The organism is Parafrankia irregularis (assembly GCF_001536285.1).
Lineage (GTDB): Bacteria > Actinomycetota > Actinomycetes > Frankiales > Frankiaceae > Parafrankia > Parafrankia irregularis.
The window spans coordinates 71,031-128,701 of the sequence record NZ_FAOZ01000007.1 but is presented as its reverse complement, the minus strand read 5'-3'; the positions used below and the strand labels follow the sequence as shown (position 1 = coordinate 128,701).

At 70.8% G+C, this 57,671-nt stretch carries 45 protein-coding genes (2 of these 45 cut by a window edge); 23 read left to right on the top strand and 22 right to left on the bottom strand.

Annotated features, from left to right (window positions below; translation table 11 throughout):
* The 6 genes from AWX74_RS13515 to AWX74_RS13490 all read right to left on the bottom strand — a co-directional run.
* Window positions 1–426, bottom strand: partial view of an aldehyde dehydrogenase family protein gene (locus tag AWX74_RS13515; protein ID WP_091276080.1) — the beginning only. The gene continues 1,065 nt to the left of window position 1, outside the view; the window shows 426 of its 1,491 coding nt (coding positions 1–426); its start codon is at window positions 424–426; its stop codon lies beyond the left edge, outside the window.
* 74 nt (window positions 427–500) lie between these two features.
* A complete protein-coding gene (locus AWX74_RS13510) occupies window positions 501–1,616 on the bottom strand; it encodes an NDMA-dependent alcohol dehydrogenase (RefSeq protein WP_091276077.1) in 1,116 nt (371 codons plus the stop codon).
* Window positions 1,617–1,840: 224 nt separating this feature from the next.
* Window positions 1,841–2,629, bottom strand: coding sequence for an ABC transporter ATP-binding protein (locus AWX74_RS13505; protein ID WP_091276075.1), 789 nt, complete (start codon window positions 2,627–2,629; stop codon window positions 1,841–1,843).
* Entirely contained in the window at window positions 2,626–5,409 is a 2,784-nt protein-coding gene (locus tag AWX74_RS13500) for a branched-chain amino acid ABC transporter permease/ATP-binding protein (RefSeq protein ID WP_091276072.1), read from the bottom strand. The genes AWX74_RS13505 and AWX74_RS13500 overlap by 4 nt, the downstream gene beginning before the upstream one ends.
* A 75-nt stretch (window positions 5,410–5,484) precedes the next feature.
* Window positions 5,485–6,753, bottom strand: coding sequence for an ABC transporter substrate-binding protein (locus AWX74_RS13495; RefSeq protein WP_165615606.1), 1,269 nt, complete (start codon window positions 6,751–6,753; stop codon window positions 5,485–5,487).
* A gap of 299 nt (window positions 6,754–7,052) precedes the next feature.
* Window positions 7,053–7,763: an RraA family protein gene (locus AWX74_RS13490; RefSeq protein WP_091276066.1), complete on the bottom strand. Its 711-nt coding sequence runs from the start codon at window positions 7,761–7,763 to the stop codon at window positions 7,053–7,055.
* Window positions 7,764–8,198: 435 nt separating this feature from the next.
* Between AWX74_RS13490 and AWX74_RS39990 the strand changes: the two genes are divergently transcribed.
* From AWX74_RS39990 to AWX74_RS13475, 3 genes are all read left to right on the top strand, one after another.
* Window positions 8,199–8,741: a TetR/AcrR family transcriptional regulator gene (locus AWX74_RS39990; RefSeq protein WP_165615605.1), complete on the top strand. Its 543-nt coding sequence runs from the start codon at window positions 8,199–8,201 to the stop codon at window positions 8,739–8,741.
* Between the two features lie 250 nt (window positions 8,742–8,991).
* Window positions 8,992–10,011: an acyl-CoA dehydrogenase family protein gene (locus AWX74_RS13480; protein ID WP_165615604.1), complete on the top strand. Its 1,020-nt coding sequence runs from the start codon at window positions 8,992–8,994 to the stop codon at window positions 10,009–10,011.
* A complete protein-coding gene (locus AWX74_RS13475; protein WP_165615603.1) occupies window positions 10,011–11,138 on the top strand; it encodes an acyl-CoA dehydrogenase family protein in 1,128 nt (375 codons plus the stop codon). The genes AWX74_RS13480 and AWX74_RS13475 overlap by 1 nt, the downstream gene beginning before the upstream one ends.
* Before the next feature lie 307 nt (window positions 11,139–11,445).
* Here the strand turns inward: AWX74_RS13475 and AWX74_RS13470 are convergent, their stop codons facing one another.
* A complete protein-coding gene (locus AWX74_RS13470; RefSeq protein ID WP_165615602.1) occupies window positions 11,446–12,315 on the bottom strand; it encodes an IclR family transcriptional regulator in 870 nt (289 codons plus the stop codon).
* A gap of 423 nt (window positions 12,316–12,738) precedes the next feature.
* Between AWX74_RS13470 and AWX74_RS13465 the strand changes: the two genes are divergently transcribed.
* The 5 genes from AWX74_RS13465 to AWX74_RS13450 all read left to right on the top strand — a co-directional run bounded on the left by AWX74_RS13465 (window position 12,739) and on the right by AWX74_RS13450 (window position 16,446).
* Window positions 12,739–13,857, top strand: a complete 1,119-nt coding sequence (locus tag AWX74_RS13465; protein WP_226930909.1) for an amidohydrolase family protein — start codon at window positions 12,739–12,741, stop codon at window positions 13,855–13,857.
* Complete coding sequence (locus tag AWX74_RS42505; RefSeq protein WP_423212967.1) at window positions 13,853–14,359, top strand: DUF7700 domain-containing protein; 507 nt, start codon at window positions 13,853–13,855, stop codon at window positions 14,357–14,359. Before AWX74_RS13465 ends, AWX74_RS42505 begins: the two co-directional genes overlap by 5 nt.
* Window positions 14,360–14,546: 187 nt before the next feature.
* Window positions 14,547–14,945, top strand: coding sequence for a VOC family protein (locus AWX74_RS13460; RefSeq protein ID WP_091276043.1), 399 nt, complete (start codon window positions 14,547–14,549; stop codon window positions 14,943–14,945).
* Between the two features lie 140 nt (window positions 14,946–15,085).
* Complete coding sequence (locus AWX74_RS13455) at window positions 15,086–15,616, top strand: DUF7700 domain-containing protein (RefSeq protein WP_423212966.1); 531 nt, start codon at window positions 15,086–15,088, stop codon at window positions 15,614–15,616.
* 224 nt (window positions 15,617–15,840) lie between these two features.
* On the top strand, window positions 15,841–16,446 hold the full coding sequence (locus tag AWX74_RS13450; protein WP_091276039.1) for a YybH family protein: 606 nt from the start codon (window positions 15,841–15,843) through the stop codon (window positions 16,444–16,446).
* Between the two features lie 136 nt (window positions 16,447–16,582).
* Here AWX74_RS13450 and AWX74_RS13445 read toward each other — a convergent pair whose 3' ends face one another.
* The 3 genes from AWX74_RS13445 to AWX74_RS13435 form a co-directional block, all read right to left on the bottom strand.
* Window positions 16,583–17,470: an SDR family NAD(P)-dependent oxidoreductase gene (locus tag AWX74_RS13445; protein ID WP_091276036.1), complete on the bottom strand. Its 888-nt coding sequence runs from the start codon at window positions 17,468–17,470 to the stop codon at window positions 16,583–16,585.
* A gap of 50 nt (window positions 17,471–17,520) precedes the next feature.
* Window positions 17,521–18,426, bottom strand: coding sequence for an LLM class F420-dependent oxidoreductase (locus tag AWX74_RS13440; RefSeq protein WP_091276032.1), 906 nt, complete (start codon window positions 18,424–18,426; stop codon window positions 17,521–17,523).
* A 159-nt stretch (window positions 18,427–18,585) separates the two neighbouring features.
* A complete protein-coding gene (locus AWX74_RS13435; protein WP_091276028.1) occupies window positions 18,586–19,296 on the bottom strand; it encodes a response regulator in 711 nt (236 codons plus the stop codon).
* Window positions 19,297–19,472: 176 nt separating this feature from the next.
* Between AWX74_RS13435 and AWX74_RS13430 the strand changes: the two genes are divergently transcribed.
* Entirely contained in the window at window positions 19,473–20,717 is a 1,245-nt protein-coding gene (locus tag AWX74_RS13430) for a hypothetical protein (protein ID WP_091276024.1), read from the top strand.
* On the opposite strand, the gene AWX74_RS13425 is transcribed toward AWX74_RS13430, so the two are convergent.
* Window positions 20,665–22,227, bottom strand: a complete 1,563-nt coding sequence (locus tag AWX74_RS13425) for an FAD-dependent monooxygenase (RefSeq protein WP_341271972.1) — start codon at window positions 22,225–22,227, stop codon at window positions 20,665–20,667. The genes AWX74_RS13430 and AWX74_RS13425 overlap by 53 nt on opposite strands.
* Before the next feature lie 232 nt (window positions 22,228–22,459).
* The gene (locus tag AWX74_RS38930) at window positions 22,460–22,651 is read right to left on the bottom strand and encodes a keywimysin-related RiPP (RefSeq protein WP_076828136.1); all 192 of its coding nucleotides are present in this window, start codon (window positions 22,649–22,651) and stop codon (window positions 22,460–22,462) included.
* Between the two features lie 354 nt (window positions 22,652–23,005).
* Between AWX74_RS38930 and AWX74_RS13415 the strand changes: the two genes are divergently transcribed.
* Window positions 23,006–24,457 (top strand): NAD(P)/FAD-dependent oxidoreductase, encoded by a 1,452-nt coding sequence (locus AWX74_RS13415; RefSeq protein WP_091276016.1) that lies wholly within the window; start codon window positions 23,006–23,008, stop codon window positions 24,455–24,457.
* 128 nt (window positions 24,458–24,585) lie between these two features.
* Here AWX74_RS13415 and AWX74_RS13410 read toward each other — a convergent pair whose 3' ends face one another.
* Complete coding sequence (locus tag AWX74_RS13410; protein ID WP_242666214.1) at window positions 24,586–25,737, bottom strand: glycerophosphodiester phosphodiesterase; 1,152 nt, start codon at window positions 25,735–25,737, stop codon at window positions 24,586–24,588.
* Window positions 25,738–26,050: 313 nt separating this feature from the next.
* Between AWX74_RS13410 and AWX74_RS13405 the strand changes: the two genes are divergently transcribed.
* From AWX74_RS13405 to AWX74_RS13380, 6 genes are all read left to right on the top strand, one after another.
* Window positions 26,051–27,172: a hypothetical protein gene (locus tag AWX74_RS13405; protein WP_397311300.1), complete on the top strand. Its 1,122-nt coding sequence runs from the start codon at window positions 26,051–26,053 to the stop codon at window positions 27,170–27,172.
* Between the two features lie 11 nt (window positions 27,173–27,183).
* The gene (locus AWX74_RS13400) at window positions 27,184–28,869 is read left to right on the top strand and encodes a VWA domain-containing protein (RefSeq protein ID WP_165615600.1); all 1,686 of its coding nucleotides are present in this window, start codon (window positions 27,184–27,186) and stop codon (window positions 28,867–28,869) included.
* Window positions 28,870–28,917: 48 nt separating this feature from the next.
* Window positions 28,918–29,913 (top strand): hypothetical protein, encoded by a 996-nt coding sequence (locus AWX74_RS39980; protein ID WP_165615599.1) that lies wholly within the window; start codon window positions 28,918–28,920, stop codon window positions 29,911–29,913.
* A 345-nt stretch (window positions 29,914–30,258) separates the two neighbouring features.
* The gene (locus AWX74_RS13390; protein WP_091276007.1) at window positions 30,259–31,995 is read left to right on the top strand and encodes a DMT family transporter; all 1,737 of its coding nucleotides are present in this window, start codon (window positions 30,259–30,261) and stop codon (window positions 31,993–31,995) included.
* A 130-nt stretch (window positions 31,996–32,125) separates the two neighbouring features.
* Window positions 32,126–32,752 (top strand): MarR family winged helix-turn-helix transcriptional regulator, encoded by a 627-nt coding sequence (locus AWX74_RS13385; protein ID WP_091276004.1) that lies wholly within the window; start codon window positions 32,126–32,128, stop codon window positions 32,750–32,752.
* Window positions 32,749–34,701 (top strand): MDR family MFS transporter, encoded by a 1,953-nt coding sequence (locus AWX74_RS13380; RefSeq protein ID WP_091276000.1) that lies wholly within the window; start codon window positions 32,749–32,751, stop codon window positions 34,699–34,701. Before AWX74_RS13385 ends, AWX74_RS13380 begins: the two co-directional genes overlap by 4 nt.
* On the opposite strand, the gene AWX74_RS13375 is transcribed toward AWX74_RS13380, so the two are convergent.
* Window positions 34,680–35,390 (bottom strand): winged helix-turn-helix transcriptional regulator, encoded by a 711-nt coding sequence (locus AWX74_RS13375; RefSeq protein ID WP_091275997.1) that lies wholly within the window; start codon window positions 35,388–35,390, stop codon window positions 34,680–34,682. The two genes, AWX74_RS13380 and AWX74_RS13375, sit on opposite strands and share 22 nt — an antisense overlap.
* 163 nt (window positions 35,391–35,553) lie before the next feature.
* Here AWX74_RS13375 and AWX74_RS13370 point away from each other — a divergent pair, with 163 nt between their 5' ends.
* Entirely contained in the window at window positions 35,554–36,381 is an 828-nt protein-coding gene (locus AWX74_RS13370) for a class I SAM-dependent methyltransferase (RefSeq protein ID WP_165615598.1), read from the top strand.
* 111 nt (window positions 36,382–36,492) lie between these two features.
* Here AWX74_RS13370 and AWX74_RS13365 read toward each other — a convergent pair whose 3' ends face one another.
* Window positions 36,493–37,296: a methyltransferase domain-containing protein gene (locus AWX74_RS13365; protein ID WP_091275991.1), complete on the bottom strand. Its 804-nt coding sequence runs from the start codon at window positions 37,294–37,296 to the stop codon at window positions 36,493–36,495.
* A 116-nt stretch (window positions 37,297–37,412) separates the two neighbouring features.
* On the opposite strand from AWX74_RS13365, the gene AWX74_RS13360 reads away from it, so the two are divergent.
* The 3 genes from AWX74_RS13360 to AWX74_RS13350 all read left to right on the top strand — a co-directional run bounded on the left by AWX74_RS13360 (window position 37,413) and on the right by AWX74_RS13350 (window position 40,320).
* Window positions 37,413–37,877 (top strand): VOC family protein, encoded by a 465-nt coding sequence (locus AWX74_RS13360; RefSeq protein ID WP_193209681.1) that lies wholly within the window; start codon window positions 37,413–37,415, stop codon window positions 37,875–37,877.
* A 150-nt stretch (window positions 37,878–38,027) separates the two neighbouring features.
* Complete coding sequence (locus AWX74_RS13355; RefSeq protein ID WP_091275987.1) at window positions 38,028–38,834, top strand: methylenetetrahydrofolate reductase; 807 nt, start codon at window positions 38,028–38,030, stop codon at window positions 38,832–38,834.
* A gap of 817 nt (window positions 38,835–39,651) precedes the next feature.
* Window positions 39,652–40,320, top strand: a complete 669-nt coding sequence (locus tag AWX74_RS13350) for an HD domain-containing protein (RefSeq protein ID WP_207550310.1) — start codon at window positions 39,652–39,654, stop codon at window positions 40,318–40,320.
* Here AWX74_RS13350 and AWX74_RS13345 read toward each other — a convergent pair.
* The 5 genes from AWX74_RS13345 to AWX74_RS13325 form a co-directional block, all read right to left on the bottom strand.
* Window positions 40,305–41,924, bottom strand: a complete 1,620-nt coding sequence (locus AWX74_RS13345) for an AAA domain-containing protein (protein ID WP_479724496.1) — start codon at window positions 41,922–41,924, stop codon at window positions 40,305–40,307. The genes AWX74_RS13350 and AWX74_RS13345 overlap by 16 nt on opposite strands.
* A complete protein-coding gene (locus AWX74_RS13340) occupies window positions 41,921–43,462 on the bottom strand; it encodes a hypothetical protein (protein WP_091275979.1) in 1,542 nt (513 codons plus the stop codon). The genes AWX74_RS13345 and AWX74_RS13340 overlap by 4 nt, the downstream gene beginning before the upstream one ends.
* Window positions 43,459–44,784 carry a hypothetical protein gene (locus AWX74_RS13335; protein ID WP_091275975.1) on the bottom strand — a complete coding sequence of 442 codons (1,326 nt, stop codon included), beginning with the start codon at window positions 44,782–44,784 and terminating at the stop codon, window positions 43,459–43,461. Before AWX74_RS13335 ends, AWX74_RS13340 begins: the two co-directional genes overlap by 4 nt.
* 255 nt (window positions 44,785–45,039) lie before the next feature.
* On the bottom strand, window positions 45,040–46,257 hold the full coding sequence (locus AWX74_RS13330; protein ID WP_091275971.1) for an esterase/lipase family protein: 1,218 nt from the start codon (window positions 46,255–46,257) through the stop codon (window positions 45,040–45,042).
* A gap of 120 nt (window positions 46,258–46,377) precedes the next feature.
* Complete coding sequence (locus tag AWX74_RS13325) at window positions 46,378–48,867, bottom strand: MMPL family transporter (protein WP_091275967.1); 2,490 nt, start codon at window positions 48,865–48,867, stop codon at window positions 46,378–46,380.
* Between the two features lie 522 nt (window positions 48,868–49,389).
* Here AWX74_RS13325 and AWX74_RS13320 point away from each other — a divergent pair.
* The gene (locus AWX74_RS13320; RefSeq protein ID WP_091275963.1) at window positions 49,390–50,334 is read left to right on the top strand and encodes an aldose 1-epimerase family protein; all 945 of its coding nucleotides are present in this window, start codon (window positions 49,390–49,392) and stop codon (window positions 50,332–50,334) included.
* Window positions 50,335–50,386: 52 nt separating this feature from the next.
* Here AWX74_RS13320 and AWX74_RS40720 read toward each other — a convergent pair whose 3' ends face one another.
* Both AWX74_RS40720 and ligD read right to left on the bottom strand, forming a co-directional pair.
* Entirely contained in the window at window positions 50,387–53,596 is a 3,210-nt protein-coding gene (locus AWX74_RS40720; RefSeq protein WP_193209682.1) for a toll/interleukin-1 receptor domain-containing protein, read from the bottom strand.
* Window positions 53,597–53,989: 393 nt separating this feature from the next.
* A complete protein-coding gene (ligD, locus tag AWX74_RS13310) occupies window positions 53,990–55,051 on the bottom strand; it encodes a non-homologous end-joining DNA ligase (protein ID WP_091275955.1) in 1,062 nt (353 codons plus the stop codon).
* A gap of 344 nt (window positions 55,052–55,395) precedes the next feature.
* On the opposite strand from ligD, the gene AWX74_RS13305 reads away from it, so the two are divergent.
* Window positions 55,396–56,961: a bifunctional aminoglycoside phosphotransferase/ATP-binding protein gene (locus AWX74_RS13305; RefSeq protein WP_091275951.1), complete on the top strand. Its 1,566-nt coding sequence runs from the start codon at window positions 55,396–55,398 to the stop codon at window positions 56,959–56,961.
* 259 nt (window positions 56,962–57,220) lie between these two features.
* On the top strand, window positions 57,221–57,671 hold the 5' end (the start) of the coding sequence (locus AWX74_RS13300; RefSeq protein ID WP_165615627.1) for a sensor histidine kinase. Its footprint extends 1,301 nt past the window's final position; the window shows 451 of its 1,752 coding nt (coding positions 1–451); it begins with the start codon at window positions 57,221–57,223; the stop codon falls past the right edge of the window.

Here is a 57,671-nt window from a genome sequence, read left to right as displayed (position 1 = left end):
CAGCGCGCGGGCCGGATAGCTCGACACCAGCTCGCCGGCAAACTTGTCGCTGTACCCGGCATAGAATTCGAAGTTGTCAATCGCCATGTCCAGCGGGCTGGCCGATACTGGTGTGCCCGTTTCCAGCGCGGTCACGATGCGCAGTTCGTCCGCGTCGCGACGGAGCAGCTCGGCCACTCGCCACAACAGGCCGCGCCGCCGGTCGGCGGGAGTGTGCCGCCATGCACGTGCGGCGGCCGCCGCAGCGCGCGCGGCCGCGTCGACCTCGGCAGCGCCGGCGATCGGGAACTCGGCAAGTACCTCACCCGTTGTCGGGTCACGGCGCGCCATGACCCCACCGCTCGCAGTCGTGACGTGCTCGCCGCCGATGATCAGGGCGGGCTCGGGCAAGATCTTGAGCACTTTGGTCCGTTGCTGCACGGCCATCTGACTCTCCCTGTCTGACTGTTGATCGGTCGTTCTCCTGCGGGCCGGAGCCGTTCCGAGGTGTTGGAGCACGGTCAGTCGAAAAGGACGACTCCGCGGATGTTGCGGCCGTTGCGCAAGTCGTCGTATCCGTCATTGATCTGGTCGAGCCGGTACGTACGAGTGATCATCTCGTCGAGCTTGAGGACGCCGCGTCGATAGAGGTCGAGGAGCTCCGGGATCGCTGTTCGGGGGTTGGCCGACCCCCACAGGCACCCCCGAACCTGCTTTTCCCAGAAGGTGAGTTCCGCGAGGCTCACTGTCACGGTCTCCTGCCCGCGCGGGGCGGTTGACGTCACGACGACCCGACCCCGTTTCGCGGCGAGGCCCATCGCCGGACCGATCATCTCGCCCGCGGCAAGGGAGGATGTGATCATGACGGCATCGGCCATGACTCCTCTCGTCCTGTCGACGAGATAGGCCGCGGCATTCGCGATGTTCTCGGCCGCGTGGGTCGCGCCGAACCGCAGTGCCTGGGTCCGCTTGAACTCGACTGGGTCAATCGCCACGATTTCGGTGGCACCGGCCGCGCGAGCGCCTTGGACGGCCGATATGCCGAGACCGCCGCAACCGATCACGACCACCGTCTGTCCGAGGCGGACGTCCGCGGCGTTAACGGCGGTTCCCCATCCAGTTGTCACGCCGCAGCCGACTAAAGCGGCCTTGTCCAGCGGGATATCATCGTCGATCCTGATCGCCGCAAGCTGGTTGACTACGACGTACGGACTGAACGTCCCCAACGAGGTGTACGTCGACACGTCCTGGTCCCCGACATGGACCCGGTATCCGCCGTCGGACAGCGCCCGGCCCGTCATGATATGTGCGCCGTTGTCGCACAGATTCTGGTGTCCTGACACACAGAACGCGCAGACGCCACAGGCCGGGATGAATGTCAGGACGACATGATCCCCTTCCGCCAGATGGTCGACTCCGGGCCCGACTGCGTCGACGACGCCTGCACCCTCGTGGCCGCCGATGATCGGATACGGAACACCGGGAATGTCGCCGGTCACGAGATGCTCATCGGTGTGGCAAAGACCGCTGGCGGCGAGGCGGACACGGATCTCGCCGCGTCGCGGCTCATCCAGCGTCACATCTTCGATCTTCCACGGCTCACCGACGCCCCAGAGAACCGCTGCCTGTGTCTGCATACGAACCCCTCACCTCCGCTGTCGCCATAACCTGACTTATTGCTTTAAATAAAGCCGCTTCGGCTGGTCTCAGGCTTCCGTGGGACCGTCGGAACCGAGGCGATCCCACCGATCATCACGTCCGAGAACCTGTCCTGAATCTTGGTGATGTGTACTGGCCGTGGTCCGCCCCTGATCTTGCCGATGTGTTGGTGTGGTCTACAGGTACGGGCTGGTGACAGCGCCTATTCGCCGACGGCGGCTTGGCCGGCACGTTCGTCGACTGGCTGGTCAGAATGCATGCCCTGGCCGAGGTACTCCGCGACCAGCCGCGTCTCGTCCAACGTCGAGGGATGGCCGGCATGTGTGACGGTGCCCTTGCGCATCAGGTGGACTGAGTCAGCCATCGCGAGTGCGCGCTGCACGTACTGCTCGACGATAAGCAGGGACCGGCCCTCGGCGGCCAGCGCGGCGAGCGCGGCGAAGATGACATCCACGATCAGCGGCGCCAGCCCCATCGACACCTCGTCGAGCAGCACCACCGACGCCTGCGAGAGGATCGCCCGGGACAGGGCCAGCATCTGCTGCTGGCCGCCGGACATGGTGCCGGCGACCTGTCGCCGTCGGTCGGCGAGCAGCGGGAACGCCTCGTAGGCAGCGTCGGGGCAGGCGGGCCGGATCCAGGGTGGAGTGCTCAGCCGCAGGTTCTCCTCGACGGTGAGCGCGCGGAAAATGCCGCGCCCTTCGGGGATCAGGCACAGCCCACGCCGGGCGCGCTCGGCGGGCGACAGCCGGGTGACGTCGTCCTCACCGAGGTGGATCGTCCCGCCGGTCGCCGGGACCGTTCCGCTGATCGCGCGTAGCAGCGTGGTCTTGCCCGCGCCGTTCGCCCCGACCAGGGCGACGACCTCGCCCCGCCGCACGACGAGGTCCACCCCACGCAGCACGGTGACGCCCCCGTAGCCCGCGGTCAGGCCACGGACGGTCAGGGCCGGCCGCGCGGGCTCGTTCACAGGAGCGGGAGCGGCGGTCACTGTGCCTCGACCCTGACGTGGCTGTCGTTACCGGACGAGGCGTCAACCCGGTCGGTGCCGGCCATCGGTCCCCCTGTCCCGAGATAGGCGGACCTGACCAGGTCCGACGCGGTGACCTCGGCCGGGCTTCCCGCGAACAGCGGCTTGCCGAAGTCGAGGACGAAGATGTGGTCGCAAAGATCCATCACCAGCGACATGTCGTGCTCCACGAGCAGGATGCCGACGCCGCGGGTGGCGACGACACGCCGCAGGAGCGCGCCGAATGCCTCCGTCTCGTGGGCATCCAGGCCAGAGGACGGCTCGTCGAGCAGCAGCAGGTCGAACGGTCCGGCGAGGCAGCGGGCCAGCTCGGTGAGACGGCGTTGTCCGGTGGACAGACTGCCCACCACGCGATCGCTGAGATCAGCGATGCCGCACAGGTGCAGCGCCTCCCGCGCGGCCCGGTCGATGACGTGCCGGCCGCGGCCGGCGAAGATCTGGTTCAGCGGTCCCCGGCCGGCGAGCGCTGCCTCGCGTCCGAGCTGGACGTTCTCCAGGACGGTGAGCGAATCGTAGAGCTGCATCTGCTGGAACGTCCTGCCCAGGCCGGCCGCCGCCCGCGCCGGCGGGGAGGAGCGGGAGATGTCCCGGCCGTGTAGCTGGACCCGGCCCTGGGCCGCGGGATTCAGCCCACAGATGGCGTCGAAGGTGCTGGTCTTGCCCGCGCCGTTGGGCCCGATCAGGCCGGTGATCTCACCGGCGGGTGCGGCCAGGGCGAGATGGTCCACGGCGACCAGCCCGCCGAACCGCACCCGGAGGCTGTCGACGCGTAGTCCCTCGCCGGCCGGGCGCTCCGCAGCGCCGGAAGGGCTGGGAAGACCCGCCTCACCCGGATCCGGCGCGGCGTCGGGCGCCGCGGGCACCGGCCCTGTGTCGCGCTCGCCGAGAAGCCGGGCGATGCCCGCCGAGCTGAGCCGCACCCATCGCGGCACCTGCCGCGTCTGCGGCGAGAAGATGAGCAGGACGGCGAACAGGCCGAAGACGATCTGCAGCCAGTAGCCGACGGACCCCGAGGTGACGTAGGCGGGGATCAGCATGAGGCCCGCCGCCTGCACGAGCGCATACCAGGGCGGCCCGCCGACGGCCAGCACGATCAGCGCGAGGTAGGTCAGGGACAGCGTCGGGTTGAAGGAGGTCGGGTCGACCTGGATCAGGCTGACGCCGAGCAGCGCCCCCGAGATGCCGGCGAGGAACGCCGAGACACAGAAGACGAGTACCTGGGTGGTGGGCACGCTGGTCCCGCCCATGGACAGTGCTCTCGGCGAGTCACTGAGCGCGCGCAGCAGCCGGCCGAGCCGGGTGCGGGTGAGCGCGATGACAGTGGCCGTGGCGGCGGCGAGGACCGCCAGGACCACGTAGTAGAAGCCGGTATCGGACTCCAGGTCCAGCCAGGACAGATGCGGCCGGGGCATGGGCACCCCGTAGCCGTTGAGGCCGAACATCAGACTGGTGTTGTAGAACATGTTCTGCAGCAGCAGGCCGAAGCCGAAGGTGGCGAGCGCCAGGTACAGGCCGGACAGACGAATCGCCGGGATGGCGATGACGGCGCCAATGGGGACCACGACGAGCCCTGCGACGAGTAGCGCCAGCAACCACGGCAGGTGGGCGTCGGTCGCCAGCTTCGAGAAGGCGACCGCCCCGATCGCCCCGAATCCCGCGTGGCACAGGGAGACCTGCCCGGACGTTCTGACCAGCAACCCGAGCGACAGGAACATGATCGCGACCGCGAGGAAGCCAGCCCACTGGCCGATGTGGTCGCCGCTGAACTGCGGCACGAACGCCAGGGCGGCCAGGGCGGCCAGGCAGAAGAAGATCTGCGTGCGCAGCGGGGCGGTCCAGGCCGCGCGCGGCAGCGGGATGCTTTGCAGGCGGGTGGCGAGCCGCCGCCGCGGAAGCACCACCAGGACGCCGAACAGCACCACGAACGGCAGGCTGGCCGGCAGGCCGGCGAGGTATTCGCTGGACGAGGCGTACCTGGTCAGGATCGCCGACAGGACACCGATGGCGAGCCCGCCGGCGTAGGCCGCCGGGAGGCTGGCGAACGCGCCGAGGGCCGCGGCGGCGAAGGCCTGCGCGACCAGCGCGGTCAGCGTCACCGGGTCGAGGTTGGTGCTCTGCGCGAGCAGGATCCCTGACATGAGCGCGCAGACGGTGCCGATCATCCAGGCGATCCGGCGGACCGTCGCGGGACGGGTTCCGGCCAGGTCGAGCAGGGCCGGGTCGTCGACGACCGCCCGCATGGCCATGCCCAGCCGAGTGCGGTGGAGGAAGACGTAGAGCCCCAGCGTCAGGACCAGCGCAAGGCCCATGATGATCAACTGGCTTGCGCTGACGTACGCGTCGAAAACCTTGAAGCGGTTGTCCGGCAGGAAAGTCGGGAAGGTCTGCGACTCGGTGCCGTGGGCCAGCAGGAAGGCGCCTTCGATGACGAGCACGATGCCCAGCATCGCGACGATCCGTACCGCCAGCGCGGCATGTGAGAGGTGCCGCGCGAACAGTTCGAACACGTAGCCGAGCACGGCGCCCAGCACGACGGTCGACAGCAGCGCCGCCACGGGCCAGGGCAGGCCGTGTGAGACGTTGAGGCTGTAGAAGACGTAGGCCGCGAGCGTGCCCAGCGCCCCGAAGGCGAAGTTGAACACACCCGAGGTCTTGTAGGTGAGAACCAACCCGACGCCCGCGAGGCCGTAGGCCGACCCGCTCGTCAGGCCAAGGATGATAAATGGCAGCAGGTCGCGCATGCGGACCCCCAACTACGGCTGTGGACGGGAAAAGCGGCGGAGGGCGGCCTGGGATGACCAGGCCGCCCCTGGTGGTCAGCCGGTGGGCAGGCAGTCGTACTTGCCGGGTGTCGGCTCGACCCACGCGCCGTTCTCGACCTTGGCCGTGTAGTAGCAGCTGATCGCCGGGTTGGGGCTGCCGGCGGCGCCGAACGTCAGCGGCGGGGTCACACCGTCGACTTTCCAGCCCTTGGGCAGTGCGTGGATCGCGTCGACCAGATTTTCGGCGGTGGAGCTCGGCGTCAGCTTGCCCTGCTCGACGATCGCCTTGTACACCTCGAGCGAGGCCCAGGTCTGGGAGATGTTGGCGTTGAAGGTGTGGGACTTCGACAGGTCCGGGGCGTACTGGGCGATGGCGGCCTGGAGGGTTTTCTCGACCTCGGTCTCCGTGCCGAACCAGGGGAAGTTCTGCTCTTCGACGAGGGCGCCGTCCAGGGCCGGCTCGGTCAGCCAGCTGTCGTCCGCGGACGGCCCGTAGCCGACGACCGTTGGCTTGAATCCCTGGCTTGCGCAGTCCTTCAGAATGCGAACGGTCACCGACGCGGAGTTCGCGACGTAGAGGGCGTCGACCCCGGCCTGCTTTGCCGCGAGGCACTGCGCGGTGTAGTTCGGCGCGGAGGACGCCACCGTTCCGGTGTACGCGATGGAGATCCCGTTCAGCGCCGCCGAGTACTTCGCGGTCGCCTTGGTCAGTACCTCCGTCTGGGAGGCGCAGGCCGGAGCCTCGGTGCAGTACATGACGCCGAACTTCTTGCTGCCCTGGGAGGCCGCGAGGCTCACAACGCCGGCCGGGTCGGTCGCGCCGGTCGGGAACAGCAGCGGCTCGGTCTGGTACAGGCCCGCGCCGTTCGTCTGCCCGCCGATCACCGGGATCCCGGCGGCGGTCACGATCTTGTGCCAGCTGGCCACGGTATTGCTGACCGGGCCGACGATCGCTGTCACCTTGGCGGACATGAGCGCCTTGGCGGCCGCTATGCCCTTCGACGGGATGCCGCCATCGTCCTTGGCAATGATCTTCACGGGGTGGCCGTTGATGCCGCCATGAGCGTTGGTCCACTGCACCCACGCGTCGACGAGGGGGGCCGCGCCGCCGATCGAGCTCGCGTAGGTGCCGGTCGCGGACGTGATGTTGCCGATGACGAACGGCGTCTCCGATCCCGCCGACCCTCCGGTCGACGAGCCGCCGGAGGACGAGCAGGACACCGCCAACACGGCAGCCGCGAGTAAGGGAAGGCCAAGGCGGGCACGGCCCGCCCGCGGCCAGGGGCGCGCGGAGTCCGTGGTGGCGCGGCGGTCTTGGGGCATGGAAGTCAACTCCTGGTTCCTCGACGTGTGGTAGATCGTTGAGCGGGGCGCGCCGACTGCCCGCAGGCGGTCCTGCCCGCGCCGTGTGGTGCCGGCCGGCGGTCGCAGCACGGTCCTGCCTGGCTGCACTCGTTCCCGGCGCCCGATCAGGCTGGGTCGAGCGGTTGGCACCGGCATCTAGCCGGCTCCGGCTCAATCACCCGCCAAGTGGCGGGTGGGGGCTGTTGCACCGAAACCGACACGTTCGACCAGGCGCGCCGATACAAGCCGTCGCCGTCGGTTCCCTGGTTCAGATCGGTTCAATATGACTTCGCGGTCCATGCCGCGGCGTAGCCGGGCAGCGAGAAGGCGGACGAGCGACAAAAGTCGATCACCTTGCGCTCTTTCGCCTCATGTGCGCGTATCGCGTCAGGCAGCGCCTCGACCAGTTCCAGTGGGACCTTCACGACGCCGTGGCCGTCACCGTGCAGCAGGTCTCCGGTGGCGACAGCGACACCGCCGATCTCGACGGGTTGCCCGGTCTCGAGGACTTTCACGAAGCCTCCGCCGACGTCGACGCCGCTGGCGTAGGTCTGGAACCCTACCTCCTGCATTTCGTCGATGTCACGCACAGGGCCGTTAGTGATGCCCGCGGTACAGTCGAGCGCCTTGTAGAGATTGGCTGCGACTTCTCCCCAGATACAGACACGGCCCCGCCAGTCACCGACGTTTTCGGCGACGAGGATACGCGGCCCAGGTACCGCGAGGATGTGATCGTCGTGGGCCCCAGGATTATCCAAGGCCGTCAGGCCGCTCGACTCGGGGTTGTCTCGGCCGGTCCATACCTTCCGGGTGGCAGCGAAACCGACACGTCGGCCGAGCCCCGGCGAGATGCAGCGGACCACGTTTCGGTCGAGGCTCTCCAGCTCGGACGGGTGCTTGCCCAGTCGCTTGAGTCCGTTCAGCACGGACGGCGTGCTAAACGCCAGCAGTGCCTCGACGGCCTCTCGGTCTGGAATTCCCGCAGTCATGTCAGCCGTTCCGATGTGTGCACGGTGGATCCTGACTCGTCGTTGTCTCCGGCTGTGAAGAACACCTGATCGTAGATCGCGAGCATGGACTACGACCGAACCCCGCCGCCATCCGTTTCCGATCCGGGCAGGCGGCTCCAAAAACCGAACGCGGTTCGGAAGGTAGCGCCGCGAGTGGCAGCCGTCAAGGGGCGCCGCTGCTCAGACGGGACGACGAGCACCTACTCCTGGCGCTACCGAACCGCGTTCGGTAGTCTTGGCGGGCCGGTCTCGCCGCGCTCCGACCGGTGGACCTCTCCCCGTGGAGCTCCCCCCGGAAGAAAGGCGGACCTATCTGTGTCCCGCGGAGCCCAACGTTCCTCGCGGCCACCAAGACAAGAAGGGAAGGCGAAGGGTCGGACGAACGAGGAGCGGAGCGCCCAGTCGAAGCAGGCGATGCTCGATTCGGCGCGCCAGTTGTTCGCCGAAAAAGGATACGCGGCGACGTCCATCATCGACATCGCCGAGCGCTCCGGCATCAGCGTCGGCGGCCTCTATCATCACTTCGGGAGCAAGAAGAAGATCTTCCTCGCACTGTGGGATGAATACCAGCGCGCCCAGGAAGAACATACGCGATCGGCGGTGGCCGCGGCGCGCAGGGCCAATTCTACCGGCAAGGAACTGCTCCTGGCGGGAGTCGAGTCCTACCTTCAGGGCGCGTGGCTGGCGCGGGACTTCGAACCGATGGTGGTGCTCGGTACCGACGCACCTCCCGGCTTCGACGAGATCCTGGCCGAGGCCGACCGTCAGTGGGCTCGGCAGAACCGGGCGCTGTTGTCGGAGTACGATCCCCGGTTGGTGAACGCCGCCACGGTGATGTTGGCCGGCGCGCTTAAATCGCTCTGCCTCGAATTCCCTCACTGCCGCGGTGACGCAGAAGGCAAGCGCCTGATAGACGACGCGCTGAAGCTGTTCTCCGGCATGCTGGCGCTCCTGTAGAAGGTGGTTGGCGACCGTCCGCGAGCGGCCTGCCTGTCACCGCGGCCGTGTCGGCCGGACAGTGCCACGCCGGACCGCCCGCCCGGCATGTCCATGGCGCGCTCGATACGCCGGTGGCTGGGCGGTCTTCGGACCGGCGCGCTTGTAGACGTCCTTGCGACGGGCCGCGGTGTTGATGCGGGTCCGCCGCTTTGGGCGGCGGCGGAGATGAGACTGAATTTCGTTCAGTATGGAGAAAGGTGGTTGTCCGGTGCTTGCGCTGCTTAGCGAGGAGCAGGAGCTGCTCGCCATGACCATCAGGTCCATGCGCTCCGTCGTCGGAGTGTCGGGGCCAAGAGATCTCGACGACTTCGACCACCGGCGTGCCTGGGACTCGCTGGTGGAGGCGGGACTGCTCGGCCTGCGCCTCCGCTCGGACGACGCACCGCTGGGCAGCGGGGTGGACGCGATGATCGTCGCCCGTGGCCTGGGCGAGATGCTGTGCCCCGCTCCGTTCGTCCCGGCGCTTCTGGCGACCGAACTGCTGTTGCTGGGTGGTGAAGCAGGCGAGCTCGCCGAAGCGGTCGCCGCCGGTGACATGACAGCAGCCGTACTGCTGCGCCGCGACCTCGGCGGCCTGGCGACTGCCGACGACCTCGACGGCGCGGTCCGCTGGGGAGACGGGGAGGTCGGGCTGTGCATCGGTTCGCCCGGGACTTTGGCAAGAGTCGCATTGTCACCGATCGAGCGCCACGGTTCGACCGGTGACATGCTTTTCCCTCTCGACTCGCTGCCCCCCGAAGGAGCGGTCGAGCGGAGCGGGCGCATCGACGCCTCGGACCACGACCGTTGGATGTCGCTGGCCATCTCCCTGGTCTGCGCCGACGCCCTCGGTTCGATGCGCGCGGCGGTCGACGGAGCGATCGAATACTCAAAGACACGGGTCGCGTTCGGCGTGCCCATCGGTTCCTTCCAGGCCATACAGCACATGTGCGCTGACGCGGTGGTCGTCTGCGAGGCGGCCGATGCCGCGATCAGCTACGCCGCCTGGGCCGCCGACGAACTCGACGCCCCGGACGCGCGACTGGCCGCGTCGACCGCCAAGGCGTGGCTCGGATACACGGGTCGAGAGGTGACAGAGATCGTCATGCAGGTTTTCGGCGGCGTCGGCCAGACCTGGGAGCACCCGGCCCACCTGTACACGCGGCGTGTGATCGCCGGAAGCTCCCTGCTGGGCGACGCCGATGGCCACCTCGACCACGTCTACGACGCGAGGGTGAGGCAGTACTAGTGGACTTCCGTGACACGCCGGCCGAAGCGGAGTACCGGCGGGCCTTGGCCGACTGGCTGCGCACCTTCGTCGCGAACCACGACGCGGCACCGAGCAGCCGTGAATGGCAGCATGCGCTGTACGAGGCGGGATACATAGCGCAGACCTGGCCCGAGGAACAGGGCGGCAAGGCTCTCTCGCCGGTCTACGACGTGATCCTCAACGAGGAGGTGGCCCGGGCCGGCGCCCAGGCCATACCGCCCAACGTCAACTATCTGTGCCGCGCGATTCTCGAGTTCGGTACAGAGCAGCAGCGGGACCGCTTTCTCCTACCCACGCTGCGCGGCGACATCCAGTGGTGCCAGGGCTTCAGCGAGCCGGGCGCGGGGTCGGATCTCGCGGCCCTCACCACCTCTGGCCGCTGGAACGGCGACGCGTGGATCGTCAACGGGCAAAAACTGTGGACCAGCGGGGCGAGCGATGCCGACTGGTGCCTGCTGCTCGCCCGGTCCGAGCCCGATGCCCCGAAGCACCAGGGCATCTCCGCGTTTCTCATCGACATGACGAGCCCCGGGGTGTCCGTCCGTCCGATCATGACCGCCGATGGCGAAGCCGACACCTGCGAGACCTTCTGGGACGACGTCGTGGTACCGGCCGACTGCCTGCTGGGCAGTCAGGGCGACGGTTGGCCCATCGCCATGTGGGCGCTGCAACTCGAGCGTGGTCCCGCCGACCTCGGCGTGGTTCCCAACCTGCTCAACAGTCTTGAGGACCTCGAACGGATCGTCACGTCGAGTGGGCTGGACCGGCACGAGCGGATCCGGCGTACGCTCTCGCGGGCCTACATAGATGTACAGATTCTCCACCTGTACTCCATTCGACAGGTCTCGCTTCGCGCGGCCGATCGGGCTGAGGGACCCTCCGGGCCCGCAGCCAAGCTGCTGTGGGCACGCGCCGCGCAGGCGGTCGGGCACGCCTGGCTGGACGCACTGGGGGGTCTGGCAGTCACCGGCGCCGAGTCGGACCGAGCGGTCCGGGAGTACTTCCACTCACGACCTACGAGCATCTACGGGGGGTCCGCGCAGATCCAGCGCAACCTGCTCGCCCAGCGGGTACTGGGGATGCCCCGAGCAGACGCCCGGCGTTGAGCGATCGTCCCGCACCACGCCCATCGGCGGTTTCAGCAGTGGTCGCGGGCGGGGGTGTGGCCGGGGCTGCACCGAGACGGAGGAACACCTCGTGCGCCGTGCCAGGCAATCCCCAGCGTTGCAGCGATCCGACTGACCGGGACGAGCCAGTCCCCGCGTAGACGGCCGATCGTCCCGCGGCCCGGCGGGACATTCCCGGCCCACGGGAGCGACACCCAGTCACCACGGCGCGTCATGATCTGTAGGCGCACCGACACGGTTTCCAGTTGAACTGTGCGGAGCCGGTTTTTCAGGCCCATTTCAGCACTTATCCAGGAACTGCCTGCGTAGGTGTGTTCCGGCCAGGAGTGGCTCGGACCGGGTTGCCGCCGCTGGCGTCAGCGGCGGCAACCCGCAGCGCCGCCACCAACTTGGACCCATTTTCCTGGAACCGCGAAGAGGGTACAGCCAACGTCATCGCGGCGACCACTCCGTCATTTTCCAGAATTGGCGCGCTGGCGCAGGTCAGACCGACGACATATTCGTCCCTGCCCACCGAGACCCGGTCCCGCCGGATCCGTTCGAGGTCACGGTTCAACTCGGACCGGCTCGTGATTGTCGCCCGCGTCAACCGACGCAGCTTCAGACCGTCGAGCCGCTGATCCCGTACCTGCGGATCCGCGAAGGCAAGCAGGAGTCGAGCACTCGTGCGCGCGTGCAGATTCTGCGAGTAGCCCACGACGAGCCCTGAGACGCGCACGGCATGGCTTCCTTCGGCTACCTCCAGGATCCGTACCTCGCCCTCCTGCCAGGCACTCAGATACGTGGTCTCGCCGGTTGACTCCGCCAGCTCGCGCATCGCTGCTATGTACCGGTCCGGTCCGCGGGCTCCGCGACTGATGCCGTCGGCAACGATCCCAGCCATTGGACCAAGTACGTACCGCGATCCTTCTTTCGTGAGGATTCCCTCGACAGCCAGCGAGTTGAGCAGGTGGTACGCGGTCGGGAGCGAGAGCGAGAACCGCGCCGCAGCGTCACGAGCTGACAGCTCTCCGTTTATCGCAACGGCGACCAGCAGCCGCGTCGCGCGTCGGGCCGACTGGATCGTCGTAGCCGCGCCCCGGCTGGCCAGAGAGCTGGGATCGACAACCGCCGCCAGGGGTTCGGCGAGTTCCGGGTGGGCCGATAAGATTGTCATAATATGAAATTCTACTTCAGACGTTGACTCCTGGGCAAGCTGGCAGCAAGCTAACAAACCAGAGCCTGCCAGCTGGGCGGACGACGCGGGAAACCTCCTTCTCGAACTCGCTAAAAAAGTGGACGAAGGCCGCGCCGAAAACGGAACGGGCATTGACGATGATCCGCTTCGGTCTGTCCGCCGCGCGGCACCAAGAACAACAGTTCGCATGCCCTTGTGGTCCCGCTGCCAGGCAGGGGATCCCGGCGGTCAACAGCAAGGAGACGACGACGGATGGCTGAATCAACGAATTCCGCAGCAGTCGAGATTCCGCCGATCATCTCGGTTGATGACCATGTCGTCGAGCCCCGGGATCTGTGGCAGAGGTGGCTGCCGGCCCGTTGGCGGGACGCAGGTCCAAAGCTCGTCCGAGGGCCGTACGAGATGGTCCCGGCGGGCGAGATCTCTCGAGCGGCGCGATCGGGCTGGAGCGCGTTCCGGCCGGCTGCGACGGGGCCGGAGACAGACTGGTGGCTCTTCGAGGGCGACGTTTCGGCGACCCTGCTCGGCAACGCCGCGGCAGGTCTGCCGTCGGAGGAGGTCGTTCCGGGACCGATCGGCTACGACCGGATGAGGCCCGGGTTCTACTCGGTCAAGGAACGCCTCGAGGACATGAGCGTCAACCACATAGAGCGGTCGATGTGTTTCCCGACCTACTCGCGGTTCGCCGGGCAGCGCTTCCTCGACGCCAAGGACAAGGACCTCGGCCTGGCCTGTGTCCGCGCTTACAACGACTGGATGGTCGATGAATGGTGCGGGGACAGCGGCGGTCGGCTCATCCCGCTGTGCATCGTGCCGCTGTGGGACGCGGAGCTGGCCGCGCTGGAGGTAAGGCGGAACGCGCAGCGCGGCGTCCGTGCGGTCGTATTCACCGAACTTCCGTCGGCCCAGGGCCTGCCGAGCATCCACGACGCCAACGGATACTGGGATCCGTTCTTCACCGCGTGCAACGAGACCGAGACGGTGATCTGCATCCACATCGGATCGTCCGGACAGGGGCAGATGACCTCCGACGATGCCCCGTTGTGCGTGCCGATCGCGCTGACGACCACGGCGTCGCAGTTTGCCATGGCCGACTGGCTGTTGTCGGGCAACCTCGTCAGGTTCCCCAAGCTCAGGATCGCCTTCTCGGAGAGCCAGCTTGGCTGGATGCCGTTCCTCTGGGAGCGCCTCGACAACCTCTGGCACAAGAAGAACTATCATGACGACTGGAGCCCGCTGATCACCCAGCCGCCCAGCAGCTACGTTCCCGGCCACATCTGGGGATGCTTCTTCGAGGACGCGTTCGGGATCAAGGCCAGGCAGGACATCGGCATCGACATGATCACGTTCGAGTGCGACTACCCGCATCAGGATTCCAGCTGGCCGAACACGAAGGCCTACGCAGAGAAAGTGCTCGCAGGCCTGAACGCGACGGAGATCTTCAAGATCGTCCGTGGCAACGCGATTGAGATGTTGCAAATCGAGCCCCACCTCGCGGATGCCCAGGTGAAGGAGCATTAGCGCCACGAGCGTCGGGTATCGTGTCCGCCGCCGTCCGATCCCGCCGGTAGAGGCGAACACAACCTGGTTTGACGCGGAACCACTGCGAATCGGCGTCGAGAGCCGCCATCTCGATGACGAGGTGCTTCGGCGGGCGTACGGGAATGGCCCTTCGGACGTTCACGTGGATGACTGGGGAATCTCGATCCACGTCTGCGGTTCCGTTTCCGGAAGCGAATATCTTCGGTTTGACTGTTTCGAGGACGAGCCTCACTATCACTACATTCACCCGACGGATGACTTTCAGGTCTGGGTGCCCTTCGACGAGGGGCCAAACGGCCCGATGCTGGACTGGGCTCTCGACTGCCTGGCGAACCGCACGCAGGAAATGCTCAGGTGCTCCGGCGGATCATACCTTGCAGATTTCGTTGATCTGACACGACTGGGCGAGACATGCGCGGCCGTTGCGCGACTCGCTCGCTCCCTGAACAACGCGAAGGTGAGACCGGAAGTAGCCGCATGAGTGGCCTGCGTGATGGCGTGGATGGCAGTTCAGATCTTTCCTTTGGGCCACAGGACTGTCATCCGCGAGATATGGAAGTAGCCAACGTACTTAGATGGTTGACCCGCTGCCGGTGAACCCGCTTGCTTGCACCAGTTGAAAGACTGTTCGGGACTGTTCTGGAGTTAGTCGAGATCGGAGATTGCAGATGGCCAGGCTTCGACACGTCGCGATCAAATGCGACGATCTGCACTGGGCTTCGAAGTTCTACTCCGCTTTGTTCGAGATGGAGGAGGTGGGCCGCGCCGGCGATGTCGACAAGTCGGGCGCCGTCTATCTGAGTGACGGCACGGTCAACGTCGCGCTCATCAAGGTCGATGCTGACTATGTAAACGGCAAGCCCGAGGGTCTCAACCACATCGGCCTGGTCGTCTCCGACATGGACGCCGCGGTCCGGCGAGCGAAGAGCCTCGGAGTGGAGATGCTCGTAGATCCGGAGGCTGATCATGCTGGCGTCACCTGGGAGATGAAGATGCGGACGCCGGACGGCGTCTACTTTGACTTCTCGACCCATGGCTGGCCCGGGATCTCCGGGCTCGACGACTGAGCTCGGCCGTCGGCGACGCTTTCGGCGAACCCAGCTCAGGCCTGGATCTTCGAGCGGGCGCCCTGCGGTGGCACTGCATCCACCGTCTTCAACAGATTTCAGACATTGCCGTGCGACGAAGGAGGACGCTCGTGGTCGGCATGATATACAGCCTTCCGCCACAACCACCTGTCACCGAGAACACGCACCTGCATCCGGCCGGGGCACTCACGATCGGCGTCGAGTATCGCAATGTCGACCCGGCGGCTCTCGAGGAGACCTACGCCGACAACGAGGCCCTCCTCACGGAGCTTCGGGAGGCATCGCCGGACGGCGGATTCACCGATGAGGGTGTGTCCATCCATGTGTGTGGTACGGACGACGGCTATGAATACCTGCGCTTCGACCTGTTCGACGACAAGCCGCACTACCACTATATCCGTCGGGAGGCCGAAGGGTCGGAGGTCTCCAACCGGGTCGTTGAGTTCGACACGGTCGCGGGCGGTAGCATGCTTCCTTGGGCCCTTGAAAGGATCAGGACGCGCTTGGCTCCGATGCTCATTGAAGCTGGCGGTGGTTACCTTGTCCCGTTGCTGGACGAGGCCCTGATCGCCTCGGCGCTGGACGACGTGTACCAGGAGGCGGACGCCGTCCAGCGTGCCAGAGCCCGGCAGGGCCGATCGGCAGGCTGAACATCGGCTCCGACCCCATCGACCTTGTTCAATGTGGCCGAACGACACGAGAACGCTCGATTTCATGTTCCCGGAAATGTCCTGTCTTCGGCGCAACCAATAGGCGATCCCTGCGGCTTTGTGCGGGCATCCTGCTCCAACAGCTGCCAGATGCATTGTTGCATTTCGAGAAACACTCGGTTGTTCATGTTCGGCCTTTGGAAGGTCGACAGGGAGGTTTTGGCATGTCCGAGTCCAGCGTCGAAGGCTATGAGAAGCGGATCGCGGACCTCGAGGCTCGGCTGCGGGAGCTTGAGGACGTGCGGGAGATCAACGAGGTGTTCCGCCGCTGGCACCATGCATGTACAGGTGGGTTCAATGGCATCCAGGCGGGACGTATGGAAGCCCTGGAAGTTCTCACCGATGACGCGACGATCGAGATCCAGGCCCTGCATGAATCAGGGAAGGGCCCGAAGGGTCGCGAGGAGTACACCAAGTACTGGGACTTCTACTTCGGCGACGCCGGTCCGCTGCCGTACGTGTTCCAGACCAGCCTCGACCAGCGCATCGAGGTCCACGGCGATACCGCGGTGCAGTACTCGAACCAGCTCGGGATCTTCCAGTCCCGCGGGGCTGCGCCGATGCTTAGTCTCTCGCGACGGGTCAACTACCTTCGCAGGACCGACGGCGGATGGAAGATCTACAAGACGACCGGTGACAGCGCGTTCGCCACCACGCTGGCCGACCTCAACGGTCCCCTCAATCCGCTCCCCCCCGAGGAACAGCGGGTGCAGTGGACCTACGGCGGCCGGGCCGAGGTCGATCCGATGGCGCCGCTCAAGAACCACTGACAGGCTGAGGACGCTGGCCCAACCTTCCGACCGTGTACGGATGGTGCTGTGTTTTCGGACGCGTCCTCTGGGCGCGATCCCGTGGCCGTCGGCTTCGGCGCCGTCGGCCACGACCGGCTGACTACGGATCGCGAACCTATGGGGCCGGATCGGTGGGGGCGGTGGCGGGCTGTTGCAGGGAGGCCAGGACCGGGGACGGGGCGTGGTTCGCCCAGCCGGTGCCGGGCCAGTTCAGCCAGCCGGAGGAGGCGTAGGTGCCGCCGTCGGGGTGCAGGGTCGTGCCGGTGAGGTAGGACGACAGGCCCGAGGCGAGGAACACGACGCACCCGGAGACGTCGGTCGGCACGCCGGCGCGGCCCATCGGGATGCCCACCTGCAGGCCGGTGGGTGTTGAGTAGGCGCCGTCGCCGCCGACCATCCGGCGCATGTTCGGGGTCGGGGTGAAGTCCGGGGCGACGTTGTTGACCCGGATGCCGTCCGGGGCGACCTCCACGGCGAGGGTGCGGCCGAACTGCTCGACGGCCGCCTTCGCCGCCGAGTAGACCGCGAAACCCGGGGCGGCACGGTGCGCCTCGATGGTCGTCAGGTTCACGATGCTGCCACCGCGACCGCCGGCCTGCATCCGAGGGACGGCCAGCGAGCAGGCGTGCAGGACGTGCATGAGGTTCAGCCGCAGCAGGGCGTCCCAGCCCTTGGCCCGGGTCTCGACGAACGGGGCGCGGAACGTGCCGCCGACGACGTTGACCAGGGTGTCCACCCGGCCCCAGGTCTCGTCGACGGCGGCGAACAGCCTGTCGAGCTCGGCGGGGTCGCGGGAGTCGCCATGGTGGACGATCGCGTCGGCGCCCTGGGCGGCGAGGGAGTCGCGCAGGGCCTCGACCCCGGCCGGGTCGATGTCCAGCACCGCTACCCGCACCCCGTTGGCGGCCAGGTCGGCGGTGATGGCACCGCCGAGGCCGCCCGCCCCACCGCTGATGACGGCGACACTGCCCGCCAGACCACTGCGTTCCTCGAACCAGCCCACGCCGGGTTCGCCTCCGTTCGGATTCTGGATCTCGACACCTGCCGGGTGGTTCAGGGGATCAGGGTCTCGCCGAAGGTCTCGATGAAGCTGATGGTCTCGGCCGCCGACCGGGTGTGGGAGGAGATCACGACCCAGGTCACGCCGGCCTTCTCGATCTCGGCGAGGGCCTCGCGGTGCCGGTCGGCCTCGGCGGTGACGCTGGTTTCGGACGGCACCCCGGAGTAGGAGTACGAGACGTCGATCAGGTCGGTCCGGCCGTTCGCCGCGGCGGTGTCGCGTATCTCGCGGATCATGCCGGCGAGGTTGTCGAGGGAGCCGATGGACACCGTCCGGGCGGTCGTCGACAGCTCCGGCCCACCGGACATCGCCATCCAGCCCTGGGCGCGGGCCGCGACGCGACGCCGGCTCAGCTTCGAGTTCCCGCCGATCCAGACCGGAATCGGGTCCTGGACCGGCCGCGGGCGGGCGATGACGTTGCGGGCGTCGAAATGCAGGCCCTGGTAGCTGAACGGCTCGCCCTTCCAGTGCAGCGGCAGGACGTCCAGGATTTCGTCGAACAGCGCGTTGCGCTCCTCGAAGTTCACGCCGAGGGCGTAGAACTCGGACTTCTGGTACCCGGCACCGATACCCAGGGTGAAACGGCCGTCGGAGATCTTGTCGACGGTGGCCGCGGCCTTGGCGAGCAGGAACGGATTGCGGTAGGGCGCGACCGACAGGTGGGTGAGCAGCCGCAGCCGTTCGGTCGCGGCGGCGACATAGCCGAGGCCGACGAACGGGTCGAGGCTCTGGTGGCCGCCGTTCTCCAGCCAGCGGGCACCGGGAACCGGGTGCTCGGTGAGGGAGAGCGCGTCGAAGCCGGCTCGCTCGGCGGCCTGGGCGACGTCCCGCAGCGGCCCGGGATCGAGCATGTCGCCGTCGGTACCTGACGTCTCCGGGTAATGAAAGATGAAGCGCATCGTTGTCGTCACCCTGTTCATGCGTCCCGCGCGGGCCGGACCTGGGCCGGTGTCTCAAACCTGTCTACCAGAAGGTAGACACGACAGTCAGAAATCCAGCTGGGGTACCTCTCCCGCAGCGGCTCTTCCGGGCCGAATCTGCTGGTGGAGCGCCCGTGATCAGGGCTGGAAGCGGTAGCCCATGCCCGGCTCGGTGGTCAGATGGCGGGGGCGCGTCGGATCCGGCTCGAGTTTGCGACGCAGCCGGTTGATGTAGAGCCGCAGCGACGACGTGTCGTCGGAGTAGGTCGGGCCCCAGACCCCGCTGACGAGCGCGCGGCTGCTGACGAGCTTGCCCGCGTCGCGTACCAGCGCCTCGAGCAGCCGCCATTCGGTCGGCGTCAGGTGCACCGGCGGCACTCCGTCCTCCCGGGCGGTGACGGACCTGGCCGCGAGGTCGACCCGGTAGTGGCCGACGTCCACCGCCGGCCCGGCGTCGCTCGTCGAGGCGCGCCGCGCCACGGCTCGCATGCGGGCAAGCAGTTCCTCGACGGAGAACGGCTTGGTGATGTAGTCGTCGGCCCCGGCGTCCAGGGCCGCGATCTTCTCCGGCCCGGACGTCCGGCCGGACAGGACGATGATCGGCACCCTGGTCCAGCTGCGCAGGCCGCGGATCACGTCGAGACCGTCCAGGTCCGGCAGGCCGAGGTCGAGAACGATGATGTCCGGCGGATGGGCCGCGGCCTCACCGAGAGCGTCCTCGCCGCCGACGGCCGTGCGGACGTCGTACCCCTTGGCACGCAACGTGATCCGCATGGCCCGCAGCAGTTGCGGCTCGTCGTCCACGAACAGCACCCGAACCCGCGCCCGCGGCTCGGACCCGTCGCCCATCCATCAGCTCCCGTCACGTGCCAGTTCGCCACAGCATGCCAGGTTGGCGGCCCGGCCGGCGGCCGTCACCCATCTGACAGGCGGCGCTGGACGGCACTGAACGGCGCTGGTCCCGGCACCGCCTACCATCCGAGAAAAACTACTGATAGTAGTCATCCATATTCGGGGAGGATCTGGTGGAGGTCACGGCAAGAGCGCGGGCGCGCACGCGCCTGCGGACGACGGGGTTCGGCGTGCTCGCCGCGTTCTGTTCCCTCAGCGCGCTCGATCCGCTCGCCGTGGCGCGGGCCGATCCGGGCGCGAGCTACTTCGGGGACCATTTCGAGCTGGTGGCGCTGGCGCTGCCCGCCGGACTCTCCGCCGGCAACGCCAGCGTGGTGAACAACGACGGCCTGATCGTCGGGCTCGCCTGGGCCGACAACGGGAGCCCGCAGGGCGTCGTCTGGCGCGACCGGGTGCCCGTCGTGATCCCGGACAGCCTGCCCGTCACCGTCAACGACGCCGGCCAGGTCGCGGGAAACCAGTTCCCGTCGGACGCGCCCAGCCGGGGCTTCCTGTGGGCGAACGGGCAGCTCACCACCCTGGCACCGACCTCGCCCGGCCCCGGCCGGTTCAGCACGGTCAGCGCCCTGGCCCCGGACGGGACCGCGATCGGTGTGAGCGGCTCGGACCTGGCGGGGTCGGAGATACCGGGCCCGAACACCCGGGCGACGGTCTGGTACGACGGCGTGGCGACGGACCTGGGCACCCTGGGCGGCACGTGGAGCAGCGCGGACCTGATCAACGACCGCGGCCAGGTCGCCGGGGTCAGCGCCACGGCGACCGGCGATCAGCACGCCTTCCTCTCCGCGCCCGGGGGCCTGCGTGACCTCGGCACCCTCGGCGGGCAGTACAGCTACCCGATCGCGATCAACAACCGCGGCCAGGTCGTCGGCATGAGCGACACCCCCGACGGGCACGGTCACGCGGTTCTCTGGGCGGACGGGCAGATCATCGATCTCGGCGTGGCACCCGGCTTCGGCGACAGCGCGGCGATCGGCCTGAACGACCGCGGCCAGGTGCTCGTGGAGAACTACGGGACGGCGGGCACCGGCGTGGACAGCCAGGCCCCGGCGCTCCCGGCGAACACGCCGTCGGCGTACGTGTGGACGGCCGGGCAGCGCCAGTACCTCACCGGTTTTGGTGGTGACACGATCTCGCCCCTCGAGATCAACGAGGACGGCGCCGTCATCGGCTCGGCCACCACCCCGGACGGCGTCGCGCGGCCCTACCTGTGGTCCGACGGGGTCGCGCGCGACATCGGCGGTCCGGGGACGCTGGCGTCGGGCGTCGTCAGCAGCCGCAACCGGCTGGGTCAGCTCGTCGGCTTCACGACCCCGCAGAGCGGGCGCCAGGTCCCCCTGTTCTGGCAGGCTGACTGACCTTTTCGAAGCCGCGGCTTCCGCCGCTTCCGCCGTCCCCGCCAGCGCTGCCGGCCGCTGACCCGGCCGGCGCCGGCTCGCCCCCGGGACCACGCCCCGCGTCGGTGTTCGTGCGGGTGACGGCGGGGGCCTCGGCGCGGGCGGCCGAGTCCGCACGGGTGGCCGAGTCCGCACGGGTAGCGGAGTCGGCACGGGTAGCGGAATCGGCAGGGATGGCGGCCGGGCCGAAGGGCCCCGCGGCGAGGCGGGCCGGCTCACCGCGGCGGCGGGCCAGGTACCACCGCAACGACGTGTCGAGCACGCGGCGGGCCCGTCGCAGCGCCGGGACCTGCATCGCCCGATGCGCCTGGTAGCTCCACGGCGGCTGGTCGCTCTGGCGGGTCGCCATCGCGTACGCGAACTCGACCGGGTCGGCCCCCGTCGCACCCACCGCCTCCCGGTCGAGCAGTGCGTCCACCCGTTCGAACCAGGACATGCTGGTCCGCGCCCTGGCCTGCAGCGGTTCGAGGGCCGCGTGGCCCTCGTGGTCGAACTGCGCGAGCGCCGGGGCGACCTCGCCGTGCTCGTGGAGCATCTGCGCGAGCATGACCCCGTCGATCATCGCCAGCGTCGTGCCCGAGCCGAGGGTGAAATGCGTCGTGTGCGCGGCATCGCCGAGGAGCACCGTGTTGCCCACCGACCAGTGCTGGTTCCTGACCTGCGTGAACCGCTGCCAGCGTGCCGGCCGGCGCGGGTTGTCGGTCAGGCCGTGCCCGCCGAGCGGCACCGCGAAGATGTCGCTCAGGGTCCGCAGCATCTCCGGGCCCGACGAGATGGCGAAACCGAGCCGTTCCCAGGTCTTCGGCGAGCACTCGACGATGCAGGTGCTCACGTCCGCGCCGGAGGGGTAGGCGTGGAACCACACCCAGCCGGACGGGGTGCGTTCGAACGCGAACGTGAACCGGTCGAAGTGTCGGCGCGTGCCAAGCCAGATGTACTGGTTGCCCCCGACGTCCGTCGAGGTGCCGAACTGGCCGTCGAACATCGATCGCACCCGGCTGTTCGCACCGTCCGCGCCGACGACGAGATCCGGGGTGGGACGCGCCTCGTCCCCGGGTCGAGTGCCAGCTCCACCGCGCCAGCCCAGCGCCGCCAGGTCGGCCAGGTCGCTGACGTCACGGCCATGCTCGACACGGATCCCCAGCTCGATCGCCCGCCGGGTGAGGATGTCGAGCAGGGCCGCGCGCTGCACGCTGAACCCGTACCCGGCGAAGTGCGCGACCCGGCCGGGCCCCAGGCTGATGTCCTGCTCCTGCCACAGGGTCGACGCCGCGCGGATCTCCCGCGCGCTCACCGGGTCGTTGCGGAACAGGACGTCGAGCAGGTTGTCCCAGTAGACGACCCCCCAGCCGTAGGTGGCGCCCGGCGGGTCCCGGTCGATGACGGTGATCTCGTGGCCGGCGTCGCGGCGTTTCGCGGAGATCGCGAAGTAAAGCCCGGCCGGCCCCGCACCCACACAGACGATCCTCACACGGTCCCCCTGCCCTAGACGTGGACGACTTCCCGCAGCTGTCCCGGAACGAGATGCCCCGGGAACGACGACTGCCCCGGGAACGACAAGGGTCGTGCAGCTCGGAGGAAGGTCCACCGACCTGCACGACCAGGAGCGGGTTACCCGGGCTGGGACCCGCCGCGGGGCTCAGTGGCCCCGGGACTCACTCACTTCCTCGGGCGAGTGGCGGTCACGGTTGCGGATTCGGAGCTCACCAGCCCCAGCCACCGCCCCAGCCCCAGCCGCCACCCCAGCCCCAACCCCAGCCACCGCCCCAGCCCCAACCCCAGCTGCGGCCCCAGCCCCAACCACCGCCGCCACCGACGAACACGAAGACTCCCCGGGTGACGTCCCGGAACGAGCCCTGAGGTGCAATCGCGGGCGCTTCGTACCTGGCCTTCATGACCTACCCCTTCCGTCCGAGCTCTCGTGCGTCCGGCTCCTGTTGGTCCGGCTGCCGAGTCGATCCGGCTGCCGGCCTGGTCCGGCTGTCCGAGCGCGCCTCGTCCGGCGCGGATCTGCCGGACAATCCGTCCATCCGCCTGGCCCATCGGCGTCAGGCAGATGGGAGCACCCGTCCGAGCTTCATCGTGCCCCGCACCGGTTCAGTGACGGTTCAGCCACCATGCGCTCACCACACGTCCGCCGCGGCCCGGTTGGGAGGGACCGCGCAGCGGTACGCCGGACTACACGACCCGTGCCCTTGCCATGCCCGCGTCGGCGCCGCTGCGGTGGCCGCGGGGTCAGGAGTACGCAGATGAAGAACTCGCCGACCATCGCCCGCCTCGTCCGCCGGACCGAGCAGTGGCGCCACGCCGGTCCCGAGAACGCGCCGCCCAAGGAGGCGCCGGTGCTGCGGCCGAGGGCGTTGACGTCGGCCGATCTGATCGGGGACGGACGGCGACGGCCCAAGGTGATCGTGGTCGGCAGCGGCTACGCCGGGCTCGGCGTGCTGCAGTACCTGGAGGCGCGGCTGCCGGCCCACGCCGCGGACCTCGCGCTCGTCTCCCCCGTGGATCATCTGCTCTACACGTCGCTGCTTCCGCAGGTGGCCGCCGGCGACATCGAGCCACGCCACCTCGCGGTCTCCGTCCGCGGGACGTTGCGCCGCACCGTGTCGCATCTGGGGCATGTGACCGAGATCGATCCCACCGCGCGCAACGTCACCGTCCTGAGCCGAGCCGGCGTCCCGTTCACCCTGGCCTGGGACAGGCTGGTCCTCGCGCCCGGGGCGCACACGCGGACGTTCGACATCCCCGGCCTGGCCGAGTTCGGCCTGGGGATGAAGAACCTCGCGGAGGCGGTCTTCCTTCGTGACCACGTGCTGCGCCAGATGGCCTACGCCGACGCGGCCGTGCACGAGGCCGAACGCCGGGCGCACTGCACCTTCGTCGTCGTCGGCGCCGGGTACACCGGCACGGAGCTGGCGGCGCAGATGCGGCGGTTCACCATGAAGGCGCTGGCGCAGTTCCCGCGGCTGCGGTCCGACCAGGTCCGCTGGCTGTTGCTCGACCTCGCCCCGAAGGTGCTGCCCGAGCTGGACGAACACCTCGGTATCGGGGCGTCCCGGGTGCTGCGGGAGCGGGGGGTGGAGGTCCGGCTGAAGACGTCGGTCCAGCAGGTGCGCCCCGACTCCGTCACGCTCACCAGCGGCGAGATCATCCCGACCCACACCCTGGTCTGGTGCGCGGGTGTGACCCCGAACCCGCTGGTGAGCTCGTTCGGCGCGGAGACCGTGCGGGGGCGGCTGGTCGTCGACGAACGGTTCCGGGTGCCGGGCCACGCCGGAGTGTTCGCCCTGGGCGACGCGGCGGCCGTACCCGACTCGACCCGGGGCGGTGTCCCCGCGGGACAGACCGCGCAGAACGCCGTGCGGCAGGGCACGGCGGCGGGCCGCAACATCGCGGCGTCACTGGGCTACGGGGCGATGCGCCCCTACCATCACCGTGACCTGGGATTCGTCGTCGACCTCGGCGGGGCCGACGCCGTCGCCAACCCGCTGGGCCTGCGCCTTTCGGGCGTGCCGGCGGCGGTGGTCACCCGCGCCTACCATCTGCTCGCGCTGAAGGCGGGCACCAACCGAGCCTACGTCGCCGCGGACTGGATCCTCGGTGCCCTGATGAAACCGCGGACGGTGCAGCTCGGTTTCCTGCCGCCGCCGCACGCGACGATCGCCCAGGTCGAGCAGACCGAGCTGTACCAGGCCTGACCGGACGTACCAGGCCTGACCGGACGCATGTCGGCCGGACCGCGGGCCGGGATGACGGGTGGCAGGCGCAGGATGCCGGCGGGCGGACCGGTCCCGGCCCCGCCGCCGGCTCACACCTGCGAACCCGATCAGGCCTTGGCGGCCTCGGCGCGGGCCAGCACACCGACGTCGGACTGGTCGGTGAACAGCCCGTCGATGCCGGCCTTCAGGTAGGCCACCTGCTCGTCGATGCCGCGGCCGAAGTCGCTCACGACGGTGCCCGAGCGCAGCTCGGCCGGCAGGAAGGAGTTCTCGGCCCGGAAGGTGTACGGGTGCAGCAGCAGCCCGACGGCGTGCGCGTTCTTCACGAGCGCGGTCGGGGTGCCGAGCTTCCCGTCCACGACCGGGATGACCATGGATTTCTCCGGCCCGATCCCGCCCGCGTAACCCGCGATCGCCTTGAGGCCGTCCGGGGTGATCAGGTCCGCGTAGGTGCGCGGGTCACCGGCGGCGACCAGGTCGTAGGGGGCACCGCTGGCGCTCAGCAGCTGCACGGCGTTCGTCCGCAGCCCCTTGCGGCGCAGCTCCTGCAGGTTCGTCGTCTCGAAGGACTGGACGAACACCGGCGCGGTGCGCGAGTTCAGGCCGTTGCGGCTGAGCAGGTCCAGCAGCCGCTGCTCCAGGGGCAGCCCGGCCTTCTGGAAGTAGGTCGGGTGCTTGGTCTCCGGGTAGATGCCGATCTCCCGGTGCAGCTCCGCGGACAGGCGCCTGCGCAGCTCGATGACCTCGGCGAGGGTCGGGATCTCGAAGCGCCCGTCGTACATCGTGTTCTCCTGCCGGATCGCTGGCAGGCGCTCCTTCGCGCGCAGCGTCTTGAGCTCGGCGAGGGTGAAGTCCTCGGTGAACCACCCGGTGACGGAGACGCCGTCCAGCAGCTTCGTCACGCGCCGGGAGGCGAACTCGGGGTGGTCCGCGACGTTCGTGGTGCCGCCGATCTCCGGCTCGTGCCGGCAGACCAGGTGACCGTCCTTGGTCGGCACCAGGTCGGGCTCGACGAAGTCGGCGCCCATCCGCGCGGCGAGCTCGTAGGAGGCCAGCGTGTGCTCCGGCCGGTAGCCCGACGCACCGCGGTGCCCGATCACCAGGATCCGGTTCCGGCTCGGCGACTGCCCGCCCGACGACGAACCGCCACCCGACCCGGAGGACCCGGCCGAGGCGGCCGACGCCGAGGCCACGACCAGCGGCGCGGCGGCGAGACCGGCGATGAGGCCACGACGGCCCACGCCACGCCGGGGTTCCACCGACGGCTCGCCGGACCCGTCCGTGCCGGCAGCATCCAGCCCGCGAGGCTCCACAAATCCTCCAACGCGGCACCGGCGTCCGTCGCCGGCGGCGCGCCACCCAGCGAAGCAATCAGGGAAGACGGGGGAACGGATCAGACGTTTCTTTTCGTGGTCGGGCGGACGTCCAGTGCGCTAACCGATGCCGACGCACGGACAACGCGCTAACCCGGGGCGCCCGGAAAGCAATGATCAGGCGACGTTCCGGTGAACACCCGGCGTGCTGTCGCGGGGCCGACATCGAGAGCTTCGCCCGATGTATCACGATCACGCGGTGCGCCTGACCCGCGTGACCCGTGTGATCGGACCCGCGCTGGCGGTCCTGCTGCTGGCGGGTGTCGCCGCGCTCGCGATCGTGCCGCGGCTTCGCCCGGCCGGCGACGACAAGCTCGTGACCGTCCACGCGCTGGTCGGGTCGGAGAAGCGGTCGTTCCTGACCGACCCCGAGGTGGTCTCGGTGCTGGCCAGGGCCGGCTACCGGCTGGTCATCGACACCGCCGGCAGCCGGGAGATCACGACCCGGACCGACCTCGACGCCTACGACCTCGTGTTCCCGGCGAACACCCCGCAGGCCGACCGCATCAAGCAGGCCCGGGGCCTGACCCGGTCGTACTCGCCGTTCTACTCGCCCATGGCGATCGCGACCTTCCGCCCGATCGCCGACCTGCTCGCCCGCGCCGGCGTGGTCCACACCGACGGCCCGGTGGCCACCTTCGACATGCACGCCTACCTGAAGCTGGTCCGCGACCACACCCGGTGGTCCGACCTGCCGGGAGCCGACGCCGTGTACCCCACGGACCGCTCGGTGCTGATCGCCTCGACGGACGTCCGCACCTCGAACTCGGCGGCGCTCTACCTGGCCCTCGTCAGCTACGTGGCGAACGGCGACGAGGTGGTCACCGACCGCGCCGCCGCCGAGCGGCAGGCCGAGTTCGCGGCGGGCCTGTTCGAACGCCAGGGCTACCTCGACAACTCGACCGCCGAGCCGTTCGACGAGTTCCTCGCCATGGGCATGGGGAAGGCGCCGATGGTGATGATCTACGAAGCGCAGTTCCTGGAACGGGTCCGGGCCGCCGACGGCTCGATCCGCCCCGACATGCTGCTGCTCTACCCCGAGCCGACCATCTTCGCCCGGCACACCGTCGTCCCGCTGACCGACACCGGTGACGCGGTCGGGAAGCTCCTCTCCACCAGTCCGGACCTGGTCCGGCTGGCCGTCCGCCACGGGTTCCGCCCCAGTGACCCGGCAGCCGCCGCGCAGGCGCGCGGGCAGGGCGCCGCGAACGCGGCCTCGGCGCCGCCCGAGCTGGTGAACACCGCCGAACCACCCAGCCAGGAGATCTCCGACCTGATGATCGAGCTCATCGCGGACGCCTACCGGACCGGCACCGGATGAAGCGGCCCCGCATGATCCGGCACCGTCTGAGCCGCCGCCGGCCGCGCGGCACGCTCGCCCTGCTGATGGTCATCCTCACCACCGCGGCCGCCGCGCTCGGCGCCTGCTCGGGCTCCGCCGACAAGGACGGCGATGATCCCGACCTTCGCGGCGGCACGCTGCGCATCCTCGCCGGCTCCGAGCTGCGTGACCTCGACGGGCTACTGGACGACTTCCGCCGCCAGACGGGCATCGAGGTCACCCTGGAGTACACCGGCACCCTCGACGCCGTTGACCGCATCACCGCCGGGACGACGGACGCCGACGCCGCCTGGCTCGCCTCCGACCGCTACCTGCGCCTGGCCCTCGGGGATGCCCCGGACCGGAGCGGCACCATCGTCGACCGTGCGACCACGATGATGTCCCCGGTGGTGCTCGGGGTCCGCAGCGAGCTCGCGCGCCGCTTCGGCTGGGTCGACAACAAGGCGGTGACCTGGGCGGACGTCGCGCGGAAGGTCGCCGCGGGCGAGTTCACCTATGCGATGACCAGCCCGTCGTCGTCCAACTCGGGGTTCTCCGCCCTCGTCGGCGTCGCCGCCGCGCTCGCCGGCACGTCCGACGCGCTGACCCTGGACGACATCCACCCGGTCGCGCTGACGTCGTTCTTCGCCGGCCAGGTGCTCACCGCCGGAAGCTCCGGATGGCTGACCGACGCGTTCGTCCGCTCGGCGACCCCGATCGGCGGGATGATCAACTACGAGTCGGAGATCCTCGCGCTGAACGCCGGGGCGCTGCGCGACGACCCGCTCACGATCGTCTATCCCCGCGACGGCGTCATCACCGCGGACTACCCGCTGCAGCTCCTGCACGGTGACGCCGCCCACCGCGGCGCCTACGACCGGCTGGTCAGCTGGCTGCGCGCACCCGACGTCCAGCGCCGGATCGCCACCACGACCTACCGGCGCCCGGCGGCTCCCGGTGTGCGCCTCGACCCGGCGCCCTGGCCGGCCCCCGAGCTGCCTGCCCAGCTGCCGTTCCCCGCCACCAGCGAGATCGCCGACCATCTGCTCGCCGCGTACCAGGACGAGTACCGCCGCCCCACCCACGCGATCTTCGTCCTGGACGTCTCCCCCTCCATGCGGGGCGAGCGGCTGGAGCTGCTGCGCTCCACCCTGCGCGAGCTCGCCGGAACCGGAACGGGCTCCGGAACCGGCACCGACGACACCCTGGAGCAGCGGTTCGCCCGCTTCCGCGAACGTGAGCGGGTCACCCTGATCACCTTCAGCGGGACGGTGCACGCCACCCTGGAGTTCACCGTCAACGACCCGCAACCCGGATCGGCCGACCTCGCCGCCATCTCCGCCGCCGCCGACGGCCTGACGCTGGGCTCGGGCACCGCGATCTACTCGGCGCTGGAGGCCGCCTACCGCTACGTCGCGGACAGCGCGGCCGCCCCGGCCGACGGCGTGGCCCCCCTCACCTCGATCGTGTTGATGACCGACGGGGAGAACAACCAGGGCACCACGGCCGACGCCTTCCACTCCTCCTATCTGGCCCTGCCGGATGCCGCCCGTTCGGTGCGGACCTTCACCGTGGTCTTCGGGGACGCCCGCGTCGACGAGATGCGGACCATCGCGGACTGGACCGGCGGCGCGATGTTCGACGCGCGGACGTCCTCACTCTCCGAGGCATTTCGGGAAATACGTGGCTATCAGTGAGCCTGTTCCATCGTCGGCTCGAACCTGCCGCAACCCCGGCGACGCCCCGTGAGACGGAAAAGGCTCGGTAGGCGGGCACTGGCCTGGCTCGGCTCGACCCGCAACACCGTCGGCTGCGTGGCGGCGCTGGGCGGCGTCACGCTCGGCGCCACCGGCGTGCTGCCCGCCGGGCTGTGGCCGCTCGCGACCGCCGCCCTCTACGTCGCCGGCGCCCTGGCGATCCCCACCCGCGGACGTCCACAGCCGCCACCCGAAGCGCATTCCACGTCCGAGACACACCCGGCGCCCGGTGCGCTCACCACGCAAGAACCGTTCACCACATCAGAACTGCTAGCCACGTCAGAACCGCTAACCACGTCAGAACCGCTCACCGCAGAGGTCCACAGCGCGCCCGAAACGCACACGGCCCCGGAAATGCACACCGCGACAGGAGCACACACCCCACCCGAACGGAACGCCACGTCCGAACCGAACCCGTCGCCGGCGGGGCCGCTCGGTGCCGGCGACCCGGCCCACCCGGCCCACCTGCGGGTGGTCCTGGGCGAGCGGATCGCGGCGATGTCCGCGCAGGCCGTTCCCGTCGAAGCGGACCTGATCTACGCGGTCCGCGTTCTCGCGGACGCTGTCGAAGCCTTCCTCGATCTGCCGGAACCGGACCGTCGGCCCGGCCCGCACCGCACCCGCGCGAGCCGAACCGTCGAGCGCGTCGTTCTCGATCATCTACCGCGGGTGCTCGACGAGTACCTCGCCCTGCCCCGCCTCTACGCGACCCTGGGCCGGCGCACCGACGGCCGCACGCCCCACCAGGCCGCACTCGACCAGGTCACGCTGCTGTCGTCCGCGGTCCGCGCGATCACCGTGGCCACCCGGAACGGCGATGCGCACCCGGGCCGCCTGGCGGGCGTCGTCGCCGCCCAGGAGCGCCTGCTGGCCGGCGAGCGCTCAGGTCCGGGGCACGGTTCAGCTCCGGGTCCCGGTTCGGGTTCGGGTTCGGGGCCCGGTTCGGGTTCGGCCGCGGATGGCCCGGTTCGCCCCGCCGGCTGACCCCGAACCCGGCCCACCGGTGCCGCCACGCGTGCATCGCCCGGGCGGCGGCCTCCGCCGTGGGGCATGCTCCGAGTCGATGGCCACCGCAGTCGACACCAGCACACCGGGCCACGGACCGGTCCGTGCCGTGGTCGGCGCGCGGGTCAGCGCATCGGGTTGCCGCACCCCGGCGAGGAGGCGCGAACCGACATCGTGGATGATCACGGCACAAACACGCCTCAACCAACACGGCGCGGGTGGCGACAACCCCCCGACGCATCATTCTGGGACGGTGCCGGTGCGGATCCGTGATCGGGCAGGATGGTCACAGACAGTGCCGATCGGCGCGGGACGTGACCACAAATGCTGATGACCTACCTGCTGGGCCTGGGTTCCGCGGTCTGCTTCGGAGTCGCCGCGGTCATCCAGCAGCGCGTCGCCTTCCACGCACCTCCCGAGGACGTCCTGCGGCTTCGGCTGCTGCTGTGGCTCGTACGACGTCCGCTGTGGGACGCCGGTGTGCTCCTGTCCGCGGTCGGGACGTTCGCGGCGGCCGCGGCGCTGGCCCGGTCCACGGTCGCGTTCGTCGCGCCGCTGCAGGTCTGCCAGTTGCTCTTCGCGCTGCCCCTGGCGGCGGTGTGGGCCCGTCGGCGGGTGCCGCGACGGGACTGGGCGGCCGCGATCGCCACGGCGCTGGGGCTGGGCACCTTCCTGTTCGCCGGGGATCCACACCAGGGCGAGGTGGAGGCCGCGACCACCGTCGGCTGGCTGCTGACCGGCCTGTCGATCGGTGGCCTCGCGACCTGGGCGGTGCTGGGCACCCGCCGGCTGGACCCGGCGCGCCGTGCCACCCTGCTGGCCGGCGGTGCGGGCCTGCTGTCCGCCCTGCAGAGCGCCCTCGTGAGCGGTGTCGGCCGCCGCGTGGAGACCTCCGGTGTCGGTTCGATCTTCGGGTCCTGGGAGCTGTACGCGGTCGTCGTGGTCGCGCTGACCAGTGGCCTGCTGTTGCAGAGCGCCTACGAGATGGCCCCGCTGCCGGCGTCGCTGCCGGCGGCGGTGACGCTGGAGCCCCTCGGCGGTGTAGCCATCGGCGTGTTCCTGCTCGGTGGCATGCTCCGTGTCAGCCCGCTCGCGGTGGTGGGTGAGATCGCGGGTCTGGCCAGCATGATTGTCGGCGTCCGCGTCCTGGCCAGCTCGCCGCTGGTCACCGGGCAGATGTCCCGGCTGCGCGCGCGGACGTCTCAGGGCCAGCTCTCACGGCTCGAGGATCTGCTGCACCGCGACCTGGAGGTGCTGCGCGACGACCTGGCGCGCGGGCGGCGTGCCAGCACCGACCGCGCCCAGCGTCGCCAGTACCGCCGCCTGCACCACGACCTCGACCGCATCCACTGCGAGCTGGCCCGGCTGGTCGACGACCGGGACCACCTCGATGCCCGCATCAACACGATGCGGGCGGCCAGTGTCGGTATCGGCGCCGGTCGCCGTGCCCCCGGGACCACGGCCGCCGCCGACACGCGCATCGCCGGCGGCACCGCCCCGGGCAGCACCGCCGGCGGCACCGCGGCCGGTGCGCTGCGTTCGGTGACGTCCTCGCCCCGGAACGGAGCAAACGGGCAGGTCCCACGCTCGACGACCAGCCGACGCCCGACGGCCGGCCGACGCTCGACGACCGGCCGCCCCTCCACCCGCGTCCCGCACGGCACCGGAGCGGGCCTCGGCCCGGTGCCACCACCCGGCGCCGGGACCGGGACCGGTCCGGTACCAACGCCGGTGCCCGCCGGATCGGTGTCGTCGCTGCCACCGGCCGGCAGCTCGCGGGCGCGCGGCGGCGACGAACGGACCCGCGCGCGGGCACGCAACGGGGACGGACATGCCAGGGACCACACTCCCGGCCAGCCGACTCCCGGCCACCCGACGGGATCGGACCACCGCGCCAACGGGCACCGCGAGGGCGACGGCGGCGACCATGCGGACGTGATCAGCGATCACGAGCTGGCGGCGTCCCAGCGCGCCCTCGACGCGCGGGCGGACGCGCTTCTGGCCCAGGCCGAGGTGCTGTCGGCGAAGGCGGAGACGATGCTGCGCTCGCTCGCGTCGTAACGCCGCTCCCCTACCAGGGACACGCACTGACCTCGGTCGACGCAATACAGAAGACTAATTGTATGATGCACCCAACTTGCTGGCTCCGGGCTTCAGGCCCGCGAGTCGACCACAGGAAGAGCACCGCCCCATGGACGAAAAGACAGCCGCGGCCCCCACGGCGAACACCGGACGAGCCCCCGCGATCAGGACCACGGCGCAGGAGACCCCGTCGGACCGCGGGCACCAGGTCGCGCAGCTCGCCGACGACGTCGCCCGGCTGATCCGCGGGCTCGCCCGCGCCCGCAGCCAGTTCCTCGCCCGGGCACGGGATGACATGGAGTGGGCGGCCCAGATCCTGATCTCGTATCTGGCCGCCGGTGGCCCGATGCGCCTCGGCGCCCTCGCCGCCGCCGTGCAGTCGGATCCGTCCACGGTCAGCCGGCAGGTCGCCGCCCTGGTCCGGGACGGTTTCGTGGAGCGACGCGCCGACCCGGCCGACGGGCGGGCCGTGGTTCTGGATGTCACCGAGGCCGGCCGGCAGGTCCACCGGGACCACATCAGAGTGCGCAACGAGCGCTACGAGGAGATGCTCGCTGCCTGGAGCAGCGAGGACCTCGCCACCTTCGCCGCCCTGTTGCACCGCTTCGGCGACGCGATGGAGATCCACCAGCCCAGCTGGTCGGCCAGGCCACACCAGGCCGACCCCGCCACTGACCCCGCCACCGACACCGACGCCTCGCCAAGACCGGACCAGGAACAGGACGACCGATCATGAGCTCAGCCGGCGCGACCTCCACCTCGGCCGTGCCCGCCACGCCAGGCGGGCCGAACGGGCCAGGGGGGCCCGCCGCGCCGGCGCCGGGGGCGCTCACCCATCGACAGATCATGACCATCGTCACGGCACTGCTGCTGGGCACGTTCCTCGCCGCGCTCGACCAGACGGTGGTCTCGACGGCCATCCGCAGCATCGGCGACGACCTGCACGGCCTGTCCGCCCAGGCCTGGGTGACCACCGCGTTCCTCATCACCTCGACGATCACCACGCCGCTCTACGGCAAGCTCTCGGACATCTACGGCCGCAAGCCGCTGTTCCTGCTCGCGATCTCGATCTTCGTCGTCGGCTCCGTTCTGTGCGGGATGGCGTCGAGCATGTACGTGCTGGCCGGGTTCCGCGCCCTGCAGGGGCTCGGGGCCGGCGGCCTGTTCTCGCTCGCGATGTCGATCATGGCCGACATCCTGTCGCCGCAGCAGCGCCCGAAGTACATGGCGTACTTCATGGCGACGTTCGCGACGTCCAGCGTCGCCGGACCGGTCATCGGCGGGTTCCTGGCCGGTCAGGACAGCGTGGCCGGGCTGGCCGGCTGGCGCTGGATCTTCTGGATCAACGTCCCGATCGGCCTGATCGCGCTGGTCGTCGTCAACCGGGTCCTGCGCGGGGGCGGGAAGCGGGGCAGCACCCGCATCGACTGGTGGGGCACCGTCGCGATCATCGCGGCGGTCGTGCCCCTCCTGCTCGTCGCCGAACGGGGCCGGGAATGGGGCTGGGGCTCGGCCGTCTCCGTAACCTGCTATGTGATCGGCGCCATCGGCCTGGCCGGGTTCGTCGTCGCCGAGCGGTACATGGGTGACGACGCGCTGATCCCCCTGCGGCTGTTCGGCGGCCGGACGTTCTCCGTCGGCACGGTGCTCTCGATCATCGTCGGTATCGGCATGTTCGGCGGGCTCGCCGTCGTCCCGCTCTACCTGCAGATCGTCAAGGGGGCGTCCCCCACCGAAGCCGGCCTGCTGCTGCTGCCCATGATGGCCGGCGTCATGATCGCGTCGATGACCTCCGGGCGCCTGATCGCGAGGACCGGCCGCTACCGCGTCTACCCGCTCGTCGGCTTCTCGTGCATGGTCGCCGCACTCGGCCTGCTGTCGTTCGTCGGCGCGGACACGCCGCTGTGGCGGACGGAGCTCGCCATGCTGCTGTTCGGCCTCGGGCTGGGCCAGACCATGCAGACCCTCGTCGTGGCGATGCAGAACAGCGTCGCCCCGCGTGACATCGGCGTCGCGACCTCGTCGGCCACCTTCTTCCGGCAGATCGGCGGAACGCTGGGCACCGCGGTGTTCCTGTCGATCCTGTTCGGCGCGGCGCCCGAGCGGATCACCGACGCCTACCAGGCCGCCGCCGGCACCACCGCGTTCGGCGCGGCGGCCACCGCGCACCCCGACCAGCTTCGCCAGGTGACGTCGAGCGGCTCACTGGACGACTCCGGCTTCCTCCAGCACATCGAGAAGGCCATCGCGCACCCGTTCATGGTCGGCTTCTCCGACGCGATGGACCTGGTCTTCCTGGTCGGCGCCGCGACCGTGGTGATCGGCGTGCTGCTCGCGCTGTTCCTGCCCGAGGTACCGCTGCGCACCATGTCGGGCCTGGAGGCCGCCCGAGCCGATGCCGCTACCGCCGACGCGGCAACTCCGGCCACCCCCGTCACCGCCCCCGACACCGCCGGCGTGGAGATCATGATCCCCGAGCCGGCCGCCGGCAACCCGCTGGAGGCGGCCACCGACGACGCCACTGTCAGCGCCACCGACCCCGCCCCGGCCGGCGCCCAGGTCGAGGCGGAAACCCAGGTCGAGGCGGAAACCCAGGACGAGGCTGAACCCCAGGACGAGGTCGAGGCCGAGGCCCCGGACCACGCCCGGACCGGGTCTCAGGCTCAGGCCGGGACGGCTTCCTGATCCTGGCGCCGCCTCGCCCGTCCCAGGCTCTCCGCGAACATCGACGTGATGAACCAGTCCGGGAACTGGCGGACGAGACCGGCCGGACCGGTCAGCCGCACCTGCCCGCTCATCCGCAGCTCCCGGAAGGTGGCGACACTCATCAGCCACCGGAGCATGGCCGAGGTCGGCGCCTCGATCACGAGGTCGGGCTCACGCGCGGGCTCCTCCTGGCACACGGTGACCCCGCCGTCGGCGATGTCCAACCAGCCCTGGGCCGCGCCGGGGCCGGTGAGCACCAGGTGCACCACGGTCCGTTCGGCTGGCAGCGCCCCGGGGTTCGCGCACTGGTGCAACCGCCACATGAGCGTCAGCCCGTCGCATTCCTCGTCCGTGGGATCGCCGAACGTCCACTCGGCCGCCCACTGACCAAGGGACCACACCACGGACGACAACGCCGCGCCCGAGGCGGTCAGCGAGTACCGCACCTGCTGACCCCGCGGCGCCGGTTCCTTCCACACCAGCCCGCGGCGCTCCAGCATGCGCAGCCGCTGGGACAGCAGGGTCCGGCTCAGTCTGGGCAGGCCACGGGCAATCTCGTTGAATCCGGTCGCACCAACGCTCAGTTCACGGATGACCAGCGGCGTCCACCGGTCACCAAGGATCTCCACTCCGACCGCGATCGGGCAGTACTCAACGTGGCCAGTCATACTCGGATGGTCCCATTACAACGACGTCTACGGGGACGTCGATCCAGTTCCCGACAGCGCCACCAGTACGAGATCGATACTCGTCGACCCACTCCCCCGCGACGCATGCTTACCCCTGTCGCCGCAGCCCGCACGCATGGCGACCATCCGAGGGGAGCACAGCATGTCCACCACCCAGACCTCACCGGACCTGGCCGCGATCACGACACGTCAGCAGAAGACGTGGTCCAGCGGAAACTTCGCGAAAATCGCCTCCCGCATCGTGCTCTCCAGCGAGCTGCTGGCCGACGCCGCCGACCTCCGCGCGGGCTGGCATGTCCTTGATGTGGCCTCCGGAACGGGAAACGCGGCCATCGCCGCGGCCCGGTCGGGTGCCCGGGTCATCGGCACGGACTACGTTCCCGAGCTGCTGCGGGAGGCCGGCGTCCGCGCCCGCGCGGAGGGTCTCGACGTCGAGTTCCGGGTCGCCGACGCCCAGCACCTGCCGTTCGCGGACGACAGCTTCGACGCCACGCTGAGCGTGTTCGGCTCGATGTTCGCCCCCGACCACCGCCGCACCGCCGCCGAGATGGTGCGGGTCACCCGCCCCGCGGGCACCATCGGCCTCGCGTCCTGGACGCCCGACGGCTTCATCGGCGACATGTTCCGGGTCATCTCCGCGCACGTACCGCCGCCGGCGGGCGTCGCGTCCCCGCTGCTGTGGGGCACTCGCGAGCATCTGAACGACCTTTTCGGCGGCGCGATCGGAAAGGCCGAGTCGGTCGAGCGGACCTGCACGTTCCGCTTCACCTCCGCCGAGGACTTCGTCGTGTTCTTCCGCCGCTGGTACGGGCCGACCCTGAAGGCGTTCGAAGCGCTCGACGAGGCCGGCCGTGACCAGCTCGCCGCCGAGCTGGTCGACCTGGCCCGACGCTGGGACCGGTACCGCGGCGCCGAGAGTGCCGTCGCCCTGCCGTCGACCTACCTGCAGACGGTTCTCACGCTCCGCTAGCCGACGGCAGCACCACCGCGTCGGGGCACCGGCCAGTGCCCCGGCAGACGTGGCACCAGCACGACGGGCCGGACAGGCGGGACGCCATCGCCCGTCAGCTGCAGGCGCATTTCAGAATCCATTGGATAAACCGGACAGATTTCCTGGCCTTGTCGCCATCACGACAAAGGCAGTCTCACTGAAGAAGAAGGTCCCCGCGGCTTCGGCGGCGCGTAGCTGTTCCCACCATGAGGCGATCTCCTCGACGGCGACGCGCCCCCTGCCCGCCTGCGCACAACGGCGAACCGCTTCGGTCACCTCCCTGAGACGCAGTTCCGTCGCCTCGGGCAATGTGGTGCGCACGGTGGTGACCGCACGCACCGATTCGAGGTGCAGCCCGCTGTTGCGGACGAGCCCGGCCAGCCGTCGCCCCATCCAGGGGTCGGCAGCGGCCATGTTGGCGTAGAGAACCGGCAGCTCCGCGTACGTGAGCAGGAAACGGCGGGCGAGATCACGGTTCTCGATCGCCACCACAATCGTCTCGAAATCCGTGTGGGCGACAACCGCCCGCCCTCCCGGCCGCAGGATGCGGCCGACCTCACGGAGCAGCGCGGCCGGCTCGACCAGGCATTCCAACGTGTTGTGCGAGACGGCGACGTCGAACGCACCGTCCGCGAAGGGCAGCGGCCTGCTGAGGTCATGTCGGACGACGCGGGCGGCTGGTAGTCGAGCGGACAGCGCGGCCAGCGCGCCCTCGTCGACATCGACGGCGGTCAGGGAAACCCCCGCTCCCGCGAACCGAGCATCGATCTCGACCAGCGTGTCGCCCCTTCCGGCTCCCAGGTCGACGACAGCGCCGCCGTTCCAGCCGGACACCAGATCCGCGACGAGGCCGTGCACCGTGGTCTCCCCGATACCGGTCCGCCCCTCGCGCATCGCGCCACACCCTTCTGGACCAGCAGACGGAGCAGTCCACCCGCCACCGATGAGTTCCACCGGCCCGACTGGTCTACCAGGACGTACCCGTCGCGCTATCGACCTGGAGACCCGTCATGACCGCTCCCGCACACCCGGGCCGCATGCTGTTCGTAAGCATCCCCGTCGCGGACCTCGAACGCAGCAAGGAGTTCTTCGCGAAGCTCGGGTTCGGCTTCAACCCGAGCTTCACCGACGAGACCGGCGCCTGCATGCTGGTCGGCGAGCAGGCCAGCGTGATGCTGGTCAGCCATCCGAAGTTCGCGGAGCTCTCGAAGCTGCCGATGGCCGATCCCGCCACGCACACGCTGGCTCTGTACTGCTTCAGCGTCTCGTCCCGCGAGGAGGTCGACACGGTCGCCGAAGCCGCGCTGGCCGCGGGTGGCGTCGAGGCGGACGGCCTGGAGGACTACGGCTTCATGTGCTCACGCAGCTTCTTCGACCTCGACGGCCACGGCTGGCAGGTCATGTGGATGGATCCGGCCGCCGCGCAGAAGGGCCCCGAGGAGTTCGCGACCTCGACGCAGGACGCCCCGGCCTGACCTGACACCGGCGCAGGCCGGCACCGCCCACCCCTCTCCGGAAGCGGTGCGGCGCCGGCCTGTCTCCGTCCGGGCCGCCGACGGAGCACGGTGGGCGCAGTGGCGTGGCCACACCGCGGTCGCGGGTCGCCGTCGTCCTATCCTGTGCGGATGCGGGAGTCCACGACGAGCAACGAACAGCCAGCGCGCGGCTTCGAGCTGATCTGCGAGATCGAGCCGCCGACCCGGCCGGACCTGACTCACGCGCGCCATCAGATCGGTGTGCTGAGCCCCGTCGCCGACGCCTTCCTCATCCCCGACAACCACATCGGGCGGGCGACCGTGTCGAGCATCGCTGTCGCCCACGAGGTGCAGACGATGGGAGGGCGCAGCATCGCGTGCGTGAACTCCCGTGACCGCAACCTGCTGGGCCTGCGCCGCGACCTGCTCACCGCGGCGGCCTACGGCGTCGAGGAGTTCCTGTTCGTCCGCGGCGACAAGCCCAGCGCCGGGAACCGGACGGGCGACCTGACGGTGCGCGCGATGATCGACGAGGCCCGCGCGGCCGGGGAGGATCCCGTCTTCGCGGACATGCCGGCGTTCCGGGTCGGAGCCGCGGCCGGCCTGCGGCCGTTGCCCGCCTGGAAACAGGCTGCCGACTTCCTGTTCGTGCAGGTCAGCTACTCGGTCGACGCCCTGCTGCGCTGGCGCGACGCCCACCCGGTCGAACTGCCGGTCTACGCCGGCGTGATGGTGCTCGCGAGCGCCGGGATGGCCCGCCGCCTCGCCGCGACGATCCCCGACATCGACATCCCCGACGACCTCGTCCAAGCCGTCGAACGGGACCGGGCGGCCGGGGTCGAAGCGGCCTGCGACCAGGTGCTACAGCTACGCGACAGCGGGGCCTTCGCCGGTGTGCACCTCGTGCCGGTCAGCCGCTACCGGCAGGTCGCCGCCCGACTTGAAGATCTTCTCTGACTCCCGGACGCCGGTTGGATCAGTCGGCGGCCTTCGCTCCCCCGACACCTCGTGGCGCGGGCGCGGATCCGCTTCACCGCCGAGCACACCATGCACCATCACGTTCGTTACCAGCGTGCCGACCGGCATGCCGGCTGACGTGGCCGGTGACGTGCCGGCTGGGTGACCAGACGTCTGCGCCAGGTCGTCGATCTGCGTTCACGCGACGAGTTGTGTGCGAATGGTGAATATGTGGTTCGACCCGCACGGTCGACCCGCCCGCCGATCACACGCGGCGACCTTCTCGCGATCGCCCGCTTCGCCCTCCCCGTCGGACGCCTACGCGCCTACAGGTTCGCCGCGGCACTCCCGGCGCCGACGAGGGGGCACCCGAGATGAGGCGGACCAGATCACCAACGGAAGACGGATACATCAACAGAAAGACTATCCAAACCGGATATATTGATGGCCCGTAGTCATCTTGTCAACCCGAAGGATGATCGGACTCTGTTCACATCGCAAGGCGACGCCTCTGGCGGCGAATCCGCGCACACTGGGGGCACGCAGCACCCCTGACGGGCCATCCCGCGATCGCCAAGGCCAGGGCACAGCAGATCAGGGCACCACAGACCAGGAACCCAAACCGCACCGGAGCAGACCCGGTCCGATCCGGTCACGCCGGGCGAGACCATGTCTGCCCAGGTCAGACGAGATCAGTGGCAGGTCGGCCGGCCAGCGGACATGCTGATCGGCTGGACGGCAACCGTCACGTCCGACCGGTGCCGCGTGCCGTTACGCCAGCATGTGCAGGAACCCGCAGGAAGCAGGAGGAGGACAGGTGTCGACGCAGGCCCCGACCCCACAGGATTCGATGTCTCCCGCCGGGCCGGGTGAGCCGGTCACCGCGCTGCCCTCCACCTCCGACTCGCGGCTCGCCCGGCAGCTCGGGTTCATTCTGGAGATCGACAAGCTCAAGTCCGTGCTGCGCCGCAGCCGCCTGGCCGACGACTCGCGCGCGGAGAACGATGCCGAGCACTCCTGGCATCTGGCGATGATGGCCGTGGTGCTCGGCGAGTACGCCGACGAGGAGGTCGACACCGGCCGGGTGCTGCGCATGCTGCTCGTCCACGACCTCGTGGAGATCTACGCGGGCGACACCTTCATCTACGATCAGACCGCGATCGCCGAGCAGGAGGCCCGGGAGAAGGCCGCCGCCGACCGGCTCTTCCCGCTGCTCCCCCGCGACCAGGCCGTCCAGCTGCGCTCGCTCTGGGAGGAGTTCGAGGCGCGGCGCACACCCGACGCGCGTTTCGCCCGCGCGCTGGACCGGCTGCAGCCGCTGATCCTCAACTACGTGACCGGCGGTGGGAGCTGGCAGACGCACGGGGTCCGCGCCCAGGACGTGCTCGCCCACCAGCGGGTCGTCTCCGAGGGCTCGCTGGCCCTGTGGGAGTACATAAACCAGCTGGTAGGGGACGCCGTCCGCCGCGGCTACCTGGCCGCCTGACCAACTGGCCGGCCAGGCCGCCTGACCGGCAGGTCAGCGGCCGGGTCACCGCCAGGCCAACGGGTCCGCGCACCGCCAGGCCGGCGGCTGGCCCACCGGCCGGCTGGCTCAGAGCTGGACCCGGCTGGCCGCCAGGTGGGCGAGCATCGCCTGGTTGGCGGCCCAGCCGTCCGGGAACCTGACCGGCTCGCCGAGATGCACCGGGTCGCTGGTCGGGTGGGCGTCGAGCAGTTCTCGGATGCCGGCGCGGGCGACCACGAGGCAGGCCTGCCGATGCCTGGACGCCAGCACGCACAGCCGGCCCGCCTCCAGGTGGAAGGCGGTGGCGTCCCGCCGGCCGGACAGTGGGTGCAGCACCACGGTGACCTCGTACTCCCGGCCCTGCAGCCGGTTCGCCGTGTCCACCACGACCTGGCCGTCCCAGCCCGCCGAACCGGTCCCACCGCCGGCCGCAGCAGAGCCCGGCCCCGAGCCGGAGCCGGGCGGGGGCTGGTCCGGGTCGCCTTCGGTCGCGGCGAGGCCGCCGAGCGCGGCGCGGATGGCGACCACCTGGTCCCGGTGCGCGGCGCCGACGGCGATCCGGCCCGGGGTGATCCGCGTCTTTCGCCGCCCGACGTCGCCAGGGTGCCCCGCTCGAGGATCCGTCGGGTGAGCTGCGCGACCGCCGCGACGGCTTCCGCGTCGGTCCGCATGGTGTGGCGCGCCGGCAGCTCCAGCAGGCCCCAGCCGGTCGTGGCGGCGACGTCGAGGAGGTCGTCGACGGGGCTTTCGGCGCGTCCGGGCACCACCAGCCCACGCTCATCGAGGTCGGTACCGGTCCGGAAGCCGGTGAAGGGGTAGAAGGCGTCCGCGACGACGTCCTGGGCCGTGCGCGGCAGCCGCCAGGACACGGGCAGGCGATGCACCGGCAGGTCGGGGTTGTTGCGCTGCAGCACCGCCACGGCGCTCTGCATCGGGTTCCAGACCAGCCCGTGCCAGCGGTCGCCCGTGACCGTGGAGAACGGGTCGAGCTGACCGGGGTCGCCGACGAACAGGGCGCGCTCGAAGCGTGCGGCGATGGCCAGCAGGGTGTCGGAGCGCATCTGGTAGGCCTCGTCGACGATCGCCCACGGCCAGGTTCCCTCACGGACGTAGGCCCATTTCGCCGCGGTCGAGATCGTCACCTCGGGCTCGCCGAGGCTGTCGACGTCGCTGGCGGTGATGACGTTGGACAGGCCGGCCAGGCGGGCAGACGGAAGGTAGCCGGTGCGGCCGAGACGTCCGATGCGGGCGGCGGGCAGCTCGTCGGCCAGCCGGGCCGAGAGCCGTTCGACCAGGTCGTCGACCTGTTCGTTGGTCTGGGCGACGATCATCAGCGGGGCACCGGAGGCGGCGAGGACCGCCGCCGTCCGCACGACCAGGGTGGATTTCCCCGCTCCGGGCGGCGAGTCGACGATGACACCGCGATGCCGGCCGGCGCGCAGGTCGTCCAGGATGGCGAGGGTGACCGCCTCGGCCTGCGCCGCCGGCGAGAGCCCGGCGGACCCGGCGAGCCCGGCGGACCCGGCGAGCCCGACGAGCCCGGCGGACTCGGCGAGCCCGGCGACCTCCCCGACAGCGCTCACTCCCAGGCCTCCGCGGTGTCCTTCTCGGTCGGTTCGTAGGGTTCGGGCGGGCCGCCGTGGGTCCACGGAGTGTCGGCGGTGTCCGGCATCGGGGCGGAGCGCACACCGTCCGCGAGGACCGCGCTGTAGCAGAGCGACTCGCCGACCTCCGCCACCGTGCCGGGCGCCGGTGCCGCCGACCGGCCCATGCCGCTGCGCGCCTCCAGGGTGATCAGCAGGCCACCGCCCGCGGGTGGGACGTCGATCGCCTGGATGACGCATTCCTGCCTGCGGCGGCTGCTCGCGACGACCTTGGCGCCGACGGTGAGCCGGACCGGGTCCTCGGTGCGCACCGTGAGCAGCGGACGGGTCACCAGACGGCCCTTGCCGCGCCCGTTCGGGATACGGCGGTCCCGTTCGACGGCGACGACGATGCCGCTGAAAGCCTCGCCGGTCACCCGGTGCTGCGCCATGACCAGCGGGTCGTCGAAGGCACGGTCGGCGTCGTAGCCGGCCTGTGCCTGCTCGATCCGGTTCAGGCGGCGCGCGGCGGTGACCGCGCCGTCCCGGCGGGCCTGCGGGAGCCCTTCTTCGACCATGTAGGTATGGAAGCCGGTGTAGCGGGCGCGGTCGGTCTCCCAGCGTGCCGGTACCGAGGCCCCGGCGGGCAGGCCGCCAAGCAGGTCGAGGGCACGCCAGACGAGGTCCCAGGTCGGCTGGAGCTGGGTACGCAGCAGGTTCTCCAGGCGGGTCACCGCACGCGCGACGCCGGCCCGCCCCGCCGCCGGGTCGGCGGCGGCCGCCGCGGGGTCGGCCACGGTCGCCGCGACGGCCGTGTCGTAGGCGGCGATCGCGGGCGCGAGCTGCTCGGTGTCGAAACCGGGGTCGGTGGTGGGCCCGGCCGGCGGGCAGTGCCGGGGATCCTCGGCCAGCCGGGCGGCAGCGGCCCCGCGCACGCCTGGCGGTGGGTCGATCCATCCCAGCAGCGCGGCGAGGTTCGCGTCCTCCAGCGCGCTCTGCCCGGTAGCCCAGTGCAGGCCGAGCAGGTCGGTGACCGCGAGCATCAGCGAGGACCCTGGGATCTCGGCCCGCTCGGCGAAGAACGTCAGCCAGCGACCCAGCACGGGCACACTCGGCGCGACCGCGTACTCGCCTTCCGTCGAGCGGAAGCGGGTCGACCGGGCGAACAGCCGGACGAACTCGACGCCGGCCGGGTTGGGCACGATGAGCTGCGGCGCGTCGAGGGACCGTGGCCCGTTGGTGAGCTCCTCGGTCGCCGCCGCGAAGCCCAGGACGTGCGGCAGCATGATCTCGGCAAGCTGGTCGGCGAACGCGAAGCGCAGATCCCGGTTCCGGGGCTGGGCCACCAGGAGCAGCGTGGCCTCGTCCCGCGCGGTGCCGACCATCGCGGCGAGCGGGGCGTTCGCCTCCCCGGCCAACGTCAGCGGCACGAGGACGAACGGGCGCGCCGACAGGTGCGCATGGCGCACGGTCGCGGTCGGCGCCGCGTTCCCGGTCGCCACCGCGAGCGCCCGGGCGTACGAACTGATCGCCGTCACCCGCGCTCACCACCGGAAGCGGATGCCGCAGCGGCAACCGGGGCCGGCGACGGAGCCGGGGCTGGGGCCAGAAGCGGGGCCGGCGACGGAGCCGGGCCCGGGGCCGGCGCGGCCGCCAGGCCCTCCGCGTACATCCGCGCCGTGATCATGAGGTAGGCGGCGGCCTCGGCCTGGCTCTCGGTCGGTGTCCGGGTGCCGCCGGCGAGGTCGAGGACCTCGGCGACGGTGTCGATGCCGCCGAGTTCCTCACGCACGCTCGCGCCCAGCGCGGCGGTGCGGCCCGCGGCCTCCTGCCGGCAGCGGAACGCCAGCTCGCAGACGGACAGGCAGTCCGGCGCGTAGCGGGCCGGCAGCTGTTCGAGCGCCTCGGTGAGCTCCCCGGCGGGCCTGCTCGGGGCACCGTCCGCGGCCGGTGCGAGATCGAAGGTCAGCTCGGGCGGCAGTGCGTCCAGCAGGGTCCGCACCGTGGTCAGCCGGGCCAGCTGATGGTCGAGCGCGAGCAACTGGCGCCGGACGTCGACCCGGGTCGCCATGGGCACGTTCGAGAAGTCCTTCGGGCAGACCAGGACGACGTCGTGGGAGACCGCCCCCGGCGTGCCGAGCATCCGGCGCAGCGCCAGCACGTAGACGGCGGCCTGCACCGCCGCGGCGGCGACCTTCTCCCCGTCCGCCTGACCGTCGACGACGGCGAAGGACTTGATCTCCACCACGTGCGCCCGTCCGTCCGGGCGGATCACCAGCAGATCGGGCTCGAGGTACACGTCCTGCCCGCCGACGGCGAGCCGCAGCAGCGGATGCGCCAGCAGCACCGTCCGCGGCGCCTCGGCACGCGACCCCGCACCGGCGCCGGACGCGGCCTCGGAGCGCAGCACCGCCTCGGACCGCAGCACCGCCTCGGTGCGCTCCAGCCGCCGTGCGGGACCCTCCGCGTCGGAGCCGGCACCGGACGCACCCAGATCCAGGTAGATCACATCGCCGGACGTCGCCTCGTCTACGCCGGCCCCCGCGTCGGAGGCGGAGCCGGAGTCGAGGCACTCCGCGAGCAGGGTGAGCAGCGCGGCGCACTCGTCCGCGGTGACCCGCGCCTCGAACACGTTGCCGCGGACGATCGCGAACGGGGACTGGCCGAAGGGGGCCGCGAAACCGATCTGGCGGGCCAGGAGCTCCTTGTCGATCCCGGCGGCGTCCAGCACGGCCCGGCGGGCACAGCCGGGGTTACGGGTCAGCGCGGCGATGGTGCGGGCGTCGTGACGCCGTCGCGGGGCGCGGCCACGGAGGCGGTCCAGGCGTTGCTCGGTCCGGTCCTCGGTCCGGTTCTGCACTGGCCTCCCGCGCCCCTCCCGTCGTGGCGGCTCTCGCCGCGGAGCAACCGCGGCAAACGATGCCTTCGACGGGGACGTCCGTCCAGTCTTGTGCCGGCATGTCGGTCAAAGAGTTGTCCTGGCAGCCGACTGGACCGGGCCCCGGACCGCCGCCTGGACGGATCGCGGGCACGGCGGTGCGTGGACGGGCGGGGTGGCACCCCGGTCCCGCCCACGCACCGTTCATCGGCAGTCAGTTCATCGGCAGTCAGTCGATCATCTGGACATGGCGACGCGGTCGACGATCCACTGACCGAGCTCCTCGGTCATGGCGGTGTGCGGGGTCGGACGGGACGAACAGAGGAAGTCGTCGAGGTCGGACTGCTCCGGCGGCAGCGCGTTGATGTCGACGTAGAGGTCGTCGTTCGTCTCGACGCCGCGCACCGAGACAGCGCTGACCGACGGGACGAAGCACGCGGTGCGGTGGGCCACGTCCAGGCCCTCCCCGATCTCCTTGAGCGCGTCGGCGAGGATGCCGAACGAGTCGAGGGTGCCGCCCGGAGCACCGTCGATGTCGGGGAAGTCGTTCGTGGTGATCTTCCGCTCGCCGAGCAGGCCGCGCAGGTCGGCGACGAGGCGGTCGCGCCCGCCCGCCTGGGTGTAGAGGACGGTGTCCGTCAGGTACGGGCCGCTGCTGCGCAGGGCCTCGACGCCGGGGGCGATGCCGTTGTGCCGCCCGTCGCCCACCCCGTTCGCGACGCCGATCAGGCGCGGAATCCGGGGCCAGCCACCGGCCCGCTCCAGGGCCTCCAGGAACTTCTTGCGAGCCGGATCGACTCGCGGCGTGCCGTCGACGGTCTCCAGGTGCCGCCAGAGCAGCTCCCGCGACGCCGGGCTGTTGATCTGCCGGGCCAGGGTGTCGTCGACCGGAGCCAGGTGATGCGCGATCGCCTGCAGCGCGATCGGGACGGACGCACCGCGGTGCGGGCTGTCGAACGACAGGTACACGCCGGTCTGGTGATCTATCCGCTGTGTCTCCAGCTGCGCCAGCGCGAGGCGGGTGACCAGCCCGCCCATGCTGAAGCCACCGACGACCAGACGCTCGTCACCCATGCGCTCGGCGATCGCGCGCATGATCGTCTCTTTCACGACGTCCGCGTTGACGAGAATGGATTCGCTGCGCTCGTTGAATCCGATGAGCACGACGTCCCGCTGGCGGTCACGCAGCTGCGTGATGAAACGGTAGGGGTCGCTGTCGAGGCCCTCCCAGAGCCAGTCGAAGTCCGTGGGCCCCATGTTGAAACCGTCCGCCAGCAGTACGGGACGGACAATGCCGTTGTTGCCCTTTCCGTACCAGACACGAGCCGATCCGTCCCGGAACTTCCAGACGGCGTCGGGCTTCGGCGCCACCACACCGGCGCGCGCGTCGGCGGGGATGACGAGCCCGACCGGGCCCATCGCCTGCTTCATCTTCCCCAGATCCTTGCCCGCCATCGATGAATCCCCCTCGGTAGGACGACGAGTACGCGAGGAGTATCACCGAGAACCGGAGAGATCGCCGGGCCGAGCCGTTCAGCCCCGGTCACGGCGAAATTCACCGGCGAGGGAAATAGGTCAGATTCCGGCTCGGCGAAGGAACTGCCGGAATTCGCCGCCGACGTTACCGGTGCCTCCCGACGTCCCCGATCCCGACGCCTTCCCGCCGCCCCCGGCACTCCCGCCGCCCCCGGTGTCCGAACCGGCGGCCGAACCACTCGAAGCCGACGACACCGACGAGGCGGCCTTGGACTCCTTCGAATCCTTCGGCTCCTTGGACTCCTTGCCGGTGGCCGCGGACTGCCGGGAGCGGGCCGCCCGGTCGGTCTGCCAGCGCTGCCCCAGGTGCACCGCGGCGGGCAGGATCGCGGCGCGCACCAGAAGGGCGTCCACCGCGATCCCGATCGCCAGGCCCCCGCCGAGCATCTTGAGGGTTCGGGGCGGCTGGGCGGCGACGGACAGGAAGATGAACATCATCACGAAGTTCATCGTGAGCACCACGTGCCCGAGTTCGGCGTGGCCGCGCCGGATCGCGTCGCGCCCGTCGCGGATCGGGTCGGGGCGTGCTCCGTCACGGCGGCGGGCGAGCAGCCGCGCCGCACCCCGCAGTCCGCCTCCCCCGCCTGCCTTCGACGGTTCCGCCGCGCCGCCACCGCCGCCCTCGCGCAGGCGGGCGAAGAGGATCAGGTTCATCACCGGGGCCAGGCCGAACACGCAGACCATCACCGGTATGAGGACGAACGGCTCGACCGGGCTGGTCATGACATGGAGGTGCCGGGCGGCGTCGACATCCTGGAACACGGGGCGGAGCATTCCGCCGGCGGCCACCACGGCGAGCACCGCGGCCACGCCCAGCAGAACCGCGAGTGCGGGCAGCCCGGAGGCGACGAACACCATGAGACCGACGGCGACCAGCACCACGGCCAGGAACAGCGGCAGCGTCGAACGGAACTCGTCGGCCGAGTCGTCGAACATCGCGGTGGGTCCGCCGACCGCGGCCTCGGTGATGCTGCCGCCGAGGGTTCCGGGGAGCACGTCGTCACGCAGGTGCCGGACCAGGTCGCTGGCCTCGGTGGTGCGCGGGCCGGCGTCGGGCAGGATCCGGATGACGGCCGGGCCGAGGGTCGGGTCGTCCAGGGAGATCCCGGCCGACCGCACCCCCGGGGTCGCCCGGATCGCGGCCGCGACCTGGGCCGGCTGCACGATCCGGTCGGCGGGGTTGACGGGCGTGCCCCGGTCGACCGTCACCAGGACGGGGCCGTTCAGGCCGGGGAAGAAGCCGTCGCTCACGAGATCGTAGGCGCGGCGAGTGGTCATCGACGTCGGATCGGTGCCCGCGTCGCCGCCGCCGATACGCAGCCCGTCGGTCTGGTTGGCCAGGGCCATAAGGACCACACCGACGGCCACCGCGACCAGCGCCGGGTAGCGCCCGACCTGGGCCGCCCACCAGGACCGCAGGCCGGGCCGCCGGGCCAGGCCCGCGCCGGCCATGGCCAGGTAGTGCCGCTCGGCCCAGCCGAGCAGCCGGACCCCGCCGGTGGCGAGCAAGGCCGGCAGCAGCGTGATCAGCGCCAGCACGGCGATCATCACGGCCGCGGCCGCGGCGACGGCCAGGCCCCCGAACTCGTTCGGGAGCAGGCCCGCCACGACCAGCAGCGCGATGCTCACCCCCAGGCCGCCGATGACCACCGCGGCCCCCGCGGCCGCCGTCGCCGACGCCGCGGCCTGCTCCCTGTTCTGGCCGCGCAGCAGGGCCGACTGGGTCCGGTGCACGGCGACCACGGTGCCGCCCAGGCAGGTGCCGAAGGCGAGCACAGCCGCGGTCACCGGTGCGAACGGGGTCAGCTGCGCCGTGTGCGACAGCCGGCCGGTCACCGCGACGGCCTGCACCGCGCACACCCCCGCGGGCAGCAGGCAGACCACGACGCCCAGGCGTGACCGCAGGGTCACCCCCAGCAGGACGATCATCGCGAAGGCGGCGACGGCGAGCGGTGCCGGCGAGAGGTCGACGGAACCGATCATCGTCGCACCGGGGCCGGACATCTCGACCTGGATCTCGGGGCCGTCATAGGCCCGGGCGGCGGCGATCACCGCGCGGACCGCGTCGAGGTCCGGGGTGAGCGCGTCGTCGGCCATCAGGACGGACACCAGGGCCGTGCGCCGGTCCGCGCTGACCGGGTCCACACCGGCCGTCGCCGCGCCGAGCGGTCCGGCCGGGTCCGCGACCAGGGTCACGCCGCGAAGCCGCCCGATCTCCGCCACCAGCGCGGTGATCCGTTCCCGGGCCCGCCCGGCGTCGACGGTGCCGCGGCGCGCACGGATCACGATCGTCTCGACGTCCGGCAGCTGTCCGCCTGGCGACGCCCGCGCGACACCGTCCATCGCCCGCGCGGACTCGGAGCCCACGGGCGCGACCTCCTGGGCATACCGGGCGCCGCCCTCGCGGATGTGCTGCACGGCGGGCACGAACGCGACCAGCCATGCCGCCAGGACAAGCCAGCGATGACGGGAGCAGGAACGCGCGAGAATCCCCACGACCCCGGCAAGTTTCTCGGGCCTGTCGGTCATTCGAACACCCTAGAACGGAAAAATGACCCCCTTTCCGCCTTTGGTGGGGGCGGCGGCAATGGTCCGCGTACTACCTTTTCTCACCCTTTGCCGGTGACCAGATCGCACCAACACCGGAAACGCCGTCAAACTCCCCCAAGGTGCTCTTCGTATGGCCGGTCGCGAGGGGTGTCCGGAGTCGCCGCCGTAATTCCCACTCAGGGCATCGGCGGCGACGCGAGCCCGCCAGAGGCCCATCCGGAACCAGCCAGTGATACGCCCCACCTGCCGCCGACCGCACGATTTCCCACCACCGCAGCGCCATCGCGGACGGCGTCGTGCCACTGCACCACCTCTCATCACGGCATCACCCCGCATCACGTCATCACCACCGCACCGGCGCATCACCGCCGCGGTCATCGCGGGGACGCCGGAATTCCGGGTAAGGGCCACCCGGCTACCGCCACGGCGGCCGTGGCGGCGATGATGACGACGGTTTGACGATGGCGACGGTCTGACGGCACCGAGAATCGAGGACGCGCGATGGAGACGACCGCACCGTCCGGGCGGCAGATTGAGCTGGAACACGGCGACAGCCGGGTGGTGATCACCGAGGTGGGCGGGGGCCTGCGCGACTACCGCGTCGGAGGGTTCGCGGTCCTCGACGGGTACGGGGCCGACGCCATGGCCAGCCGCGGGCGCGGCCAGCTGCTGCTGCCCTGGCCGAACCGCGTCGACGGCGGCCGCTACACCTTCCGCGGGACCGAGCACCAGCTGCCCGTGAACGAGGTCGCGCTGAACAACGCAAGTCACGGCCTGACCCGCTGGCTCGGGTGGGGCCTCGAACGCCTCGACGTGAACGCAGCCCGCGCCGACGTCATCCTGCGGGCCCAGTCCGGCTACCCGTTCACCGTCGCGTTCTCAGCGCTCTACCGACTGGCCGACGACGGGCTGACCGTCACCGTCACCGCGACGAACCTGGGTGCGCAGGCGGCGCCGGTCGGCCTGGGCGCGCACCCGTACTTCGTCCTCCCCGGAGCGGACGGGGCCCCGGTGATGGTCGACGACCTGACGGTCGCCGTGCCCGCCGAGACCCGCCTGCTCGTCGACGGACGCCTCCTTCCCGTCGGCACCGAGAAGGTCGCCGGAGGCCCGTTCGACCTGCGCGAACCCCGCCCGCTCGGAGACCTCGCGCTCGACACCTGCTTCACCGACCTGACCCGCGACGCCCAGGGCCGGGCCGTCGTCACACTCGCCGCGGCCGGCGGCGCGCTCACCGTCTGGCAGGACGAGACCTGGCCCTACCTGCAGCTGTTCACCGGCGACTCGTTCGGCCCCGGGCAGGCGCGGCGCAGCATCGCCGTCGAGCCGATGACCTGCCCGGCGAACGCCTTCAACAGCGGGGACGGGCTGCGGGTGCTGGAACCCGGCGAGTCGTTCGGCGGCTCCTGGGGAGTATCGCCCCGGCTGGGCACCGGCACCCCGTAATCCCGGGCCAGGCCAGGCCAGGCCAGGCCGGGCCGGGCCGCACGCCGGCGCCTCAGCTGTGGTGACGTGCCGCGAGCAGGTCGAACTCGGCCTGCGCCTCCTCCGGCGAGGAACGCAGCCGGCGGACCAGGCCGCGCACGGCCTCGATTCCCTCCGCCTGGTAGCGCTCCTCCAGGACGTCCGCGCCGCGGTAGGGCCAGGAGCGCGCCGGGCCGGACCGGATGTAGTGGACGCATTCGCGGGCCATCCGCGGATCGTCCCGGTAGAAGTGCAGCTGCGCCCAGGTCGCGATCGCCTCGTTCAGGCCGGTGCCGGTAGACCAGACCGACGTCCCGACCGCGGCGGCACGGGCGCCGTGTTCGTCGAGGCCGGTCGCGATCGCCGCATGGGCGTGGTCGTGCAGCAGCGCGAGCTCGCAGAACTCGGCGGCCCGCTCCCAGATCGGCTCGTCGAGCACCGCGTCGCCCCGCAGCGCCGCCGCGACCTTGGTCAGCGCCCCGGCGCCGATGAGCACCGCCGGCGCGGAGGTCGGCACCAGCATGCCGGACCGGCCGAACCGCCCCGCGCCACCGGAGAACCGGAACACGCCGAAGGTGTTCGCGCCCGAGCTCAGATAGTCGGAGACGACCTGTTCCCGGGCGCCGACCAGGGCACGCAGCTCGTCCAGGGCCTCGGCGAGCCCGGCCCGGAACTCGAGGTCGACCGGCGGTTCGGCGACGACACCGCCCACCGACCGCTCGATCGCCGCCGCGGCACGCGGACCCAGCTCCGCCACCAGCCTCGCCCGCACCTGCGGGTCGATGCGGTTGCGGGACCGCGCGCGGACGTGCCGGTCGACGTACCGGATGACCAGCTCGCAGTAGAGGCCGGCGAAGCTGGGGAAGTCCTCGGCGCAGCGCTGCCGCCAGATCATGGGCGGCTCCGGGAAGCCGGGCGGCACGGCCGAGTCGTCGTCGAGCCGGGTCGGGCGCCCCGCCAGCGCACGACGGATGTTGCGGACGAACCCGCCCATCGCCTCCCGCCGCACATGCACGAGATCGGTGTCGGGGCCGACGTCGACGACATGGGCCCCGAACGTCAGCAGGAGCTCACGGACCCGTTCGACCAGCTCCTCCTCACCGGCATCGAGGACCCCGGGCGCGACCTCGCCGGCCTGTTCCTCCGCCAGGAAACGCGCGTCCGGTTCACAGGTGCGGCGCAGGCGGGTGGCCGTCGTGTCATCCGTGACGTAGGTCGGCGGCGGGTAGTACCGCAGGCCGGTGAGGTCCTCCAGGAACGGGACGATCGTGCGCAGCGACTCCCCGATCCGTTCCACGTTGCCGTTCGCCAGCGTCGGCACCAGCGTGAAGACCGGGAAGGTGACGTCGACACGCCGAGGCCCCACCGGCGGTGGACCGGCGGCGGGCCCAGATCCGGCCATGGGACCGAAACCCGCAGCGGGACCGGAACCAGCAACGGGACCAAGGCCAGCAACAGGACCGGAACCGGCGGGTTCGGCCGCGGTGGGCACCTCGGTCTGCTCCGAGGCCCCGACGGGCCGGCCTGGCTGCGCCGGCTCGGAACCCGCGGCCACACCGAGATCGCCCAGCTCGGGACCGGTCTCCATCCCGAACTCCTCCGGCTCGGAACCCGCGGCCACTCCGAACTCCGCGAGATCGACCCCTGTCGCCACACCGAACTCCCCGGCCTCACCCTCGCCGCTCACCGCCTCGCCGGACTCGCGCCGCAGGCCCTGGCGCGCCACCAGCGCGGACGACCAGGGATCCATCCGGCGCAGCCGAAGCTCGGCCAGCGGCGGCGGCGGGGCGGGCACCGACGGGGTCCAGCTCATCGGGCAGACGAAGGCGTCGAGGGAACCCCGGGAGCCCGCGACCTCCAGCGCGCGGCGCCATTCGGTCTCCACATAGCCGGACACCGCGCTGGCCTCCGACCAGAAAAGCCCGAACAGATCAGCACGTTCGATGGCGGCTTCGAGCTCGGGCTTCCATTCCCGGGGACCAGGCGTGTCGAACCCGTCGAGGAAGAGCGTGATACCCAGGCTCTGATAGTTCTCGCGGAAGCGGCGCACGATCTCGGCATCACTCGACGCATACGATCCGTACACTTCACGGAACATCGCGCCCGACCGGACGACGACCTGCGGCAGCCCCGACGACACCGCCGGCTCGCCGGCCGCGGCGGAATCCGCCACCTCGCTGTCCTCGACCGTGAGATCCAGCGGAAGCTGCGCGATCGGCAGCCCGCCCACGCTGACCTCCACCTGCCCGATACGCCGTTGCCGCGCGTCACCACCCGCCGTCGCGGCGACCTCGAACGACGCGGTCTGCGCGGTGCCCTCCCACTCGACAACGCGGCGAGCGGGACGGAACCGCAGGCCGGACGCGCTGGGAACGATCTCGATCCAGGTACCGGACGCGATCCCGTCGGCCGCCGGCGGCACGGTGACCAGGACCGGATACCAGCCGGTGACCGAGACAGCGGCAGGCTGCCGGACGACGAACTCCCCGGCGGCCGGAGCCGACTCCGGCCGCGACTGCGGTTCCGGCTCCAGCTGCGGTTCCGGCTCCAGCTCCAGCTCCGGCCGCGGACCCGACTTCGGCTGTGGTTCCAGCGGCGGTTCGGGCTGCGGATCCGGATCCGGCTGGACCACCGCCGCCTGGGCATCCGGGCGCGACGCCCGTGCGGTGGGGCTGGGCAGCGCCTGCCCTGGCACCGCGCCGGCCGGGCCCGCTTCGCGCTGCAGCGACTGCTGGGCGACACGGCGGCCGGCCGCGGAGATGGCGCGGCCGAGGTCCTCCTCCCCCGGGGCCGCCTCCCAGGTTCCGCCGGTGACCTTGACGATCACTTCGGCCAGCTCGGCAGCACGCGGCGATCCGTCGAGGACGACCACGTCGACGGTGATGCCCGCATGCGCACAGTCGTAGGCGGCCTGGAGCAGGTCACCGGGAGCGGTGAGGTCATCGGTGACCAGCAGCAGGCGGGCGAAGGCCGGCTGCTGCTCGAGCCCGGCCAGGTGGCGCCAGGCCCGTTCCAACGCGGAGGCCACGGTCGCCTCACCACTGCCGCTCCCAGCAGCAGCGCTGCCTGCGCCCGCGCCGATTCCGGCGTCGGCGCCCGGCGCGGTGGCGGTGGCGGTGCGCATCGTCCGTTCGAAGGTGGCCCGATCGCCGGCGCGCCCCTCGTACACGACATCCGCGGAGTCGGTGAAGCCCACCAGCACCGTGGGCAGGGCCGGCGGCAGCTCGGCCAGTGTGTTCGACACGCTCTCGACCGCGACATCGAGCTTGCCGCGGCCGGACCGTCCGTGCTGATTCGAGTCCGCTTCCGTGGTTCCCGACTGGCCCTGCGGCCGGTTATCGGAATCGGGCCGGCCAGCGGACTGCGTGGATCTGGCGAGTTCCTCGGCCAGCCGCACCCGGCGACGCCCGGCGGCGGGGAATGCCCGCGTTCGGGCCCGCGCACGGCCATCTCTACGGCGCCCGAACAGCGGGCGGGCAGAATCAACGGCGAACGGCCGCGCCATGGACGCCGAATGGTCAACCAGAACAATCCACACCGCGCCGACTCCCCCCTGACCGACGGCAACCGGAACGGGACCTCGGGTATGTGGATCAGCGTACGCGAAGGTCGGCCCACCGCCTGCCACGGGATGTCGTCAGGTGGTCTTCTTCGCGCGGCTGGGCTGCACGCGGCGGGGCTCGCCGGCCATCTTGGGATGGTCCGGCGGGTAGGGCAGGTCCGTCAGGCCGTGCTCACCGACGTCCCGCTCCCACCACTGCAGCAGAGGTGTGAGCTCGTGCCGGGTGTCGTCGATGCCCGCCCACGGGTCGCCGAGGCGGGCGAGGCGGTCTGGCACGGTGATGACGGTGAAGTCGCGCGGTTCGAGGTCGGGCAGCTCCTCCCAGCTCACCGGGGTGGACACCGGCGCCCAGGGCCGCGGCCGTGCCGAGTACGCCGACGCGATCGTGCGGTCTCGAGCATTCTGGTTGTAGTCGACGAACACCTTGGCGCCGCGTTCCTCCTTCCACCAGCTGGTGGTGACCAGGTCGGGGCGGCGGCGTTCCAGCTCCCGGCCGAACGCGATGGCGGCCTGGCGGACCTGCGTGAACGTCCACCGCGGCTCGATCCGGACGTAGACGTGCAGGCCGCGGCCGCCGCTGGTCTTCGGCCAGCCGGTCCAGCCCAGCTCGTCGAGCAGCGCGTGGGCCTCCTCCGCGACGACGACCGCGTCGGCGAAGTCGGTGCCCGGCTGGGGGTCGAGATCGATCCGCAGCTCGTCGGGGTGGTCCACGTCGGAGCTACGCACCGGCCACGGATGAAAGGTGATGGTGCCCAGGTTCACCGCCCAGGCGACGACCGCCGCCTCGGTCACGCAGATCTCGTCGGCGGCGCGGCCGCTGGGGAAGGTGATGCGCGCGGTCCGGACGAAGTCGGGCGCGTTCCTGGGCACGCGTTTCTGGTAAAAGGCGTCACCCGGTGTGCCGTCGCGCTGGGTGAGACGAGCACCCTCGATCACGCCGTTCGGCCATCGCTCCATCGTCGTCGGCCGCTGGTTCAGCGCACGGACGATCCCTTCGCCGACGGAGAGGTAGTAACGGACAAGGTCGATCTTCGTGACGCCCGCCTCGGGAAAGTAGATCCGGTCGGGATTGCTGACCCGCACCGTCCGGCCGGAGACGTCCAGCTCGATGGGCTCGCCGTACTGCGCTGCCGCCATCGTGCGACGCTATCGCCACCACCGGTCATTGCAACCACCTCGGCCCGGGAATGTCCGCCGGTCCGTCATCCGTCCGTCGCCCCGGCCGCATTCGGGACGAAAGGCCCGGGCGGCGGACCGGTCGCACGGCCCGGTGTCCCCGGCGTTCGACGGTCACCGGCCGGGCCGACCGGTCAGGGCAGGGCCATGACCAGCGCCGACGCCGCCGGTGCCCGCGCCATCACCCCGCCCGCGGGCACCGCCTGCCCGGGTGACCTTCCTCCCCCGAGGGTGCGACCTTCGGACGCCCGCAGCCCGACTCACGCACGCTGCGATTCCCGGGGGTCGACCGGCAGTCTCATTCCATGGGTATGGCGACGACCGGCATCGCGGTCCCCGTAGGCGCCGGACACGGTCTCGGCGCTGTGCCAGGCCTGCCCGCGGCTCTGTCCGAGACGCTGACGTCCGTCCTCGTGTTCCTCGGTGACCGGGTCTACAAAATAAAGAAGACGGCCGATCTCGGGTTCCTCGATTTCCGTACGCGTGAGGCACGTCTCGCCGCCTGCCAGGCCGAGGTCAATCTCAACCGCCGGCTCGCCCCCGACGTGTATCTGGGCGTCGCCGACATTCTCGGCCCCGACGGTACGGCGCTCGACCACATGGTCGTGATGCGCCGCCTGCCCGCGGAGCGCCGGCTCTCCGCCCTGCTCGCCGCCGGCAGCGACGTCACCGGACCGCTGCGGGCCGTCGCCCGGCTGCTCGCCGACTTCCACGCCCGCGCCGCCACCTCGCCGGAGATCACCGAGGCCGGGTCCACCGCGAACCTGCGCTGGCTGTGGGACGAGGTGCTCGAAAGCATCGAGCCGTTCCTCGGACCGGTGCTCGACACGACCACCATCGACGCCATCCGCCACCTCGCGAACCGCTACCTCGACGGCCGGGCACCGCTGCTGCGCGAACGGCAGCGCGACGGACGCATCCGCGACGGGCACGGCGATCTGCTCGCCGACGACATCTACTGCCTCGACGACGGTCCGCGCATCCTGGACTGCCTGGAGTTCGACCGGCGCCTGCGGGTCGGGGACGTCCTGTCCGACATCGCCTTCCTCGCGATGGACCTCGAGCGCCTCGGCCGGCCCGACCTCAGCCGGTTCCTGCTCGACCAGTACCGCGCCTACACCGCGGTGACCCATCCGCTGTCGCTGGAAAGCCTCTACATCGCGTACCGAGCGTTCACCATGTGCCGGATCGCCTGCACGCAGTACGCGCAGGGCGCGACCGCCGCCGCGGCGGAAGCCCGGGCGCTGGCCTCGCTGGCGCTGGCGAGCCTGCGCCGCGGGCGGATCCGGCTCATCATCGTCGGCGGCGCGGCGGACACCGGACGTTCCGCGGTGGCCGCCGGACTCGCCGAGAGCGAGGGCTGGACGCTGCTGCGGGCCGCGTCGGTCGAGCGCGAGCTCGCCCACCTGGCCCCGGCCGGCTGGACGGACGCCCCGACCACCGCTGCGGTCACCGCGACCACCACCGCGACCACTGTGACCACCGCGACCGCCACCGCCACGACCCCCGACACCGCCGCGACCGCCGCCACCGCGACGGCGGTCCGCGACGAGCTGCTGCGCCGGGCCAGGACCGCCGTCGAACGCGGTGAGACGGTGGTCATCGACGCGTCCTGGGCCCGCCGCCACGACCGGGAGCAGGCCGCCGCCCTCGCCCGCGCGACGTTCACCGACCTCATCCAGCTCCGCTGCGCGCCCCCCGGGCCCGGAGCGGGAATCGCCACCGCCGGCGCTGGCACCCACCTCGACCGGTCGACGTCGGCCGGTCCGGAGCACACCTTCCACACCGACCCGTGGCCGGAGGCGAAGACCCTTGAACACGGACCCACGCCGTCCGACATCCACCGGGCGGCGCGGCGGGCGGCCCGGTGAACCGCCGTCCACCCGCCCGCCGGAGGCCACCCACCCAGCCTCCGCACCGACCGCCCACCCGCTCCCGGGCCCGCTCGCGCCCGCGGCCGCGTCGCGGTCCGCCGCGTCCCCGCCTCCGGCCAGGCACCCCGCCCCGCGCCCCACGGGCACCACGGGCCCTTCACTCACACCGCCGCTGCCGCAGGCCGGGCAAATGCCACCAGTGGCGCCCGTCGCGCCCGTCGCGGTCGCCATGACCGGCGGACCCGGCGACGGCCTGATGTTTCCGACGGTTGCCCGGCTCGAGCTCGACGACCTGCTGACCCAGCTCGTCGAGCGGGCCCAGGACGTCCTGGCGACCCAGAGCCGGCTGCGCGGCCTGCTGCAGGCGAACCGGCTCATCGCCACGGACCTGCGGCTTCCGGTGCTGCTCCGGCACATCGTCGAGGCCGCGACGGACCTGCTCGGGGCCCGCTACGGTGCCCTCGGTGTGATCGCTCCCGACCGCACGCTGGAGGAGTTCGTCCACGCGGGCATGACCGACGCCGAGGTCGCCCGGATCCGGTACCTGCCCACCGGGCAGGGCATCCTCGGGCTGCTGATCGACGACCAGCGGCCGCGGCGCGTCGACGACATCGCCGAGGACCCCAGCGCCTACGGCTTCCCGCCGGGCCACCCACCGATGCGGACGTTCCTCGGTGTCCCGATCATGGTGCGCGGCGCCGTGTTCG

Excerpts from the sequence above, each read along its gene's own strand:
- AWX74_RS13355 (WP_091275987.1), top strand. The coding sequence starts at position 38,028 with ATGCGGGAGTCCACGACGAGCAACGAACAGCCAGCGCGCGGCTTCGAG.
- AWX74_RS13450 (WP_091276039.1), top strand. The coding sequence starts at position 15,841 with ATGTCCGAGTCCAGCGTCGAAGGCTATGAGAAGCGGATCGCGGACCTC.
- AWX74_RS13415 (WP_091276016.1), top strand. The coding sequence starts at position 23,006 with ATGAAGAACTCGCCGACCATCGCCCGCCTCGTCCGCCGGACCGAGCAG.
- AWX74_RS13385 (WP_091276004.1), top strand. The coding sequence starts at position 32,126 with ATGGACGAAAAGACAGCCGCGGCCCCCACGGCGAACACCGGACGAGCC.
- AWX74_RS38930 (WP_076828136.1), bottom strand. The coding sequence starts at position 22,651 with ATGAAGGCCAGGTACGAAGCGCCCGCGATTGCACCTCAGGGCTCGTTC.
- AWX74_RS13440 (WP_091276032.1), bottom strand. The coding sequence starts at position 18,426 with ATGCGCTTCATCTTTCATTACCCGGAGACGTCAGGTACCGACGGCGAC.
- AWX74_RS13365 (WP_091275991.1), bottom strand. The coding sequence starts at position 37,296 with ATGCGCGAGGGGCGGACCGGTATCGGGGAGACCACGGTGCACGGCCTC.
- AWX74_RS13460 (WP_091276043.1), top strand. The coding sequence starts at position 14,547 with ATGGCCAGGCTTCGACACGTCGCGATCAAATGCGACGATCTGCACTGG.
- AWX74_RS13510 (WP_091276077.1), bottom strand. The coding sequence starts at position 1,616 with ATGCAGACACAGGCAGCGGTTCTCTGGGGCGTCGGTGAGCCGTGGAAG.
- AWX74_RS13455 (WP_423212966.1), top strand. The coding sequence starts at position 15,086 with ATGATATACAGCCTTCCGCCACAACCACCTGTCACCGAGAACACGCAC.
- ligD (WP_091275955.1), bottom strand. The coding sequence starts at position 55,051 with ATGGCGGCAGCGCAGTACGGCGAGCCCATCGAGCTGGACGTCTCCGGC.
- AWX74_RS13325 (WP_091275967.1), bottom strand. The coding sequence starts at position 48,867 with ATGACCGACAGGCCCGAGAAACTTGCCGGGGTCGTGGGGATTCTCGCG.
- AWX74_RS13380 (WP_091276000.1), top strand. The coding sequence starts at position 32,749 with ATGAGCTCAGCCGGCGCGACCTCCACCTCGGCCGTGCCCGCCACGCCA.
- AWX74_RS13435 (WP_091276028.1), bottom strand. The coding sequence starts at position 19,296 with ATGGGCGACGGGTCCGAGCCGCGGGCGCGGGTTCGGGTGCTGTTCGTG.
- AWX74_RS13305 (WP_091275951.1), top strand. The coding sequence starts at position 55,396 with ATGGGTATGGCGACGACCGGCATCGCGGTCCCCGTAGGCGCCGGACAC.
- AWX74_RS13370 (WP_165615598.1), top strand. The coding sequence starts at position 35,554 with ATGTCCACCACCCAGACCTCACCGGACCTGGCCGCGATCACGACACGT.
- AWX74_RS13495 (WP_165615606.1), bottom strand. The coding sequence starts at position 6,753 with ATGCCCCAAGACCGCCGCGCCACCACGGACTCCGCGCGCCCCTGGCCG.
- AWX74_RS13470 (WP_165615602.1), bottom strand. The coding sequence starts at position 12,315 with ATGACAATCTTATCGGCCCACCCGGAACTCGCCGAACCCCTGGCGGCG.
- AWX74_RS13490 (WP_091276066.1), bottom strand. The coding sequence starts at position 7,763 with ATGACTGCGGGAATTCCAGACCGAGAGGCCGTCGAGGCACTGCTGGCG.
- AWX74_RS13375 (WP_091275997.1), bottom strand. The coding sequence starts at position 35,390 with ATGACTGGCCACGTTGAGTACTGCCCGATCGCGGTCGGAGTGGAGATC.
- AWX74_RS13360 (WP_193209681.1), top strand. The coding sequence starts at position 37,413 with ATGACCGCTCCCGCACACCCGGGCCGCATGCTGTTCGTAAGCATCCCC.
- AWX74_RS13400 (WP_165615600.1), top strand. The coding sequence starts at position 27,184 with ATGATCCGGCACCGTCTGAGCCGCCGCCGGCCGCGCGGCACGCTCGCC.
- AWX74_RS13390 (WP_091276007.1), top strand. The coding sequence starts at position 30,259 with ATGCTGATGACCTACCTGCTGGGCCTGGGTTCCGCGGTCTGCTTCGGA.
- AWX74_RS13320 (WP_091275963.1), top strand. The coding sequence starts at position 49,390 with ATGGAGACGACCGCACCGTCCGGGCGGCAGATTGAGCTGGAACACGGC.
- AWX74_RS13500 (WP_091276072.1), bottom strand. The coding sequence starts at position 5,409 with ATGCGCGACCTGCTGCCATTTATCATCCTTGGCCTGACGAGCGGGTCG.
- AWX74_RS13465 (WP_226930909.1), top strand. The coding sequence starts at position 12,739 with ATGGTCCCGGCGGGCGAGATCTCTCGAGCGGCGCGATCGGGCTGGAGC.
- AWX74_RS13330 (WP_091275971.1), bottom strand. The coding sequence starts at position 46,257 with ATGGCGGGCAAGGATCTGGGGAAGATGAAGCAGGCGATGGGCCCGGTC.
- AWX74_RS39990 (WP_165615605.1), top strand. The coding sequence starts at position 8,199 with ATGCTCGATTCGGCGCGCCAGTTGTTCGCCGAAAAAGGATACGCGGCG.